We start from the raw sequence: 57,494 nt of genomic DNA on the forward strand, positions 1-57,494 counted from the left end.
TTGTCGTTCTTTGAATATGAACTTAATTGAAATCAAAAAATTACTAAATTATAAGGATCTGCCTAATCTAAATTGTTCTGATGTGAATGAGCTTATCGATTCACATATTAACGATGTAGAGGAAAATATTCGGAATCAGCAGAAACTCATACAGCAGCTATTAGAAATAAGAAAGACTTGTGATGGGTTATGTACAGTGGACAAATGTGGTGTACTGAAGAAGTTAGCCTGAATAAAAAGTTAGTGATCACATTTGTTTCTCAAACTTACTGATACGTATATTGGCTTATTTAATATTATTGCTAAATTCTTAATCTAAAATGAATTGTTTACAGCAGTTTTTCAAATTTAACTAGCTTATTTAATGGATTGTATTTTGCAGACCATCATATATGAAGTTGCATATATATGCTAATTCATATATAAAGATATTAATATATTAGAGGTCCCAGTTTCATGACAACTTCATTAGATGTAAAGATTTATCACAATCCTGCTTGTGGCACCTCTCGGAATACTTTGGCTTTGATTCGCAATACAGGAATTGAACCAACCGTTATTGAATATCTCATTACACCACCTAGTCATGACGAATTAGTTAAATTGATTCAGGATGCAAACTTAACAGTAAGAGAGGCTATTCGTCAGAATGTAGATCCTTATCGGGATTTACAGCTTGATCGTAGTGATTTGAGTGATGAACAACTACTCAGTTTTATGCTTGAACATCCTATTTTGATTAATCGACCATTTGTTGTTACTGAATTAGGTACTCGCTTAAGTCGTCCTTCAGAAGTTGTCTTGGATATTCTGCCATTACCACAAAAAGGTGCTTTCACTAAAGAAGATGGTGAACAAGTGATCGACGAAAATGGTCAGAGAGTAAATTAAAAAATTTAGTTCTTGTATGTGATTATCTGCATATCCAAATTTATAGGTAGCAAAGATGGATCAAGTTAATTTTTTTAAATGCTTATCAGATGAAACCCGTCTCAATATTGTCACTTTAATTGCTGAGAATAAAGAACTCTGTGTTTGTGATCTGACAGAAAAGCTACAACTGAGTCAACCAAAGATTTCTAGGCATTTAGCTTTATTACGCTCTTCTGGTCTCTTACAAGACAGACGACAAAGCCAATGGGTGTACTACAGCATTAATCAACAACTTCCAGCATGGTGTTTTGAAATTCTAGATACTTTAAAAAAAACATCATCTAGTCAAGTTGTAAGCAATACCAACACGCTTTCTATAAATAGTTATTGTGAGTAATAGATTATGAAATTCCTTTTTTTGTGTACTGGAAATAGTTGTCGTAGCATTTTGTCTGAAGTGCTTTTTAACAGTCGTGCTCCTCATGACTGGAAAGCATACAGTGCAGGTAGTAAGCCATCAGGACAGGTGCATCCATTGACTATTGAAACTTTGGAAAACCTTGGTCTTTCAACAGAAGGTTTATGGAGTAAAACCATTGATGACTGTGAGCAATATAAACCTGATGTAGTGATTACTGTGTGTGATTCAGCAGCTCAAGAAGCTTGTCCTCTTTATTTGGGGGGAGCGATCAAGGCACATTGGGGCTTGGCTGATCCATCACATTTAGACTTGCCTAAAGAGGAAAAATTAAAAGCTTTCCAAGTGACAGTAGACCATATCAACCGTCGTTTAGATGCTTTATTTGCACTTGATACAGCAAATATGTCTCGTCCTGAATTAATTGCTGCAATCAATCACATATCAGATATTGAATGAGAAAATCATGGCTCAACAAAGACTGTCATTTTTAGATCGTAACCTGACGCTATGGATTTTCATTGCGATGGGGTTGGGGATTGCGATAGGTGTCTTCTTACCTCAAGCTTCCGTTACTTTAGACAAAATGAGTGTGGATTCTGTCAATATTCCAATTGCGATTGGTTTGATTCTGATGATGTATCCACCGTTAGCCAAAGTGGACTATGCAGCTCTACCACAAGTATTTAAAGACAAAAGAACATTAACTTTGTCTTTAGTACAGAACTGGATTATTGCTCCTGTATTAATGTTTGCATTAGCAATTATTTTTTTGCATAGCTATCCAGAGTATATGACTGGACTAATCCTGATCGGATTAGCTCGTTGTATTGCAATGGTTTTAGTTTGGAATGGTTTAGCCTGCGGCGATAACCAATATGTAGCAGCATTGGTTGCATTCAATAGTATCTTTCAGATTTTGTTCTTTAGTACTTATGCTTGGTTATTTCTTACCTTCTTACCACCTTATTTTGGTATTGCTGGGCAAGTAATCAATGTGGATTTTTGGACGATTACCCACGCGGTATTAATTTACTTGGGTATTCCTTTTTTTCTTGGTTTCTTGACCCGTTTGATCTTAGTCAACGCCAAAGGCTTAGAGTGGTACCAAAATGTCTTTTTACCGAAGATCAGTCCATTAAGTCTATTGGCATTACTGTTTACTATTGTTGCTATGTTTAGTCTCAAAGGTGGAGATGTAGTGAGTCTGCCTTTGGATGTAATTCGAATTGCGATTCCATTAACAATTTACTTTATCGTAATGTTCTTCATTAGTTTCTTTATGAGTAAGTGGATGGGTAATGACTACCCAAAAACTACAGCAATTTCATTTACTGCTGCGGGTAATAATTTTGAGTTAGCACTGGCTGTAGCCATTGCAACCTTTGGTTTAGCATCGCCTGTGGCATTTACTACAGTCATTGGGCCATTAGTTGAAGTACCAGTTTTGATTGCTTTGGTCAGTGTCTCTTTATGGCTAAGAAAAAAGTATTTTGAATCGGTGTAAATCTATGAATCTCCCAAATGTTGATATGAATCTTCTTGATCGACCTACTTTAGAGAAAGTTCAAGCTAAAGCACTGGATCATGCACCACGCATCTTATTGTTATATGGCTCGAATCGTGAACGTTCTTATAGTCGTTTAGCGGTGATGGAAGCAGGACGAATCTTGGAGGAGTTTGGTGCTGAGGTGAAAATCTTTCATCCGAAAGGATTGCCTTTGCCAGAAGATGCCGATACTGAACATCCAAAAGTAAAAGAATTGCATGAACTTTTGGCTTGGTCAGAGGGTATGGTTTGGTGTTCACCTGAGCGTCATGGTTCTATGAGTTCTATTTTTAAATCCCAAATCGACTGGATTCCTTTGGCTGGTGGTGCAATACGTGCGACGCAAGGTAAAACTTTAGCACTTATGCAAGTTAGTGGTGGTTCACAATCTTTTAATAGCGTTAACCAGATGCGTATTTTGGGGCGCTGGATGCGGATGATTACAATCCCGAATCAATCTTCAATTCCTAAAGCCTTTTTAGAGTTTGAAGAAGATGGACGTATGAAAGCATCTTCTTATTACGATCGTATAGTAGATGTGATGGAAGAACTCTATAAGTTTACATTACTTACGCGTGGACAAAGCCTGTATCTAACTGATCGATATTCTGAGCGTAAAGAATCTGCTGAAGAATTATCTAAACGTGTTAACCAGCGTAGTCTGTAACACATTGGAGAGAACTAAATGCAAAGTAGACATTCACGTCTGATAATTCTCGGTTCTGGCCCTGCGGGCTATAGTGCAGCTGTCTATGCAGCGCGTGCAAACCTTAAACCTACTTTAATTGCGGGTTTACAACTAGGTGGGCAACTTACAACAACAACCGAAGTTGACAACTGGCCGGGCGATCCTGAAGGTTTAACTGGTCCTGCATTAATGGATCGTATGCAAGCACATGCTGAACGCTTTGGTACAGAACTCGTCTATGACCATATTAACGAAGTGGACTTAAACGTACGTCCTTTTGTTCTAAAAGGTGATATGGAAGAGTACACATGTGATGCTTTGATTATTGCAACTGGTGCTACAGCTCAATATCTTGGCCTAGAGTCTGAACAAAACTTTATGGGACAAGGCGTAAGCGCATGTGCAACATGTGATGGTTTCTTCTACAAAAACCAAAAAGTAATGGTTGTAGGTGGTGGTAACACTGCTGTTGAAGAAGCGCTTTATTTATCAAATATTGCTTCACATGTAACGCTAGTACACCGCCGTGATAGCTTACGTTCTGAAAAGATTTTGCAAGATCATTTATTTGCTAAAGAAAAAGAAGGCAAAATCAGCATTATCTGGAATCACGAAGTTGAAGAAGTATTGGGTGACAATACTGGTGTAACAAGTGTTCGCCTTAAATCAACTCAAGATGAGTCTAAGCAAGACGTAGAGGTTCATGGTCTATTCGTTGCAATTGGCCACAAACCAAATACTGGAATGTTTGATGGTCAATTAAACTTACGTGATGGCTATATCCAAGTACAAAGCGGTACTTCTGGTAATGCAACAGCAACTTCTGTAGCTGGTGTTTTTGCTGCTGGTGACGTCGCTGACAGCATTTATCGTCAAGCGATTACTTCAGCTGGGTCAGGCTGTATGGCTGCTCTAGATGCTGAAAAATATCTAGATCAATTGAACGATTGAAAAGCTAATTCAATCACTTGAAAGTTTTAAGAAATAAGCCCAGTCTGTTAAACAGGCTGGGCTTTTGATTTTGTTTATGACAATAAAGAAGAGGGAGAGATAATTTGTCTCAATTACAAGCTGAAGTAGATGTAGTCATTATTGGTGGTGGACAAGCAGCTCTTGCTACAGCCTATTTTTTAAAACGTAAGAAAATTCCATTTGTGATTTTAGATGACCAAAATCAGGCAGGTGGTGCATGGTTACATGCTTGGGAGTCTTTACGTCTTTTTTCTCCAAATACTTGGAGTTCGTTGTCGGGCTGGATGATGCCAAAAACTGAACAAACTTATCCAACGCGGAATGAGGTGATTCAATACTTATCTGCATACGAACAACGCTATCAATTTCCTGTCATTCGACCTATACATGTTGATCATATTGAGAAAAAAAATGACTGCTTAGATGTATATGCGGGTGATAAATATTGGCGAGCAAAGGCCGTTGTCAGTGCTACAGGTACATGGAGTCAGCCTTATATTCCACATTACGAAGGATTAGAAAGATTTAAAGGAATACAAACCCATTCAGCACATTATGTTAATCCAGAACCTTTTATTAATAAAAAGGTTCTAGTGATAGGAGGAGGTAACTCTGGTGCTCAAATTCTTGCTGAAGTTTCAGAAGTTGCAGACACTATTTGGATCACAGTAAATCCTCCTCAATTTTTATCGGATGATGTTGATGGGCGTGTTTTATTCCTTCGAGCAACAGAACGTTTGAAGGCACAACAGGAGGGACGAATAGTTGATCAACCCATTGGTGGTCTAGGGGATATTGTCATGATTGATAGTGTCAAAGATGCACGTGAACGTGGGGTATTACATAGCAGAGAACCCTTTAAAGCATTTAAAGAATATTCGGTTGTTTGGGAGGAAGGTTCAACACAATTGGTTGATGCTGTGATTTGGTGTACAGGCTTCAAAGCATCCCTAAATCACTTAAGGAGTCTAGGAGTGATAGAACCTAATCAGACTGTTGCTGTCAATGATGGGCGTTCAATAAAAATAAACAACCTTTGGCTAGTTGGTTATGGTGAATGGACAGGCATGGCATCGGCAACATTAATTGGGGTTTCTAGAACAGCCAAAGCAGTAGTCGATGAAATAGCTGTTTACTTAGCTATAGATTAAAAATTCTTAAATAAAGGATGGCTAAAGATATAGAAGGTTTATATATTTTTTATATCAAACACTTATATTTTTTTTTGGTGGTATTGGTTCTAATTTAGTTAGTGATCAATAACTGGAAAATTTTAACTAGACTCTAGTTGCTTAATATAATTCCCAATAAAACTAGTCTACTGTTTATATACTCTTTCATGAGTAAGGAGGTATCTGAGTACTACAAAAGTTGTTATTACTCAGATACCGACAGATTTAATTGAGCTAATTACACTGTAAGCAGAACCAATTACAGAGATGAAATCATGAAGTCTATAGATGAAATAAAAGCTCAAGAGGTATGTGTAGCTATTCTATTAGATAAAAAAGCTACTAATACGCAAGCCAAGATACTTCCTAGTGAAAATATAATCATTGATAGGTTACTTGAGCGTAAAGTTGAGTTACAACATGCTTATAGTGAGTTGTATTCAAAACTAGGGAAATATCATCAAGCCCTCACAAATTTTTTAGATTTGTTAGTAGAAATTACTTCAATGCATAGTCCAGAGGAAGTAATAAAGTCTAGAGCTGCTCAGAAAAAATTGAATGAGATTAATCAGCAAATTTCTATTAAAGCTCATGAATTAGCAGCTCTCCTAGAAACTAGATCCGAGTTAATAAATACTTCTGGCTTTATGACAGATACCCATTATCACATTGGTAATGTAATTCGTGAAGCATCTCAGAATAATCCGTATTTTAGAACATCTTTGCTAGATAAATTAAAGCAACTCCAAGGTCGGTTTGATCTTAAATATTGGCCTCGGTTAGATGATGTAATGAAAGTTATCGCTGAAGATGCAAGAATGGCCGTACCTATTGCTATTGATTCTATTACTGAAGTGGCAACAAGAGGTGAGAGAGCTTCCTTAGTTGATTATTTTAGAGCTTTATTTGAAGCTATTGAATGTAATCGTCAGAAAGAATATGGTTTCTTACCTAATGACTTTAAGTTAACAGATAATACAATTGCTACTTTAGCTAATTGCGCCTTAGCTTTAGAGCCAAAAGAAATGATTGATGGCTTATATGTGAAAAATTTTAGAAGTCGTGAACGCAAACGCATAGGTAGTGACTCCTAATTTTAAATATGTGGACAAGTCTGGATTTGTCCACATACATAAAACAATCTATAGACTACCTATCCCTATAACAGAAAGTATTTTTACTGTTATTTATTATTTAAGATCATTAGAGGTTAGTCAGACTGTAATTCTGTTAGAAAGACCGTGACTAAATTAGGTTTTGAATGAAGGAATTATGGGCAGCTTATGTCAATTCAATATCTAACATATCAAACTTTAAATATTGATTTATTTAATTAAATTTATTCTTTTATTTCAAAAAAATCTAACAAAGACCATATCACTGATAAATATTTAAGCAATTAAAGTAGTTCTCAATAATTAGTTTATGATAATTACCAAAATGGGAATTGAGTTGTATTTTGAAATGGTGTAATTTATTCCCAAATTGGGAATATTTTTAAATGAAGCTTTTAGGTCTTGAAAAAATAACAGTGATTGAGTGTGAGTTTGCTAAAAAATGGCTCATAAGTTGGATCTCTGAAATACGTGATGCTCATTGGCGGGGCGCGGAAGATATTCTGAAACAATTTCCAAAAGTATCTATTTTGGAAAATCAATGTTTCGAATTTTCGATACATAACTCTAAATGGGTTATTTGTCTACAAATCGCGTTTTCTCAAAGAATAGCGATTATTAAAGCTGTAAACATTAAAGGTGCTAACAATGGAATTTAAAGTTATTCGTACAAGAGAGCAGTATCAAGCTTATCTTGACGAAGTGCATTCTTTAATTATGCAAAATCCGGCTATAGGAAGTCCTGAGAGTGATCGGTTGGAATTATTATCGGTTTTAATAGAAGATTATGAAAATAAACAATATCCGATAGAGGCGCCTGATCCTATTGATGCAATTCTATTTAGGATGCATGAGAAAGGGTTAAAACAAGCTGATTTGGCCCCATATTTTGGTACTACTAGTAGAGTTTCTGAAGTTCTTAATCGAAAAAGAGCTTTAACCGTAGATATGATCCGAGCATTATCTGTAGGGTTGGGACTGTCGGTAGAGACATTAATTGGTTTATCAAATTCAAAGAATACATTAGATAAAAATAATATTGATTGGTCTAAATTTCCTGTTAAAGAGATGAAAAATAGGGGGTGGTTAAAAACATTTCTTGCTGATACGGCAGCATCAACTGAGAGTATTATCCAAAAATATATTGCTCAATCAGGGTTACAAATCGGCTCAGCTTCTTTTAAACGAAAGTTGTCTGGTGATGCCCAAACACCTAATACGATGTATGCACTGTATGCGTGGCTAGCTAGAGTCATTCTCCAAGCTAGAGATAAGAAAGATAGTCTAGGAAAATATGACCCTAATTTAATAAATAGTAATTTTTTAAGAGAGTTAGCTCAATTAAGCTGGTTTGAGCATGGGCCAATATTAGCAATTGAATACTTAGAAAAGCATGGAATTGCTGTAGTCATTGAGCCTCATCTTAAGGGTACGCATCTTGATGGAGCGGCATTGAAGGACAGTGACGGCACTCCTATTATTGGGCTAAGTTTACGATATGACCGATTGGATAATTTTTGGTTTACGTTACTACATGAATGCGCACATATTTGGAAGCATGTTGATGAAACAGAAGCATTTCTCGATGATTTAGATTCATCAAGTATGGAGGATCGGAGGGAGGCTGAAGCAAATCGATTGGCAAGAGAGGCATTTATACCAAGAGGAGTTTTGAGACGTACAGAGGCATTTATCTCACCAAGTAAAGAATCTATTGAAAAGTTGGCTAAAGAGTTGAGAGTTCATCCAGCAATCATTGCAGGGCGTATTCGAAAAGAGTTGGGAAATTACACCTTATTTTCAGACTTGGTTGGTCAATATCAGGTCAAGGCATTATTAACCAATTCTCATTTATTAAGTGTTGAGGAGTAGAGATGATGAAAATTCCAGAATATGTCCCAATCATGAAAGCGAAGCAAGGTGAATTTGATGCGATAAAACCTATTAGGTCTGAGCAGTTAGAATATCAAATACAGCCAACTTTCCACCCTTTATTTGAAATGCCTAATATTTATAAAGAAGGGGTTTCAAGACTTGTTGATATTAATAGCCGTTGCGAGAAAATAGGGAAATTATGGAGTGGAAATATTGCTTTAGTGGATGGTTATTTTTGGAAACCATCTGAAGCTTTATTGGAGAATGGTGAGCATTTCCTAACCTATACGTATAACAAATTGTTTGCATTAGGAGTAAAGGTAGTTCCTGTAATTGGTTATGACCGTTGGTTTGATCAAATGAGCAGTCTTTATCATCAAACAATGAAAAATTTAAATTATCCAGAGGCTCCTTATTTTTGTATTAGATTAGATGGTGAGGCAATGTATGATATTGATGAACCTGATTTTTTCAAAGAACAACTAGAATCAATTATTTCTGATTTAAAATTAGCAGAAAATAATTGTTCTATATTATTAGATTTTGGGGATGTAAGTGTCAATCGTATAACAATTGAACAGATGCTAAGCAAGTCTAGAGACTTTTTAGAAGTATTAACTGAATATGATTTTAAATACATTTCTATCAGTGGAGCTTCATATCCTTCAAGCGTTGCAGAAGCCATTGAAGATCATGATACGGATGGTCCAGTACTTCGAAAAGAAATGGTTGTATGGCAGACTTTAAGAAACATGTTCCCTAATGTTAAATTGAAGTTTGCAGATCATGGAGCAAGACATCCAGCTCCAGAAAAGCAGATTATTAATCAACATACGAATGGAAAAATTATCTACACTATAGATAAAAATTACTATGTCGTAAGAGGCCATCCATTTTCTAGAGATGGTGGAAGTCATGGGCATAGAAAGCAGCTAGCAATGAGATTAATTAATTCTATCTATTATGAAGATGTAAGCTTTAGTTGGGGAGACAATAAAATCTTTGAATGTGCGCACGGTATTAATAATTTTATAGGAAATCCTACGCAATGGGTTGCAATTGATACGAGCCACCACATTCGGTATGTCTTAGAGGAAATAGGATCTTTTGAGCTAGCTTATCAAAAATAGATCAAATAAAAATCCAGCCATTCATAAATGGGCTGGATTTTTAAATTATTTTTCAGTAATTAAATTTTTACACTAAATTTACACCATGAATTTTATTTTTGTTTCTAAGTTTTTAATAATAAATGATATTTTATTTTAGTTGATCCTATCCATCATTGGGGCTACTGAAATACGAGGTTGTAACGATTGAAGTGATTGCATAACCGATAGACCCAAAAGTCGCTAAATTAAAGAAAGGGCAGCATTATACGGGGTTTAGTCCTGAATCGACAGTGGCATTTAACTGCGTAATTTATAACCGCCCTAATGTTAGATATAGTAAGATGATTTTTAACAAATTACCTTATAGCTAAGCCATTTGCTTTTTTTGTAAGAAAGCATCAATCATGCTAAATAAAATACAAAATACAACGAGTCCAACACCTGCTAGGCAAGTCATGGTCCATCCACCACGATTCCATGCAAAAATCCCTAATGCCGAACCAGCTGCACCACCAATAAAATAAGTAGTCATATAAATAGCATTAATACGAGATTTGGCATCGGGACGTAAACGGAAAATAATACTTTGGTTGCTGGTGTGGACAAGGGCAAGTGCCAATTGAATTAAAGCAAAACCAATAACATAAGCTGAAAGTAGAGTTTGTCCGAAATAGAAACAAATCCAGCTTACCAAAAATAGCCCGCAACCCATCCAGGTGAGTAAACGTGTGTAGCCTTGGTCGGCATATTTGCCGATATAACGTGTTGATAACGCACCAAAGATACCAACTAGCGGGACTAGTCCGATAAATAGATCAGGTAAATGATGTGCCGAGGTCAGTAGTAACGCGATTGTTGAATACAAAATACTCACTGACGCAAAGGCGAATGCACCTGTAAGCGCTCTTAATAAAAGTCGCTTTTCCTGCTTTAAAAGCTGAGCCATGGAAACAAAAATTTGTCCATAGTTCAGTTTCATCCGCATGACATAAGGTAGGCGGCTTTTTAAGGTATAGGCCAACAAAAGCATTAATATACCACTTATGGCATAAACGACTTTCCAGTGGAAAAGGTTGGAAAATAAGCCAGCCAGACTGGTAGAGAGTAAAATCCCGACCAATAAGCCACTCATTAAGAAGCCAATAATCTCACCAGTTTTTTCAGGTTTAACCGTCATTGTTGCAAGAGGAATAAGCACTTGAGCTGCAACTGAAAACAAACCCGCTAAAATTGTACCGATCCAGAGCATAGGTAAGTTAACAGCAAAAGCAGAGGTAAATAGGCCAATTGCACAAAGCATCATCAAAAACGGAATAGCTTTGGCTTTATTGACGATATCCCCCATTGGCACAATAAAGAGTAAGCCTAAGGCATAAGACACCTGAGCAAATGTTACTGTTAAAGCAGCTTGTGCCTGAGTTACAGCAAAATCTTGCTGAATAGAGTGAATTAGGGGTTGGCAATAGTAATTCACACCTGCACATAGGCCACATGCTGCTGCCATCAACCAAAGTAAAGGTTTATTTTGACTGATATCTTCAGGGGTAGACATGATGTTCTCTCGATTTTATTAAGTGTATGCCGTTGCTTCGACTTCAATGAGCATATGTTCTAGTGCAAGACGCGGCACAGGAATGAGTGTGCAGGCTGGAAAAGGATGATTTTTCCATAAATCCTTCATAATTTTAATCAAAATCTCATGTTTTTCTACCGAATGGTCAACAACTAGAATTCTTAAAACAGCGATATCCGTAAGCTCTGCATTGGCAGCTACTAACGCATAGTTAATATTTTCAAATGCTTGTAGGACTTGTTCGCTGAAATGAGAACTTAATTGACCTTGTTGGTCTTCGCCACCTTGACCTGCAATATGAATAATATTGTTAAAATTGCTTACTACAGCGACATGACTATAAGCGTTAGGTGTTGGGTCATATAAAGTAGAAGGATTTATGATTTTAAAAATTTCTTTGTTCATGGAACTCAACCATTTAATAAAATTTAGATGAGTATCCAACCTCAACTTAAGTTGAGGTCAAGAGCATTTAGTGTTTTAGTCTTTTCTTTCTTAAAGTAATCATCATTACGCCGACTATATTGAGGAAACAACCGACCCATTGCCATATATTTAGGTGTTCATTTAAAAAAGCAACGGCAAGCAAAATCGTTAAAACGGGTCCAATCGAAGCAATCATCGCAGATTGAGAGGCACCTAATCGCTCAATGCTTTGCATAAGCATAACGGTAGGTAAGACAGTGACTAAAAAACCTAAGCCAATCCCGTACCAAATTACACTAGAGGGGAGTTGTAATAGAAGTTGAATAGGTTGAGGTGTGCTTAATACGTAATGAGTTAATGTGCCGATACAAGCCACAGTTAAGGCTAACCCTGTGAAATTCCAAGAGCCAAATTTTTTAATTAATGGTGGAGTCAGCAGTAAATAACCGGCAAAAGCTACAGCGCTAGCAAATACAAAACTTGTTCCGAGCCAAAAGTTGCCCTGAATTGGTGCATTGTTGTGCTCTTGCAGCATCACTAACACGGTTCCACCATAACTAAGAAAAATGGCGAATAAACTTTTTACATCTAATTTTTGTTTGTAGAGCAGACTTGAAGCGATCACGGTAAGTGTGGGATATAAAAATAGGATGATTCGCTCTAAAGAAGCGCTAATAAACATGAGGCCCATGAAATCGAGCCAGCTGGCAAAGTAGTAGCCTAATAGACCGGCAAAAATTAAAATTAGCCAATCCTTCTTTTTTATGCCCTGATTATGATGCCTATTGAACCAGCAAATTAATAGAAAAAACGGTAAAGCGCTTAACATCCGTAAAGCCATCAGGACTGTACCGTCTACTAATGGAGAAAGGGCATAAGTTTGTTTAATAAAAATCGCTTTTGTGCTGAATAGAAAAGCAGAGCAAAGCGCAAAAAAAGACCCAATTTGAAACGAAGATAAAGAAATTTTCATATACAGGACTGTATAAGAGAGACTATTGTCTGCAAAAAAAGAAAAATCCTCCTATATTACACCTCATGTCAAACATCGTGAATCATCAGTTCAAAATATGGGTATTTATTAAATAAATAGTGGGTGGTATTTTCAAAAAGTTCAATTAGAATCCAAATTCTGTACAAAGAATACACATGGGGGAAACATTGCGGGTTGCAATGTTTTTGACAATGAGAAATTAGCTTGAGGAACGCTCATGCAGATCGGAATCCCAACCGAAACTGTCGTCGGTGAAAATCGTGTAGCTGCTACGCCAGAGACAGTAAAGAAGTTGATTAGCGCTGGTCATAGCGTTGTGATTGAACGTGGTGCTGGTGTAAAGGCTGCGTACATTGACAGTGCTTATGAACAGGTCGGTGCAACCATTACGGATGATGCCTATACGGGTAGTCAAATTATTTTGAAAGTTCGTGCGCCACAAGGCGGGGAAATTCAAAAACTTGCAGCAAATACAACTGTTGTAGCAATGTTTGATCCTTATCGTAATACCGAGCTAGACCAATTTGCGAATCAGCAAGTGTCTGCTTTTGCTCTGGAATTGCTTCCTCGTACGCTTTCTCGTGCACAAAACATGGATGTGTTGTCTTCTCAAGCAAACTTAGCTGGTTATAAATCAGTTTTGCTTGCAGCTGCTGAATATCAACGCATGTTCCCAATGCTTATGACTGCTGCTGGTACTGTAAAGCCTGCACGTGTTGTGATTATGGGTGTTGGGGTTGCAGGACTTCAAGCGATTGCTACCGCAAAACGTTTGGGTGCAATTGTTGAAGCAACAGATTTGCGTCCAACAGCAAAAGATCAGGTTGAGTCTTTAGGTGGTAAGTGGTTAGACGTACCAATGTCTGAAGAAGAACAGCAACGTGCAGCAGACGCAGCAAAAAATGGTTATGGCTGGATGCCGGGTGAGCAATACATCAAAGACCAAGCTGCGATTGTAGATAAGGCTGTGTCGAATGCCGATATCGTGATTACAACAGCATTGTTGCCAGGTCGTGATGCACCGCGTCTGATCAAAGCTGAAACTGTTGCCAAAATGAAACCAGGCTCTGTCATTTTAGATATGGCAGTTGAAACAGGCGGTAACGTTGAAGGTTCTAAAGTTGGCGAAACTGTTGTCACTGAAAATGGTGTAAAAATTTTGGGTATTCCAAATATTCCGGCCACTGTTGCGACAGAAGCTTCTGCATTATATGCACGTAACGTTTTTAATTTCGTAGAGACTTTATTCGACAAAGAGAAAAACTTTGCGATTAATCAAGAAGACGAAATCCAAAAAGCCCTATTGGTCACTCATGGCGGTCAAGTGCTGCTTAAGCGTGGTTAAGGAGATTTCTCATGGTTGAAACTATTACAATTTTCGTCCTTGCCATCTTCGTAGGTTATTACGTTGTTTGGGGTGTTACACCAGCTTTGCACACGCCACTTATGGCGGTAACCAACGCATTGTCATCGATTATTGTTGTTGGTGCGATGTTACAAACAGTTGGCCTGCCTGTACTTGGTGTAGATGCAAATGTTGCATTTCAAAGTGTGAATGTTGTGAGCGTACTTGGTGCGATTGCAGTATTTTTAGCAAGCATTAATATTTTCGGCGGCTTCGCAGTAACTGCACGCATGTTGGAAATGTTCAAGCCTAAGCAAAAGAAATAAGAGGGCTTTGACATGGAATTTATTCAAGCAAATGCAAACTGGTTGTACCTTGTAGGCGCAATTCTCTTTATCTTGACGCTTCGCGGTCTATCTGGTCCTAAAACAGCAATTCAAGGTAACCGTTACGGTATGATCGCAATGGCGATTGCAGTTGTAACAACCTTCTTTGTTGCCAACAACCCAGTGATCTGGATGATTGGTGGTGCAATGGTGCTTGGTGCGATTGTGGGTATTGCACGTGCACGTACTGTGCCAATGACTCAAATGCCTGAAACTGTTGCACTTATGCACTCATTGGTGGGTTTGGCTGCGGTTTTGATTGCAGTTGCAGCAATTTTGCATAACAACCAGCTTACAGCATTGTTTGCTCAAAATGAGGCAGCATTAACAGCGGCTGGCGTGCAACATGCACACATGAGCAAGGTTCACCTATTTGAATTGTTTGTTGGTTGTTTCGTTGGTGCGATTACCTTTACAGCATCTGTGTTTGCTTACGGTAAATTGGCTGCGAAAAAATGGGCTAAAACAATCTCTGGTGCATGGGTTAAACCTGTTCAAGCACTTATCTTTGTTGCAATGTTGGCTTGTGGTTTCTACTTCTTCACAACTGGCAACATGACTGCTTTCTGGGCAATGACCGCACTTGCACTTGCATTTGGCTGGGTATGGATTGCACCAGTAGGTGGTGGTGACATGCCTGTAGTGGTATCGCTTCTTAACTCGTTCTCTGGTTGGGCAGCAGCAGGTATTGGTTTTACCCTTGAAAACAACATGTTGATCGTTGCGGGCTCACTTGTGGGTTCATCTGGTGCGATTCTGTCATACATCATGTGTAAAGCAATGAACCGTTCAATCATCAACGTATTGTTTGGTGGTGCAATGGGTGGTGCAGCAGTTTCTACAGCTGCTAAAGGTGAACAAGTTCAGCGTAACTACCGTTCAGGTTCTGCTGATGATGCTGGCTTCTTAATGTCAAATGCAGACAGCGTTGTGATTGTACCGGGTTATGGTATGGCGCAAGGTCGTGCACAAAATGCTGTAAAAGAGTTATGTGAAATTCTAAAAGAGCAAGGTGTTCGCGTCCGTTTCGCAATTCACCCGGTTGCAGGTCGTATGCCTGGTCACATGAACGTATTGCTTGCTGAAGCAGACGTAGCATATGAAGACATCTTGGAAATGGATGAGATCAACTCGGACTTCCCGGCAACTGACGTAGTACTTGTTATTGGTGCAAACGACGTTGTGAACCCTGCTGCAAAAGATGACCCAGGTTCACCAATTTATGGTATGCCGATTCTTGAAGCACATAAAGCACGTACAATCATGGTGATTAAGCGTTCTATGGCGACAGGTTATGCTGGACTTGATAATGACTTGTTCTATAACGAAAAAACAATGATGATCTTTGGTGATGCTAAGAAAGTTGTTGAAGATATGACGAAAGCAATTAATGGTACAGGCCACTAAGTTGCTTTGATATAAAAAACCACCTTCGGGTGGTTTTTTATTTTTTGAGGGTTAGAGGAACTTTTCCACTAGATTCATAGATTGCTGATAGAGGTCGCGTGCTAATTGCTGGTTTTTGGCATGAGAGGATTTCCAGTCAGGCATATGCGCGCTGACATATTCACCATTGCGGTTTTGCCATGTGTCGCCAGTCGCCATTTCTGTAATGAGCTTTGCAGGAACCGATGTTGGAACTAAACCTACTTTCATGGCTGCATAAACTGGTTTTGGTAAATCACGATAAATATCGGAAGCAACACCACCGGGGTGTAATGCATTATTGGTAATTGAACTGTCTGCTAGTTGTTCAGCTAATGCATTACTGAACAATAAGTTTGCAAGCTTGGATTGTCCATAATAGAACAGAGGATTGTAAAAACCTTCCGCACGAAATTTATTAGGCTTAATTGAACCAACCCAGTGAGCAATAGACGCTAGATGAATAATACGTGCTTGAGGAGACTGCTTTAGAACGGGGAGTAGTTTTTGAGTTAATAAAAAGTGACCTAAATAGTTAACGCCAAATTGCTGTTCAAACCCATCTACGGTGAGTTGCTTTGTTTTTGAAAATAGACCGGCATTATTAATAAGTACATCAAGGCTGCCATATTTATCTGCAATTTCTTCGGCAGCTTTTTGAGTTAATTCAAGGCTGTTTAAATCAAGAGAAACGACATCGACTTGTCCTTGGTCGAGTGAGCGTAGTTTGTTTTGTGCCTCTTGTGCTTTTTGAGGATTTCGGCATGCCAAAATGACATGTTGTCCTTGTTTTACAAGTTGTTCTGCTGTGGCAAAACCAATACCTGTGTTGGCGCCTGTAATGAGTATCTTCACTTTTTAGTGCTCCGGTTATGCTATTTATTGATGAGACTATAAGAATTGGTATAGTGCTGGAATTCTGACAATTTGTCATGTCAATTTTAAATAAGAGTGATGACTTGCTTGTTAGTGTTATTAAAGTTTTGTTGAGTTAACAGCTTTTCATAGGAAGTGAGGGTAAAGGTGGCTGTTTAAATAATAAAAGTTTGAGTAAGTATATAAACAAAAAGCGGCTCAAAAGAGCCGCTTTTTTTAAAAGCAAAATTTTATGCGACCGACTCTGGAGCAGTACGCCATAAGCTTTCTAAATCATAGAATTTGCGGGCAGTTGGTAGCATCACATGTACTACAACAAAGCCAAGATCAATTAAGATCCATTCGGCATCTCGTTCGCCTTCAACGCCAATCGGGCGGAAACCAGCTTTTCGAGCTTCTTCTGCAACATTGTCAGCAAGTGCTTTGACGTGACGAGTAGAAGTACCACTCGCGATGACAATAGCATCAGCAACATTGCTAATAGAACTAACATCTAACTGTAGAATATCTTTTGCTTTTACATCAACTAAAGCGTCATGGACGACTTTAAGACAAGCTTGTACGTCTTTATTTGAGGTGTTCATTGCGAAATCGTGAGAATTAGACACGCTGGGCGATGGTTCTAAATTCATATAGGGTATATTTTCCTGACAATTACTCACTATCTAATATAGTGGTTTTCACTCAGAATTTCAAACAAAACTAGTAACAGTTTATATATTTACATCATCGGAAAAATATTTCTTTTTCCATGTAAATGACTGATTTGAGCCATTTTTAGGTTTATATTCTGCCGCAATATAGCCCTCATAAGCACTTTGCTTAATCCATGAGAAAATTTGCTCATACGGTATTTGAGCTGTATCGGGTTCATGGCGTCCCGGACAATCTGCAAACTGAATATGGCCAATCTGGTGAATATTTTCTTGTAACCCTTCAAGTACGTCTTCACCCATCATTGCCATATGGTAACAGTCGTATTGCATTTTTAAGGCAGGGTGATTGACTGCTTCTAGCATTTCTTGGGCTTGAGCAATGTTCTGTACCAAAAAGCGTGGCATATCTGTGCCATTAATCATTTCAAATACAGGTTCAATATCGTGTTCTGTCAGTAAATCACAGGCTAATTTTAAGTTGCTTGCAAGTGTCTTAAGGCAAGGAAGTAAGTCAGAGTCTTGAGGTTGCTTGCCTGCCAAAATGTTAACACGTGGTACTTTTAATGCTGTGGCATAGCGAATTGCTAACTGTAATGCTTCACGAAATGCTGCCTCTTGACCCGGTATACCTGCTAAGCCATTTCCACCTTGCATAAGGTCACCAGCAGGAACGTTAATTAAACATAAATTTAGGTTGTAACGTTCAAGTTGGTCTTGAATATCAGAAATGGCAAGCTCGTATGGGAATTGAATTTCTACATGTTCAAAGCCCTCTGCATGGGCTAATGCAAAGCGTTCAATTAAAGGAACTTCGGTAAAAATCATGGATAAGTTAACGGCAAGACGACCCATACACAAACTCCGTTTATTATTGCTCTACTACTTGAATCATAGTAGCTAAATCTTTCTCAGCAAAGCCATTTTTTTGGTGAGTTTGTAGCTGTAATAGAGCTTTTTGTGCAACGGGGATGTCTAAATTAACATTGTTAGCCAATGTTACTGCGTTGTTAAGGTCTTTCGATAATGTTTGAACTTTCCACTGAACAGGTTCGAAAGTATGAGTCGCCATACGTGGTGCCAGTATTTGAAAAGGTTTTGAGTCGGCAAATCCGCCAGCTAGGGCAGGAGCGAGTAAAGTGGTATCTACGCCCGCGCGGTCTGCCAGTGCAACTGCTTCGGCAATCAGGGCGCTGTTTGCTGCCACAATGAGTTGATTGCAAATTTTAGTTGCTTGTCCTGTGCCTGTATCTCCCATTCGTGTGACACGTTGGGAAAGAACATTATAAACAGGACTTAAAGCTTCAATAGTTTGAGCATCGCCACCTGCAAAAATGACTAGCGTGCCTTGTTCTGCCCCAGCTGTACCGCCTGAAACAGGGGAGTCAATCCATATCACATCTTGTAAAGCAGCAGCCTGAGCAAGTGCTTTTGTCGCAGCAACAGAGAGACTTGAGAAGTCGACAATGACCTGACCCGCTTTTAAGTTTGTTTGAATTTGATCAAATACTGCTTGCACAGCTTTATCGTCGGCTAGGCAAGTTAAAATGAGAGGGTACTGTCCGATGTTGGAAAGATCGAGTGCATGCGCGCCAATATCAATAAGTTCTTCACAAGCAGATGCTGTTCGATTCCATACTGCGACCTGAAAGCCGGCTTGTATAAGACGGCTTGCCATACGGCTTCCCATAAGTCCTATGCCTAAAAAAGCAATAGGAGTATTACGATCAAAATTCATAATAAAGCTCTTATCTATATTGGCGTGGTAAAAATTTAACTTCCGGATGTTTGTCTTTTTTACGAGCAAGTTTGCTATTTTTACCAAGTAATAATTTAAGTTGCCAGATTTTTTCTAAGCGTAATGATTTTTCTGGTTGATGTTCCATTGCATCTAGTACACGTTTTGCAGCAGTCAATGCATCAGGTGAGCGCTGCAACATTTCTGAAGCGATCGCATTTGCTTTTTCTAATGGATTCTCACTTAAGTGAGTCACAAGTCCAATATCTTTTGCATAATTTCCGTCAAAAACACGGGCAGTTAAAGTCAGCTCTTTTGCAAGGTCAACTCCAATCAAGCCTTTGAGCGAACGGGTAAGACCCATATCTGGTACTAAGCCCCAGCGGCTTTCCATAATCGACATTTTAGTGTCTGGGTGGGCAATGCGGATATCGGCAGCTAGTGCAAGTTGCATACCTGCCCCAAAACAATAACCTTCAAGAGCGGCAATAACAGGGACGGGCAAATTTTGCCAAATAAGAAAAGCTTTTTGGAAAAGGCTTTGCCCTGGCTTAATAAGTTCCCAAATGGCAAATGCAGAGTTCTTAGGATTGTTTAAGTCAGATAAATCAATACCAGCACTAAACACTTGTGCTTCACCTGTCAAAATTACACAGCGGATATCTCGGTCTTTTTGTATAGCTTTAGCCGTTGTTACAAGTTCTTTGAGTAGAGCAAAACTCATAGCGTTACGTTTATCAGGACGGTTTAGATAAACTGTTGCAATGCCATTATTTTTTTCAATACGTAAAAGTGCCATGAAATTCCCGCTTATTTTTTTATCGATAAGCGGAGCATAGCATGGCTGGAAATTGGAAACATGACAGGTCAGTCATGCCTATTTAGCAACTGTTATTTAATCTGGTATGACTAAAATTTGATGAGCTGCACTCTCAACTTCTTTAATGACGAGACCTAATTCATCGAAACGTCTCATGACTTCTTCAATGAAGCCATCGTCAGCTCTACGGCGTTCTTTGCGTAGCGTAGAAATAAATTGTTCAAAGTCTCCTGTCACTTGTTGAAGTTTTGGTGTGCCTACATAGCGTGTTGCGCCATAGAGACGGTGTAGTACATGCTCAAGCTGAGGAAAGTCTTCAAGCTCAATGAGTTGTTGCATTTCTTCTAGCTCGGTTGGGAAGCTATCTACCAACATTTTGAGAAGATCTTGAGCTAAATCTTCTTTGTTTGCTGCCAGTTGTAAACTTTGCTGCCAATTTAAAATTTCTGGATCTAACGCTTCTGCAACCACATGATGATCTTTAGCTAGATTTTGCGCAGTGAAGTTGTTTTTCGTCCATTGCGTTAAAATTTGAATGATCTGCTCCATTTGAATTGGTTTGGTGACATAGTCATTCATACCAACTTTAAGAAGCTTTTGCTTTTCATCTGCAAGCGCGTGGGCTGTTAGAGCAATAATTGGAAGTTGCATTTCCCCATCTAAAGTGGATTCTAAAGAGCGGATCGCACGTGTGGTATCAATGCCCGACATAACCGGCATTTGAATGTCCATAAATACCAAATCAAATGGTTTAAGCTTCTGATCAATTCTTTCTTGAATAATATTCAGCGCTTCTTGTCCACTTAAAGCCTTAGTGGTTTTGACATTTAACTCACCTAATAATGCTTCTAAAACAATTAAGTTAGGTAAATGGTCATCGACCGCCAAAATATGTAAACCCTGTCCATTAAAGTCTTGTTGTTCCTCTTCAAAGATAGGTTGGTCACTTAATAATTGAATGAGGCCACTGCGGCTTAATGGTTGATAAAGTGGGCGAGCGCGATATTCGGTGAGCATGTTTGGCTCAAGCGTCATTTGATAGCCGTAAACTGCTAAGTTACCTTGATAGCGGCTACGAATTTCTTTGAGTAGAGCTTCAGTATCACCACTATGGTCAACAATGAGCCATGTATTGTCTTTCTGGTCGAGATGTTTTAAGCGGCTAAACAAGTCCAGAATAGATTGAGTTTCAATATGTGGTACTTGATAATTTTCAAGATAGTAGCGTAAAACACTCGCTGTTGCAGGGTGAGCTAAATAAGACACCACTTGTAAATGTTCGAAGTGAGGATGTTCAATCTCATGTTCTTCATCTACAGCAAACTGTGCAGTAAACCAGAATGTTGAACCTTTTTCTGTTGGAGCACGTTCTTGGTTATCTTCAAAGCCAATTTGGCCATGCATGAGATGAACCAATTGTTTAGAAATTGCCAGACCTAAGCCTGTACCACCAAATTGGCGGGTAACAGATGCATCGCCTTGCGAAAACGACTCAAATAATTTTTTACGGTCTGTACCGCTTAAACCAATACCACTGTCCTGAACACTAAAATGAAGCAAGCACTGACCGATGTCATCATGTTCCATACGCACACGAACAATAATTTCACCATCTGGCGTGAACTTGATGGCATTGGAAATCAAATTGGTCAAAATTTGCTTAAAGCGTAAAGCATCACCAATCACCTGTTGAGGAATGTTATCTGCATAATAAAAAGCCATGGCAATATGCTTTTGTGCAGCCAAAGGTGACAACATATCCATGACATCAAATACAGCTTCTTCTAAGTCAAAAGGTGCTGTTTCAAGTTCCAGTTTACCTGCATCAATTTTTGAGAAATCTAATACATCATTAATTAATGCTAATAAATGGGCGGAGGACTTGCGAATAGTTTGTAAATAAAGGTTCTGTTCGTTACTTAAATTTTGTTGGCGAAGTAATAAATGAATAAAGCCATCAATACTATTAAGCGGTGTACGAAGTTCATGACTGATATTGGCAAGGAAAACCGATTTTGCCTGATTAGATGAAATGGCTTGGTCGCGTGCTTGACGGTAAGTAATGTTTTGAACTTCTAAAGTATCTAAAGTTCTGCGTAAGTCTTCTTCTGTTTGCTCGGTATGTTCTTTTAACTCTAAAAAACTAAAGTGTAAGCGTTTCACCACGTTTGCGATATCGCGCTGGAGTAATCTTAACTCACCGGAACTGTTAATCACGATGTGTTGGTCTAAAGTGTCTGCATTGAGACGCTGTAATTGCATACGTATTTCATACATGGGTGCAATCCAGCGGCGAGAATAAAAGTTAAGACAGAGCAAAAGTAATAATAAAGTCATCAGACCGGTAATGACTAAAGCAATCAAAATGCGATAACGCGCTAATTCAAGTGGTTGATTATCCATTTCAATCAAGAGCCAGACAGGGGGCTTCCCTGCGGTATCAATGATACGGACTCCATAAATATTATTATGGTTATAAGAGATCGGACCAAAAAAGTTATTGTTTTGTGTGAAGTTAGGCCAGTAACGATTATCTCGATAACCGATACTTAAATAAGTCTGACCATTACTATCAATTAAAGCAGCACGCTTTAGATTTTTCTCGCTAAACATACTTTGCATAATATGTTGAGCATGATCATATTCATCTGGTTGTAGTTCTACTAATGTGTAGAGATCTTTAGCAATTTGATTGTAGCGTGCCAAAATCGCTGAGGCATGATGCAATTGTTGCTGCTTTGCAGAACGTGATGTTTCAGTTAAAACCAGAAAAGCCCCAACACACGTTAAAATCATAATGGGCACAAAAATAAGAGCAATTAATTGCCCATATGCATGATTCAGACGTAAGCGTTTCGATAAGGTTTTATTGAAATTAGACATAGCTACATCAGATTGATCTCTCTGTAGGGCATATTATCACGCTTTATTTTAAAACAGACGGCATTTTATAACTGACTGGGCTTTAATCACTTTCATTAAAAAGCATAGTGAAATGGATGCAGTACCGATCATTTTTTCATACAATAGTGCCACCCCGATTTAGGTGTTGATCATGAGTAATACACAACCTGATTTTTTAGCCGACGAATTTTTGTTAGATCACTATGTAGGTAAAACACCTCTGGTCCGTTTGCAGCGCTTGGCTTGTCATACGCAGGCAACGGTTTTAGCAAAATTGGAAGGTAATAATCCAGCAGGTTCTGTAAAAGATCGTCCTGCATATAACATGATTATGCAGGCTGAAAAGCGTGGTCAAATTAAACCAGGTGATACATTGGTTGAAGCTACTAGTGGTAATACAGGTATTGCTTTAGCTATGGTTGCGGCGATGCGCGGCTATAAAATGAAACTGATTATGCCTGGGAATTCAAGTCAGGAGCGTAAGGACGCCATGCGTGCTTATGGCGCAGAATTGATTGAAGCGCCGAATATGGAAGCTGCACGAGATATGGCTTTGCAAATGCAAGCTGAAGGTCTAGGTTTAGTCCTCAATCAGTTTGGTAATCCAGATAATGTGGAAGCTCATTACCTTACGACTGGCCCTGAAATTTGGAAACAAACAGGTGGAAAGATTACCCATTTTGTAAGTTCAATGGGTACAACCGGTACCATTATGGGTGTTTCTAAGTATTTAAAAGAACAAAATCCAGATATTCAAATTATTGGTTTACAACCTTCTGAAGGTTCAAATATTGCCGGTATTCGCCGTTGGCCACAGGAATATTTACCTACAATTTTCGAACCAAAGCGTGTTGATCAAATTATGGATATTCCGCAAATTGAAGCGGAAAAAACGGCTCGCCGTTTAGCACGTGAAGAAGGAATTAGTGCAGGTACATCTTCTGGCGGGGCGGTATGGGCTTCAGTAAAAATTGCAGAAGAAAATCCGGATGCTGTAATTGTTTGCATTATCTGTGACCGTGGTGATCGCTACTTGTCTACAGGCCTGTTCTCAGTACAGGACTGATGACTCATAATTGAGAGAAAAAATGCGTTTTCCTACTTTAGTTTTTGATATTGAAACTTTAACTGATTTAAAAGCGGGAGCGCATTTATATCATCTTGATTTGCCAGAGGCAGATGTTGAACAGGCACTCACAAAAATCCGTCGCCAAGAATCCGGCATGGATTTTCAGCGTTTGCCTTTACATGAAATCGTTTGTATTTCTGGTTTGTGGATTGATGAATCAGGTTTCAGATTATTTTCTTTTAGTCGGGAACACTATTCGGAAGCTGAAATTTTACAGAAATTTTTATCCATTTTTGATAAGCGTCATCCAACTTTAGTGAGCTGGAATGGTTCGCAATTTGATTTGCCCGTCATTTTGTTCCGTGCCATGTATCATGGTCTTTCGGCACCCGGGTTATTTGATCAAGGCGAGCTTGATAGTCAGAAGCGTTTTAATAATTACCAAAACCGTTATCACCACCGTCATATTGATTTAATGGATGTTATGGCAATGTTTAATGGCCGTAATTTCCAGAAACTCGATGATGTAGCCTGTATTTTAGGTTTACCAGGTAAACGTGGTGAGTCGGGTTATCATGTGCCTGAATACGTCCGTACAGAACAATGGTTAAAATTAACCAGTTATTGTGAAGGTGATGTGCTCAATACATGGTTTATTTATTTGCGTTGGCTATTGCTCAAAGGCCAAATGAATGTAGATGAGCATAACCACTGGATTAGTTCGAGTATTGAGTATTTACAGACTATGCCTCAGCAAGCCGATTTTCTTGAGGTGTGGCAACGTACATCGAAGCATACCGAGTTTACGTCCCACTATTTTAACCCTTTAAATTTTTAGGTTCATTCTTTGAAACAGCAAGCCAAATCTCGTAAACCTCAACAACCCGAATATATTTTTCAGGTTGAAACTCTTTCTCATGAGGGGCGGGGAATTGCGCATTATGGTTCTCATCCAGATCATCCGGCAGATAAGCATGGTAAAAAAGTGTTTATTCGTTATGCGTTGCCTGGAGAAACAGTAAAAGCCCAAATTACGCATGAGGCTAAGCGACTTGAAGAAGCTGAAATGGTAGCGCTTTTAGCAGAACCTTCAGCAAATCGTGTAGAGGCAGTTTGTCCTCATTATGGTATTTGCGGAGGGTGTAGCATGCAGCATATCCACCCCGATGAGCAGATCCGTTTAAAGCAAAATGTCCTTCAGTCACACTTGCAACACTTTGCTGGTATTCAGCCTGAACAATGGTTAGAACCAATTCGTTCTTTGCAAAGTGATTATCGCCGTCGTGCTCGAATAGGTGTGCGCTATTTGCCAAAACAGGACCGTTTGATTCTAGGTTTCCGTGAGCATCATAGTAATCGTTTAACATCTATCCATACTTGTAGCGTTTTGGATAAAAAGTTATCAGATAGTCTGCCAGAATTGCGTAATTTACTCCAAAGTCTAAAAGGCAAAGCGCATATTGGTCATGTAGAATTAGCAAAAGGTGATCATGAAACATCTTTATTAGTTCGTCATATCGAAAAACTAAACAATGCTGATGTCAACCAATTAAGACAATTTGCGTTACACAAAGGCTGGCAGTTGTATTTGCAACCTAAAGGACCCGAAAGTCTTCGTCGTATTGATGAAGAACAAGGAGCTATGCGATTACATTATGCTTTAAATGCATTTGATGTAAATTTTGCTTTTTCGCCATTGGATTTTACGCAGGTCAATGCCACAGTAAATGAACAAATGGTGCAATTGGCATGTGAATTGCTTCAATTGCAACAGGGTGAAAGAGTACTAGATCTGTTTTGTGGGTTAGGTAATTTTTCGCTTCCACTTGCACGATGTGTTGGTGCAAAGGGTCAGGTTGTTGGTGTGGAAGCAAGTGAAGAAATGGTGCAGCGGGCAACAGATAATGCAAAGCGTAATAATCTGGTGCAGGCAAGCTTCTTTTCACAAGATTTAACAAAAGATTTTTCGCATCATTCTTGGGCAAATCAAGGATTTGATGCATTATTGATTGATCCTCCTCGTGCTGGTGCATATGAAATTATGCAGTATGTACCGAACTTTGGAGCAAAAAGAATCGTTTATGTATCATGTAATCCAGCAACATTAGCAAGGGATGCAGGTGTTTTGGTTCAACATGGTTACCAGTTAAAAAAAGCAGCGGTTATGGACATGTTTACGCACACAGAACATGTTGAATCGATTGCTTTATTTGAGAAAATTCAAGAGATAAACGATTAAAAACATGAGTTACATATCCAGGAGAATGGTATGGTCACAGTACGTGAACAGTTACCTGAACAACTAACTGAGTTGTCAGAGGAAACGACTGTAGAGCATGCCGCCGAAACACAAGTCGGTTTAGCCTCATGGTTGGATCGGGTTCGTGAAATATTAGATGGGGCAGAGCTTAAACAACTCGAAGAGGTTGCGCATTTAACCCTACAAAAAGAGTTAGATTCAACGGTTAATCATCGTTCCAATACATTTGCTACTGGTGTTGGAATGGCTGATATTCTGGCGCATTTACATGTAGATGAAGATACTTTATCTGCTGCAATGCTTTATCGTAGTGTTCGTGAGGACATTACTGATATAGAAGAAGTAAAGCGAAAGTTCGGTGAGCAAGTTTATAACCTTGTCAAAGGTACTTTGGCAATGGGTAAGCTTTCAGAGCTTATTGAAAAAAATAAACGACTAGAAGACCATTTTAATAACAACCAACGGGAACATTTAAGCGGCATTTATAAAATGCTGATTTCAGTGACCGAAGATGTTCGTGTCGTTTTAATTAAGTTAGCTGAACGTACTTACTCTTTACGTGAGTTGGCAAACTCATCACGTGAACGTCAAGAGCGTGTGGCGCGTGAAATTTTAACTATTTATTCACCATTAGCGCATCGCCTTGGTATTGCACAGCTGAAGTGGGAACTTGAAGACTTAGCGTTTCGTTATTTGGCGCCAGACCGTTATAAAGAGATTGCTTCATTACTCAATGAAAAGCGTCTTGAGCGTGAACATTATATCCAGTTCGTGATAGACCGTTTAAAAAGTGAATTGGCGGCGCATGGTATTGAAGCTGAAATTACAGGTCGAGCAAAACACATTTATTCGATTTATCGAAAAATGAAAAGCAAAAACCTAAGTTTCGATCAGCTTTATGATATTCGTGCTTTACGTGTATTGGTGAATAGCGTACCTGAGTGTTATCACTCATTAGGTATTGTTCATCAGATTTGGCGTCATATCCCACATCAGTTCGATGACTATATTACCAACCCGAAAGCCAATGGTTATCGCTCATTACATACTGCTGTTATTGCTGAGAATAAATCTTTAGAAGTACAAATTCGTACTCATGAGATGCATGACGAAGCAGAGTTAGGGGTATGTTCGCACTTTAACTATAAAGAAGGTTCAAAGAATACCGACCACTCTTTTAACCATCGTTTGCATTCGCTTCGTGCTGTTTTGGAACATTACCAAGAACGTAATGAAACAACAGTACATCAAAATGAAGATGAGACGGAAGGTTTTGATCAACTTCAAGACTTTGAAGGTTTTGAAAAGATTTATGTCTTTAGTCGTGATGGTGATATTAAAGAACTACCACGTGGCTCAACAGTTTTAGACTTTGCTTACCATGTGCATACAGAGGTTGGAAACAAGTGTTATGCAGCGCGTGTTAACCAGCGCTATGTACCATTAACCTATACGTTAAAAACAGGTGAGCAGGTTGAGATTTTAACTAAGAAGGATCGTGAGCCTAACCGTGACTGGTTGGTGAACTCTTTAGGTTATATCAAGACAGCTCGTGCTCGTGACAAATTACGTCATTGGTTCAGACAGCAAGACCGTAGTAAGAACCTTGAAGTTGGCCGTGAGTTACTAAACAAAGAATTGTCTCGATTGGCGATTCACCCTAAGAGTATCGATCTCAACGATTACTCGTCACATTTTAATGTGAAAACAGGGGATGATATTTTGGTTAGTCTGGTCAGCGGCGATATTAGTTTGCATGCTCTGATTAATCAGATTAATCGTCAAATGCATCTGGATCAGGATGAACCTGAACTGGTACTTAAACCAACATTAAACCCACGTGCCAGCCACACCCTGTCTGCGCATGGCATCTTAATTGATGGTTTAGACAATGTTGAGCTACATATTGCGCAGTGTTGCCAACCAGTTCATGGTGAATCAATTGCTGGCTATATCACGTTGAATCGTGGGGTAAGTATTCATAAAGTCTTGTGTTCTGATTATCAACGCATGATCAAGCAAGAGCCAGAACGTGCTGTTGAAGCGGATTGGGAGATGCAGCCAACTCGTGGTCAAAGTGTTCAAATTGTAGTTGAAGCTTATGATCGTCGTGGCTTACTCAAAGACTTAACTCAAGTGATTTTCTCTGACCAGATTAATATTCGTCAGGTGAACACAATTTCTGAGGCAGATGGTATTGCTAATATGAAGTTGCTCATTGAGGTGAAAGGCTTGGCTCAGCTTTCACGTTTGTTAGCTCGTTTAGAGCAACAACCTGGAATTATTAGCGCACGACGTATGATTCAAGGTGTTTAACTAAATTGAGAAAAAGGCCGTCAATTGACGGCCTTTTTTATGAGCTACTTTCTCGATAAATAAATATTAGTTAAACGATTTAAAAACTGGGGGCTTATTGTTGAGAGTTGATAAAGCAATTTGGTTTTTATACCAACTGGAGTGTGAGTCGGTGTCCAGAAATGAGCTTTTTTCTCTACAAGTGAAAGCACCTGTTGAGCAATATCATTAGGCGTTAAATCGACTCCCATGTTTTGAATAGAGCCTGCATCCATATTGTTGACCATTGCGGTTTGTACAAATAAAGGCATCACATCTAAAACACGAATACCGTATTTTTTCCATTCCACATCTAAACCTTCGGTAATTCCTCTCACTGCAAATTTACTGGCCGAATAAGAAATGAGGTCAGCTTGCCCGTAAATTGCAGAAGCTGAAGAGAGATTAATGACTCGTGCAAAAGAAGCTTGCTTTAAATAAGGGAGTGCAGCATGGCAACCATTGATTACGCCGTTTACATTAATATTGATTGTTCTTTGGTGTGACTTGATATCGATATTTTCAAAGGCTCCGGAATATAAAATCCCTGCGTTATTCACCAAAATATTAAGCTCGCCAGCCCAGTCGGTAAATTCTTTTAATATATGTTGCCACTGGCTGTAGTCACTGACATCTAGATACCCTGCGCATGCATTCGGCCCTAATTCCTGTGCTAAATTTTGAGCAAGCGATTCATTAATGTCATAAATGCCGACTTTATAACCCCGCTGATAAAATACCCGTGCAATTTCTGCTCCAATACCTTGAGCTGCGCCACTAATCAGAATGCTATGTTTCATCTTTTTTTCTCTTTATCGTTACAATATGACGAATGATTTGCCGCTTTAATTTTGATCATAGCAAATTAAGATTTTAAAGTTACTGACCAATTTTTTGAACTTGAGGGTTACATGGATAAATTGCTTAAAATTATGCAAGAGCTACGTGAAAAATGTCCGTGGGACCAAGAGCAAACTCCAATGTCACTGACTAAATATGCGATTGAAGAGGCATATGAAGTCGAGGCTGCCATTCGTCAAGGTGACATTAATGAAATTCGGAATGAATTGGGTGATCTGTTATTACAAGTGGTATTTCAATCGCAAATGTTTAGCGAGCAGGGGGCGTTCAATTTTCAAGATGTGGTTGAGGCAATTAGCGAAAAATTAGTACGACGTCATCCGCACGTTTTTCAAGCAGACCAATTTAACAACTTAACACCAGAACAAGTAAGTGAGTTATGGAAACAAATTAAACAACAAGAAAAGCAAGGAAAACCACAATCAAGATTAGATGAAATTAAACATGGACCAGCACTATCTCAAGCGCAGGAAATTCAAAAAAATGTCGCAAAAGTTGGGTTTGATTTTGAAACGGTAGAAGATGCTTATACAAAATTAGAAGAAGAATTAGATGAGTTTAAAGAGGCACTTAAAAATCAAAATAGTGAAGAAATTCAAGATGAATTTGGAGACTGCCTGTTTTCATTAGTCAATGTAGGACGTAAACTTGGCATTTCAAGTGAAAGTTCACTTTTATCAACCATACATAAATTTAGAAGTCGTTTTGCTTTTATTGAAGAGCAAGCCATAAAACAGCAAAGAACATTGGAAGACATGACCTTGTCCGAAATGGATGAATTGTGGAATCAGGCAAAACGACAATTAAAATCAGGGGAAAAACCACATGCAATACAGCATGAGATTTTGGAAAAATAAGTATTTTGTTTTAATAATTTTGTGCTTGGGAGTAATTTCACCTTCGGTTTACGCTCAATCTTTTGATCAAAACTTTCAAGAATGGAAGGCTAAACAGCAGATGTATGACCAAAAGTTAAACATCACTAAGTCTTCTCATTCTAATGGTTCTAAAATTTCTCAAACTAAAAATTTTAATGACTCTACAGGGCAAATTCATTTGAATCAGGCGAATGTAAATGAGTTTCAGCAATTAAAAGGTGTAGGTGAGAAAAAGGCTCAAGCGATTGTAGAATACAGGCAAAAGAACGGTAGCTTTAAAAATATTGACGAAATTAAAAACGTTAAAGGAATTGGACCAGCTATTTTTGAAAAAAATAAATCGCGTTTAGCCTTATAAAAGTTCTATTCGTCAATTATCATTTCCTGCGCAATCTAAGAGAATCAAATTGCCCTTTGTGTGTGTTAGAGCTATGATTAGCGACAACTTGTTATTTACGTCCTGACGTAGGAGACAGCGTCTTTTGCAAACCTTGCGAGCGTCAAAATGTGGTTTGTCCACAGCCCAACTTCCTTCTTCGATTTTAGATGTGATCGATAGTCTGACTAAAGCAGGCTATGAAGCTTATATTGTTGGGGGTGGTGTCCGTGATTTAATGCTAGGACTCAATCCTAAAGATTTCGATGCAGTCACCAATGCAACACCTTCTCAAATTAAAGAAGTTTTTGGCCGTCGATGCCGAATTATTGGCCGTCGATTTGAATTGGCACATGTCTATTCAGGACGTGAGCTAATCGAAGTTGCCACTTTCCGTGCTCCTCCTAAAAAAGCGGTGACCAGTGCTTCGGGCATGATTTTACGTGACAACAACTGGGGAACCATCGAACAGGACTTTGCTCGACGCGATTTTTCTATCAATACTCTGTACTACCAGCCGCGTAAGGGTATTGTGCTCGATTTCTGTAAAGCAATTGATGATGTCAAAAGTAAGACTTTACGTTTATTGGGCGATCCTGTGCAACGTTTTGAAGAAGATCCTGTGCGTATGCTTCGGACATTACGTTTTGCAGCTAAGCTCAACTTTAAAATTGATCCGGCAATTCTCGACATTTTTGATGTTGAGATGACGCAATTACTTCGTGATGTTTCACCACACCGTTTATATGATGAGTCTCAAAAGCTTTTCACAATGGGGCATTTGGCACGCGTATTACCAATGTTGATTGACTTTGGCGTGTGGAAACAGCTTTTTGCTGATATTCGTCCGGATCTCACTCCATTTATTCAACGTGCAGCAAAAAATACTGATCAACGTATTCAGGTGGGTAAAACGATTAATCCGGCATTTTTCTATGCGGTTTTATTGTGGCAGCCATTTTTAGAGCGTTGTGATTTTTATTTATCAAAAGGCGTTGTTCCGGCCGAAGCACGTGCTCAAGCAGGTTTGGATGTTTTAAAACGTCAAGCAACACGCACAGTTATTCCTCGTTTTGCCGAAACTTTTATTCGTGAAGTTTGGGAAATGCAAACCCGTTTGCTTAATCCAAAACCACAGCAAATTGAAGCATTGGCAAGCCATGCTCGTTTCCGCGCTGGGTTTGACTTCTTATTACTTCGTGAAAAGTCAGGTGATGACACAACACAGGGAATGGGAAGCTGGTGGGAAGCTTACCAAGAAATGTCAAACGACGAAAAAGAAGCTGCGATTAGCCAATATAATCGTCAGAAGGCGAAAAGTCGTCGTAAGGTTGCTGCTGAGCCTGTTGAAAGCAATAAAGTTGATACGGAAATTGAGCCTTTGGTTGATGTTCCAGAGCCTCGAAGCCGTCGTGGTAAAAAAGAGCGTGCACGACAAGAGCAGTCTATTGACCGTTTTATTGAAAAATCTTCCGCAGCACAAACGAATGTGATGAGTGATCATCCAATTTTAAAGCGCAAGCGGGTACAACGTGATTTGAGCCAAGTTATTTTTGGGCCGACACAATGACAGTAACCACATATATTGGCTTAGGAAGTAACCTAGGTGACTCACGCCAGATTCTGTCTGAAGCGATAGCCAAACTTAAATCTCTTGGTGAAGTGAAAGTATCTAAACTTTACCAAAGTCCCCCTATGGGTCCCCAAGATCAGCCGAATTATCTAAATGCAGTCGCTCAGCTAAAAACCGAGTTACTTCCGCTTGAATTACTTGACCAGTTACAGCGTTTTGAGCAGGAAGCTGGGCGGGTGAGACTCCGTCATTGGGGGGAGCGAACTTTAGATCTTGATCTACTGATTTATGGCAATGAAAAAATACAAAATGAGCGCTTAACGGTGCCGCATGTAGGAATATTACAACGAGATTTTGTTGTGATTCCTTTATTAGATTTAGATGCTGATCTACATATTAATGATCAGCCACTTAAAAATTTAGAACTCATACAGCAGCCAACGGTGACTGTACTTGCTGATGAGTCTTGGGCCTAAAGCCGGACTTATTACGTTCTGCAAACTCCTGTAGAGGATACCATCATGATTAGTCTAAGTGACTTAAGAAAATTTAAAGCCGAAGGACGTAAGTTCTCTTGCCTAACTTGTTACGATGCAAGTATGGCAAAAGCAATGGAACTTGCTGAAATTGATACGATCTTAATTGGTGATTCTCTTGGAATGGCAATTCAGGGGCGTGACTCAACTTTACCTGTAACTGTTGAAGACATGGCCTATCATACAGCGGCAGTCCGTCGCGGTAATCAGCATGCTTTAATTATGACTGACTTACCATTTATGAGTTATGCCACTTTAAACGATGCTTTGCAGAATGCGAAAACAGTTATGCAAGCTGGTGCCCAAATGATCAAAATCGAAGGTGGTGCATGGCTAAGTGAAACTGTCCAAGTGTTAACACGTAATGGTGTGCCTGTATGTGTACATTTAGGTTTAACCCCGCAGTCTGTACATGTATTTGGTGGCTACAAGTTACAAGCTAGAACGCGCGAAGCAGCCGATCAGCTTATTGCCGATTGTACAGCGGTGGTTGAAGCGGGTGCGGCAGTTTTATTACTTGAATGCGTTCCGGCACAATTAGGTCAAGAAATTGCAGAATTGTTCCCAAATACTCCTGTGATCGGTATTGGGGCAGGTAATGCGACTGATGGTCAGGTATTGGTTGTACAAGACATGTTAGGACTAACGTTTGGTCGAGTTGCGCGTTTTGTACGTAACTTTATGAAAGAGCAATCTGGTGAAACAGCGATTTTAGATGCTTTTAAAGCTTTTCATGCTGCTGTACAAGATCAGTCGTTCCCAGCTAAAGAACACACTTTCCAAGTTGAGCTGTAATTCATGAAAACAGAAACCACTATACAAGGCTTAGCTGCTTCTTTAAATCCTGCTAGAGCTGCACGTAAAATCATTGGTTTTGTCCCAACGATGGGAAATCTACATGAAGGCCACCTCACTCTTGTTCGTGAAGCGAAAAAGTTATGTGATGTTGTGGTTGTGAGTATCTTCGTGAACCCAACACAGTTTGGTCCGGGTGAAGATTTTGATAATTATCCGCGTACGTTAGAGCAGGATAGTCGTCTACTTGCAGATGTTGGCTGTGACATTATTTTTGCACCATCAGTTGAGCAAATGTACGGTACACAACCTCGCTTAACTAACATTAGCGTCAGTCAAATTACTGATGATTTATGTGGAAGCTCACGTCCGGGGCACTTTGATGGCGTAGCACTGGTTGTCACCAAACTCTTTAATATTGTGCAACCGAATTATGCTTTCTTTGGTCAAAAAGACTACCAGCAATTAGCAGTGATTCGCCAGTTTGTACAAGATTTGAATATTCCGTTAGAAGTTATTGGCGTACCAATTGTTCGTGCAGAAGACGGTTTGGCACTGAGTTCAAGAAATGGTTACTTGACTCCTGAACAGCGTCAGGTTGCACCAGTCATTTATCAAGGTTTAAAACAAGCCGAAGAGCAATTACACCAAGGTAAAGATTTACAACAAGTCTTGGCAGATTTGAAAACACTGTTGACAGACAATGGTTTTGTTGTGGATTATGTGGAGGCTCGCCAACCTAATTTGTTAGCTGCTTCTCAATTTGATCGTGATATTGTGTTGTTTGTCGCGGCGAAATTAGGTGGAACGCGTTTAATTGATAATCTACAAGTTGCCTTTACACCTCAATAATATATAAAAGGACAGCCATGCCATGAAGCGTATACTTATCGTGACAGGACAGTCTGGTTCAGGAAAATCTTCAGCTCTTCAAGTATTAGAAGATTTGGGCTACTACTGTATTGATAATTTACCTTTGGCATTGCTGCCTGAGATCGTGGCAAAGCTAGATCATGAAAATAATCTTGAGCAGCTTGCTTTAGGGGTGGATGTACGAAGTACTCGGGCAGATATGCAAGAGTTCGACCATGTTTTTGAGCAATTACAAAAACATGGTACGGTTGATGTGATTTATCTGACGACACAAGATCAAGATTTGATTGCACGATTTAGTGCTTCACGTCGTCCACATCCGTTAGCAAATCGTTTCAAAAGCCTTTTACAGTGTATTCATGAAGAAAAGCAGTTGCTGATTCCAATTCAGTTTCGTGCCACTGTTCACATTGATACCACAGATAAAAGTGTTCACGATTTAAAACATATCTTGCTATCAAAATTAGGACAATCAGATAATCTGATTGTTATATTGCAGTCATTTGGTTATAAACATGGCATTCCTTTAGATGCCGACTATGTTTTTGACGTACGGCATTTACCAAATCCGCATTGGGATTTAGAATTACGCCGCTTTTCTGGTTTAGACGAGCCAGTTAAACAATTTTTAGAAGCAAGTCCACAAGCAAATGAAATGTTTGAGGACATTCTCCACTTCTTAAAAAAATGGCTGCCGGCATTTGCTGAAGGGCATCGTCACTATATGACGATTTCAATAGGTTGCACAGGCGGCCAGCATCGTTCAGTTTATATGGTAGATAGACTAAAACAAGCACTTGAGGCAGAATGGTCTGTTCAGGTCTTACACAGAGAAATGAAGCACTGGTCATGATAGACACAACTGTTGATGTAATTAATAAACTCGGTTTACATGCACGTGCATCAGGAAAACTGATAGAGGTCACTACAAAGTTTCGTTCGTCAATTCAAATTGGTAAGGGCGATCATTTAGTAGATGCAAAGAATATTATGTCGTTACTGATGTTAGGTGCAGGTAAAGGGACTACTTTACGTTTAGTCATTGATGGCACTGACGAAGAACAGGCATTAAATGAAGTACAGGCGTTATTCGCCGCAAAATTTTATGAGGCAGATTAATCGTGGCACGTCGTCCCAAGCGTTATACTGAAGAAGATTTTGATTCTTTAGAAGGACGTGCAAGTAAAACCGAACAGAAAAAAGCAGTTCAACGTATGGCTGCTTTAGGTGAGCAGTTAGCACAACTTTCTATCAAACAAATTCAAAAACTTCCTGTTGATGAGCGTTTAATTGATGCTCTTTTGGAAGTTCAGAATATTAGTTCATTCGAAGCGCGCCGTCGTCAGTTTCAGCGTGTTGGTAAACTCTTGCGCAATGAAGATGAGACAGTCATTTTATCTTATTTGACCCCTCAGCAAGGCGCGAAGAAACAAGCTCAACTCATGCGTTGGGTGGATCGTATGATCGAGCAGGGTGACCCTGCAATCAATGAATTTAGCAAAATCTATAATGCATCAGAACGACATACTTTACGTCAGCATGTGTTAAGAATTAATCGTGATAAAACCCAGCAAGTTGCAGAAGCAGATCTAGAAGCAACTAAAATGAAATTTATTAACTATGTACAACAGGTTGCTCTATTGTCAGATCAAGGTTAATACAGTTTTAAATAAAAAGCGGCGTTAGAAACGCCGCTTTTTTATTTTATAGGAATCAAATTAAGCGCGTTCTTTTGCCCATTCACGCAAGATGAATTTTTGCAATTTACCTGTTGAGGTTTTTGGAATTTCAGTAATCACCACATCTTTAGGAACTTTAAAGCGCGCAAGTTCTTTTTGACAGTGCTCAATAATTTCTTCAGGCGTGACACTAGCCCCAGTTTTTAATTCAATAAATGCGCATGGTACTTCTTGCCAACGTTCGTCAGGTTTTGCCACAACAGCGGCTGTTAAAACTGCTGGGTGTTTATATAAAACGTCTTCGACTTCTAAAGATGAAATATTTTCTCCACCTGAAATAATAATATCTTTAGAGCGGTCAGTAATTTTTGCATAACCATCTGGGTGGCAAACAGCTAAGTCTCCAGTGTGGAACCAGCCACCTGCAAAAGCTTCCTCAGTTGCCTTTGGATTTTTTAAATATCCTTTCATGACAATATTGCCACGGAACATGATTTCTCCCATGGTTTCACCGTCATTTGGAACTGGCTGCATCGTTTCAGGATCTAACACCCGCATACTATCTTGTAAAGGATAAGGTACACCCTGACGAGAGTGTAGTTGCGCTTGCTCGGTAATGGAGAGGTCGCTCCATCCCGCTTGAGAAGCACAAAGCGCAGATGGTCCATAGGTTTCGGTTAAACCATACACATGGTTGACATTAATCCCAATGTTTCGCATACCTTCAATGACAGCGACAGGTGGAGCAGCACCTGCCACCATAACTTCAACATGATGTTCTATGCTTGGCTGCTTTTCCTTAGGCAGATTAATAATCATAGATAGGACGATTGGAGCGCCACAGAAGTAATCAACTTTATGTTTGGCAATAAGCTGCATCACCAGTTCTGGGTCAACTTTACGTAGGCAAATATTGGTTCCGCCACTGGCTGCAATACTCCATGCAAAGCACCAACCATTACAGTGAAAAAGAGGAAGCGTCCATAAATAAACGGCTCGGGGTTTCATGCCGCAGGCTAAAATATTGCTTGCTGCATTTAAATAAGCACCTCGGTGGTGATAAACCACTCCTTTAGGATTTCCAGTGGTTCCAGAGGTATAATTTAAACTAATTGCATCCCACTCATCTTCAGGTAATTGCCATTCAAAATTGGCATCGCCTTGAGCTAACCATTCCTCATATTCGAAAGAACCAAGGAATTGGTTTTCGCCTTTATACTCTTCATCCGCAACATCAATCACAATAATATGTTGGTTAGGAATAAGTGATAAAGCTTCTCTTGCTAAATTAACAAACTCGGGGTCAACTAAAAGTACTTTAGTTTCAGCATGCTCTAGCATAAAAGCGATGGTTTTAGCGTCTAAACGGGTATTTAGGGTATTAAGAACAGCACCCGCCATTGGTACAGCAAAATGTGCTTCAATCATTGCTGGTACATTTGGCAGTAAAACTGAAACCGTATCATTTTTAACTATGCCTAATTGTTGAAGCTGAGATGCAAATTGACGGCAGCGCTGATAAGTTTGTTTCCATGAAATCTGACGGTTGCCATGAATAATAGAAGCTTGGTCTGGATAGATATAAGCTGCGCGCTCTAAATAGCGCAGAGGGGATAATGCAACAAAGTTTGCGGGTGTACGTGGTAATTCGTTATAGGCACTAACCATGTGAAACAACTCCATGTTCTATTTTTTAATTCATTCTTTGAAAATATGGCTTAATAGTAATCAAAGCATTAATGCTTTAGTCTTAAAGAGAAATACCTCTCAGTCAGAAAATGAGCAGAAATGCTATTTTCAACATCTTAAATCAGTTCTGATGAATAATTATCCTATTTATGTATTTCTGAAAATTTAGCTAGGTCCTTATTAAAGTCATTTATTGCTGTTTACCGTATAAGCAAAATGTATTTATGATTTTATGAGTACAAAGGTTTTCACTTGGCTTGAACAAGTGTAAAATCTTTCAGGTTTTTTAATTTTGATTTACACCGTTTTTATATTTTGAGGCTTGCCTCGATCATAATCTCGCGGTGAAATGCTCCTTCGTATAGGGCATCACTCCTTAAGGATTTTTTTTATGCCAATTATCACATTGCCAAATGGCGATCAAAAGAGTTTTGATCACCCTGTATCTGTTATGGAAGTCGCTCAAAGTATTGGGCCTGGTTTAGCAAAAAATACCGTTGCTGGACGAGTAAATGATCGCTTAGTTGATGCATGTGACTTAATTACCGAAGACTCGACCTTACAAATTATCACTCCAAAAGATGAAGAAGGTCTTGAGATCATTCGCCACTCTTGTGCACACCTTGTAGGGCACGCAGTAAAACAGCTTTTCCCTGAAGCAAAAATGGTGATTGGTCCGGTCATCGAAGAAGGTTTCTATTACGATATCTGGATGCCACGTCCTTTCACACTAGATGATATGGCAGCGATTGAAGAGCGTATGAAAAAGCTCATCGATCAAGATTATGACGTTATCAAAAAAATGACACCGCGTGATGAAGTCATCAAAGTATTCACTGACCGCGGCGAAGAATATAAATTACGTCTTGTGGAAGACATGCCTGAAGAAAAAGCAATGGGCTTGTACTACCACCAAGAATATGTAGATATGTGCCGTGGTCCGCACGTACCGAACACAAAATTCTTAAAATCATTCAAGCTTACTAAAATCTCTGGTGCTTACTGGCGTGGTGATGCGAAGAATGAACAGCTTCAACGTATCTATGGTACTGCTTGGGCTGATAAAAAACAGTTAGCAGCTTATATCAAGCGTATTGAAGAAGCTGAAAAGCGTGATCACCGTAAAATTGGTAAAGCATTAGACTTGTTCCATATGCAAGAAGAAGCACCGGGTATGGTGTTCTGGCATGCAAATGGCTGGACTATTTATCAAGTACTAGAACAGTACATGCGTAAAGTTCAGCAAGACAATGGTTACCAAGAAATCAAAACTCCGCAAATCGTAGATTTTACGCTTTGGGAGAAATCTGGTCATGCGGCAAACTATGCAGAAAACATGTTTACGACTCATTCTGAAAGTCGTAACTATGCTGTAAAACCAATGAACTGTCCTTGTCACGTTCAAGTGTTTAACCAAGGATTAAAGTCTTACCGTGATTTACCAATTCGTTTAGCTGAGTTTGGTTCTTGTCACCGTAATGAGCCATCTGGTTCTTTACACGGTATTATGCGTGTTCGTGGTTTTACTCAAGATGATGCGCATATCTTCTGTACTAAAGAACAGATCGGTAAAGAAGTTGCAGACTTTATTAAACTCACTTTAGATGTTTATAAAGACTTTGGCTTTGAAGAAGTTCAAATGAAATTATCTACTCGCCCAGAAAAGCGTGTAGGGGATGATGCACTTTGGGATTTAGCTGAAAAATCTTTGGCAGATGCTTTAGATGCAGCTGGTCTTGAATGGGAATTGCAGCCGGGTGAAGGCGCATTCTATGGTCCAAAGATTGAGTTCTCTTTAAAAGACTGTCTTGGTCGTGTATGGCAATGTGGTACCATTCAATGTGACTTCAACTTGCCAGTTCGTTTAGATGCTTCTTATGTAACTGAAGAAAACGAGCGTGATCAACCTGTAATGTTGCACCGTGCAATTCTTGGTAGTTTTGAGCGTTTTATTGGTATACTAATTGAACACTACGCTGGTTTTATGCCGCCTTGGTTATCGCCTGTACAAGCATGTGTCATGAATATCACTGACTCTCAAGCTGAAGCAAGTGAGCAAGTTGTGGCAAAACTCAAGGAAAATGGTCTTCGTGCTATTTCTGACTTGAGAAATGAAAAAATCGGATTTAAGATTCGTGAGCGTACTCTAGAGCGCATTCCTTACCTGTTAGTTCTTGGTGATCGAGAAGTTGAAGAAGGTACAGTGAATGTACGTACTCGCTCAGGAAAAAATTTAGGTACTATGTCAGTGGATGCTTTCATTGACTTAGTGAAATCTGCCGTCGCCGAACGTGGCCGGTATATTGTGGAGTAAGAAAGATTAAACAGCCTGACCGTAACCAACAACAAGGTGCAAAGAGTAACCGTCCAGCAATTAACGATGAGATCCGTGCAAAAGAAGTACGCCTTGTCGGTGCTGATGGTGAGCAAAAAGGAATTGTTTCATTAAATGAAGCACTGCGTGCTGCTGAGGATGCAGATCTTGACCTTGTTGAGATTGTCGCAAACGCTGAGCCGCCTGTTTGTAAAATCATGGATTACAACAAGCACTTGTTTGACCTGAAACAGAAGCAAAAAGATGCCAAGAAAAAACAGCATCAAGTGCAAGTGAAGGAAATCAAACTACGCCCAGCAACTGATGTAGGTGATTATCAAGTTAAGCTTCGTGCTATTCTGAAGTTCCTTGAAGAAGGCAACAAAGTTAAGATCACCTTACGTTTCCGTGGTCGTGAAATGGCTCACCAACAACTTGGTTTAGCTCAATTGCAAAAAATTGAAGCTGACGTAGCTGAGTTAGGGGTTGTAGAGCAAGCACCGAAAATGGAAGGTCGACAAATGGGTATGTTACTTGGACCGAAAAAGAAAAAGTAACACTCAAAAAAAGCACTGCAAAAGCAGTGCTTTTTTATGCCTCTCATCTTTTAGCCCTATTTTCTTAAACTGACGTTTAATATCGTTTTAAGCCAAAGTTATTCTCAAATTTTATGTGTTTTTTGGTGTTGGAAATATCATTGTATTACCCAAAACATGATATAACGCAAGACGCAGTCATGATAACGATGAATAGGAAAATAGAATGATTGATCTATATTATTGGGGCACACCCAATGGACATAAAATCACAATTGCCTTAGAAGAAATGGGACTGGATTACACCCTTTACCCAATTAATATTTTAGAAAATGATCAATTTCAACCAGACTTCCTGAAAATTTCTCCGAATAATAAAATTCCTGCCATTGTTGACCAAGATGGTCCACGTGGTGAGCCAATTTCAGTATTTGAATCAGGCGCGATCTTGCAGTATTTAGGACGAAAAACTGGATTGTTCTACCCAACAGACGAGCAAGAGCGAGTTGAAGTGGAACAATGGCTTATGTGGCAAATGGGTGGTTTAGGTCCTATGTTAGGACAAAATCATCATTTTAACCGCTTTGCGCCAGAGAAAATTCCCTATGCTATAGACCGCTATGTAAATGAGACTAAGCGTTTATATGGTGTGTTGAATAAACAGCTCATTGGTCAGAAGTTTGTTGCAGGGGAATACTCCATTGCTGATATGGCAATTCTACCTTGGATTTTGCGTTATGAATGGCAGGGGATTCAATTAGAGGATTACCCGTATGTACAAGAATACATTGTTCGCTTAACAGCACGCCCTGCAGTACAAAAAGCATTATCAATTAAAGTCATCTAAGTTTATTGGTAGGGTAATGAATAAGGTGAAAGGTGATTTGGTCTAATTTAATATGCTAAGTTACTTTTTACTTTTTTTGAGTACTTTTGGGGCGGCTACCTTATTACCGCTACAATCAGAAGCTGTACTTGCTGCTTTATTATTAAAAAATCAACATTCAGCTTTTCTTCTCATTTTGATTGCTACTTTCGGAAATGTATTGGGCTCATGTATAAACTGGTGGTTAGGTTTAAAAATAGAACAGTTTAAACATAAAAAATGGTTACCGGTTTCTGAAAAACGTTTAGAACAAGCCCAACGCTTTTATCATAAATATGGCTTTTATTCGCTGCTTTTAAGTTGGACACCTGTGATTGGTGACCCTATTACTTTGGTTGCTGGCTTATTCAAAGAAAATTTTTGGCGCTTTTTATTTATGGTCCTTATCGCTAAGGCTGGACGTTATATTTTCATTTATTGGGTAATTACAGGTTTTATTTAAAATAAAAGCATCCGAAGATGCTTTATTAAAATGATTTAACTAATCTTCTGAGCTTTTAGTAATATCGACTTTAAAAAGATCATTGGTTTTTAGCCAACAGAAGGTTACTACTGCAAGAGTCATACAACCACCAAAAATAGTCGCTGCAATAGTTCCCAAATATTTGGCAGCCAAGCCTGATTCAAATGCACCCAGCTCATTACTTGATGAGACAAACATTCCATTTACAGCCGCTACGCGACCACGCATATTTTCTGGTGGGAATATTTGCAAAATGGTTTGTCTAACTACCACCGAAATACTGTCGCAAGCACCCGTCATCGCCAACGCAAATAGTGATAACCACATGTTGTTCGAGAACGCGAAAAGGATTGTAAATACACCAAACCCTGCAACTGCAAGTAGCATATTACGCCATGCGTGCTGAGTTGGCGGAAAACGAGTTAAAGCAATCATAGTAATGAGCGCACCAATAGAAGGAGCCGCACGCAAGTAACCCAAGCCTTCAGGACCGACTTTTAAAATATCTTCGGCAAAAATAGGGAGTAGAGCGATTACACCACCAAATAAAACAGAGGCAAGGTCTAAAGAAATCGCCCAAAGAACTATTTTGGTTTTCCAAATAAAGCGAAAGCCATCGCCTAAGCTTTCTATAACATTGGCAGTTTCAATTTTAGGAAAGCTACGTTTATGTAATAAATTAATGAGAATAAAGCAGATACTAAGTAGACCGGCAACACTAAAAAGACTGGTTTCTTTGCCTAAATAAGCGAGCATGAACCCACCGAGCATAGGCCCAATAATTACACCACTCTGCCAACCAATGGTTGTCCATGTTGCACCATTTGCATAAAGCTCACGTGGAATTAAAAATGGTTTTAGGGATGTAGCAGAAGGGTTGTAAAAACCACGTATGGTGCCCAAACCAAAAATAACCGCATAAATGCCCCAAGAAAGGAAATTTACACTGATATGACCCAACCCATGCAGATGGAACAGTAACCATAAAACTAAAGGAAGAGGTACTGAGAAAAATAAACAGATTTTCATGATGACCTGTTTATTAAATTTATCAGCAAAATAACCACCCCAAAGCGATAGGGCAATAAATGGAATGGCTTCTGCTAGTCCAATTAAACCTAAAGTTAGAGGGTCTTTGGTAATTTGATAAAGTGAATAGGCAACAATAATTTCTTGAATCAAAATTGCTAATGTTAAGCAAAATTGATTAATGGTGACAATTGAGAAATCTCTATAGCGCAGGGCAGCGAATGCATCATGTTTCTGCATTTGAAATATCGTATGTTGATAATTTGCCCATATTATAGGGGTAAATAAGCAGCGATGCTGAAATTATTGCCGATTATATTCATCTAAAAAAGAGATAGGTTTCTCTCATTTCTAAAGAGGTTAATTTAAAAAAATTCTAGGAATAGTTTTAATTTTAGTCAGCATACTATAAAATACGCGCTTCCTTACCTGCAGGTCGATTTTGCAATGGTGCAATCGTGCCGAACAGGTGCCCAAAAGAGGTTACTATGGCTAAGTTAAAAACTCGCCGTGGTGCAGCTAAACGCTTCAAAGCGACTGCAAACGGTTTTAAGCGCAAACAAGCATTCAAGCGCCACATTTTGACCAAAAAATCTGCTAAGCGTATCCGTCAATTGCGCGGCTGTGTAATGGTTCACGTAAGTGACGTTGCTTCAGTTCGTCGTATGTGCCCATACATCTAAGGAGATTATAAATGGCTCGTGTAAAACGTGGTGTAGTGGCTCATCGCCGTCACAAAAAAATTCTTGCTCGCGCTAAAGGTTACTACGGTGCTCGTTCACGCGTTTACCGCGTAGCGTTCCAAGCGGTAATCAAAGCTGGTCAATACGCTTACCGTGACCGTCGTCAGAAGAAACGTCAATTCCGTGCTCTATGGATTGCGCGTATCAACGCTGGTGCTCGTCAAAACGGTTTGTCTTACAGCCGTATGATCGATGGCTTGAAAAAAGCTCAAGTGATCATCGACCGTCGCGTATTAGCTGACATCGCTATGCATGATGCAGTAGCATTTGCTGCTTTAGCTGAAAAAGCTAAAGGCGCATTAGCTGCATAAGCTTAGAGATTCAAAAAAAGACCGCTTTTTAGCGGTCTTTTTTATTTTTAGTGGTTCTATTTTAAAAAAGAAAATAATCAGAGATAAATGATGAAAGACGAAAAATTTCTAAATGACTTAATTCAAAAAATACAGCAAGGTCACCAGTTCAAATATTTATATTTCTGGGGACATACTCCTAAGAAAGCTAATCTTATTGATAAAAGCTGTTTTAGCCAGTGGTTTCCTGCGCAATTTAATGTAGAAGGTATTGAATACCTTACTGCTGAGCACTATATGATGGCGCAAAAAGCAAAATTATTTAATGATAAAGAAATTTTTGCACAGATTTTGCAGGTTAAACATCCGAATGAAGCGAAGCAATTAGGCCGTAAAGTACGTAATTATAATGAACAGATATGACAAGAAAAACGTTTTGACATAGTGGTGCAGGCGAATTTTGCTAAATTCTCACAGCATCCGGAGTTAAAAAAATTCTTATTAGCAACAAAAGACCGTATTTTGATTGAAGCATCTCCAGTCGATAAAATTTGGGGTGTTGGTATGGCGCAAGACCATCCACACATTCAAGATCCATTTCTATGGCAAGGACTAAATTTGTTGGGTTTTGCTTTAATACATGTTCGAGAGTTACTTTTAACTGAGTAGGTTAGTACGAGACGAATTAATGCTTCACTCTAAAAAGTAGTGACATGAGGGAAGTGAATTGAAACTATTAAATGACACAGATATTCGTATAGCATCATTTAAGGATGCATTGTCTATTGCAGAAGTACATGTACAGAGTTGGAAAGAAACCTATACAGGTATGATTAAGCAAGAAATATTGAATAAGCTTAACGTACTAGATAAACAACAGTTATGGAAAGAGATAAGTAGAAGTCCTGATCATAAGTTATTTATCTATACTGAAAATGGAGTAGTGAAAGGCTTTCTCGATGGTTATTTAAATCCGGAAAATAATATTGCTGAAATTCGTGCTTTTTATTTATTAGGAGAAATTCAAAGAAAAGGAGTAGGGCGTGCGTTATTCCAAAAGTTCTATCAATGCGCTTTAAATCAAGGTTATGCTTTTATTCGTTTAGAAGTTTTTAATAAAAATCCAAGTCGCTTCTTCTATGAAAAAATGGGAGCCAAATTAACTGGTGAAGCCGAACTACCAGAGTTCGGCCTCGGAATAACAGAACTATTTTATGAATGGGAACTTTAATCTTGATTAAAGACCAAAATAATAAGCTAAGGCACAAATAATTATTGTCAGAACAATAAGCTTGATTACACCTGTTCCTCCAGCCTTATGATGAGGTGCTTTTAAATGAGCTGCGGACTCATTCGTTGCATCAAAAGGAGAAGGTTTCTCAACAGGTTTTAATTGAGCTGTTTGATAGTGATTTGCTGCTTTCACAATAAGTTTTGCAAATAGGTCGTCAGTTTTGTGGGTAAAGTTTCTTAAGTTAATAATTTGTTCTTGGTCTAAGTCTTCCCCTAAAGGATCATTTGCGGTGCGTTTTTTCTGCTCTAAATAATCTGATAAGGCCTGAGTGCGGTAGAGGAGTTGATGTGCACAATCTGCTGGGTAGCTTTCAGGAATAAGAGCAAGAGTTGGTTGATGCTCTACCGAAATTTGATGTGTTGACCCATCAAAATATTTTTTCTGAAATTCTGGTTCTTCAAAACCTGCTGCATACTTACTTCGAAATAACTCAGTTTCCATAAAGTCTGAAATTTCGTCCCATTGAGGTGCTTTTAAGTCAGCTTCAACTTTCTTAGATAATTTTTCATTCAATTCAAAACGCCAGAAAGTCTCCAAGCGTAAATCGCTGCGTTGAGTCAGAGGCGGCTCAAACTCGTTATCGCTGCTGTACCATTCGGCAAGCTCATGTCCAAAAATCCATGCGATTTTCTTATTGTTTTGATGACTTACAATAAAATGAGCATAAGGTAAAAGTTCGACATTACTATTCGGGTTTTGCTCTTCATTTAAAATAGTGGATAGGTGAAGAGAGATTTGAGTCGTCCCTTGTTTTTTGAGTGCTTCTAACCAAACTTGGAAATGTTGAGCAAGTAAATGTTGTGAAATTAAGTCACGAAATTGAAAACTATGCTGGTCAAAAATATGATGTTGTCGCCATTGGCTAAAACTTAAATTCTGACGTAGGTATTCGTTACCATAGGTCACAAGTGTAAGTTGTTGTTTCCAAATCTGATTAAGCGCCATAATAATTGATCTCATTGACGATGCTATTATTTTATACGTTTTATCTTTTTGTTGCCTAATACATTTTTCATGATGGATAAACTTCATCAATACGGTGAAAAACTGTTAGAATGCAGTGTTTTATTATATTTTTAAATTTGTTGCTTTGAGAGTTACTATGTCACTGGAAGCCCTGACCACAGAAGCGCTTGCTGCCATTGCAGCAGCTCAAGACCTTGTTGCACTTGATCAGGTGCGTGTGCAATTTACAGGGAAAAAAAGCCAGCTTGCAGAACAATCGAAAGCATTAGGGAAAATGGACCCTGAAGAACGTAAAGTACAAGGTGCTGCGATTCATGCTGTTCGAGAAACAATTAATAACGCTTTAACTGAACGTCAAACAGCATTACAACAAGCTGCACTGGCGCAAAAATTAGCAAGTGAAACCATTGATATTACTTTGCCAGGCCGTGGACAGCGCATTGGTACAGTTCATCCTGTTACTCAAGTGCAAGAACGTATTTGCCAGTTCTTTACTAAAGCTGGCTTTACGGTTGCTACAGGACCAGAAGTTGAAGATGACTATCATAACTTCGAAGCATTAAATATTCCTGGGCACCATCCTGCACGTGCTATGCACGATACTTTCTATTTCGATGCAAACCATTTGTTGCGTACGCATACTTCTGGTGTGCAAATTCGTACCATGGAAACAAGCCAGCCGCCAATTCGTATTGTCTGTCCAGGCCGTGTATACCGCTGCGACTCAGATCAAACGCATTCGCCAATGTTCCATCAAATTGAAGGTTTGTACGTTGCTGAGAACACCAGCTTTGCTGAATTAAAAGGTTTATTGATTAACCTACTGAATGAATTTTTTGAGAAAGATTTAAAAGTACGTTTCCGTCCATCATATTTCCCATTCACAGAGCCTAGTGCGGAAGTGGATATCATGGATGAGCGTGGACGTTGGTTAGAAGTATTAGGCTGTGGCATGGTACATCCAAATGTATTGCGTGCTGCGGGGATTGATCCTGATAAATACAAAGGCTTTGCTTTTGGTTTAGGGGTAGAACGTTTTGCAATGTTGCGTTATGGCATTAATGACTTGCGTATGTTCTATCAAAATGATGTGCGTTTCTTACGCCAATTTGCCTAACATTTTTTCAGGATTAAATAAGGTTTTATAAAGATGAAGATTAGCGAAAATTGGTTACGCACATGGGTTAACCCAGCAATTGATAGTGATACATTATCTGATCAGTTGACTATGCTTGGTCTTGAAGTAGATGAGCTGGCACCTGTTGCTAAGCCATTTACTGGCGTTGTAGTTGGTGAAGTTCTAACAGTTGAGCAACACCCTGATGCAGACCGTCTGCGTGTAACAACAGTGAATATTGGTTCAGGTGAGCCTTTACAAATTGTATGTGGTGCTCCTAACGTTCGTGCTGGAATGAAAGCACCTGTGGCAACTATTGGTGCAGTATTACCGGGTGATTTTAAAATCAAAAAAGGTAAGCTTCGTGGTGTCGAGTCACAAGGCATGTTGTGCGGTGCTTCTGAAATTGATCTTGAAGATAAAATCGATGGTTTACTTGAGTTACCTGATGATGCTCCAGTAGGGGTAAACATCCGTGAATACTTAAAACTTGATGATAATGTCATCGATATTAGTATTACACCAAACCGTGGTGACTGCTTTAGTATTCGTGGTATCGCACGTGAAGTTGCAGTGATTAACCAACTGCAAATGAATGAGCCTGAAATCAAATCAGTTGATGCGACAATCACTGATGAGAAAAAAGTAGTCATCAGCACTGATGGTGCTCCACGCTACTTAGGACGTGTCATTAAAAATGTAAATGTTAAAGCTGCGACCCCTGAATGGATGGAACAGGCTTTAGCACGTTCAGGAATTCGTACTCATAGTATTTTAGTTGATGTAACGAATTACGTCCTCATGGAATTGGGTCAGCCAATGCATGCTTTCGATTTAGCTAAAATCGAAGGGACTGTACATGTTCGCCAAGCTCAGCCACAAGAAAAGTTACAGCTTTTAAATGATCAAGAAGTTGAACTACAAGATGATGTGATGGTTATTGCAGATGACCAAAAAGCACTAGCAATCGCTGGTATCATGGGTGGTCTAGCATCAAGCGTAACTGATGATACGACTGATATCTTCTTGGAAAGCGCATTTTTTGCTCCGCTTGCGATTGCTGGACGTGCTCGTCGCTTTGGTTTACATACAGATTCTTCACAACGTTATGAACGCGGTGTAGATTTTGAATTGCCATTAATTGCGATGAACCGTGCTTCTCAGCTTATTCAAGAGTTGGCGGGTGGTGAGTTCGGTCCAATTACTGTAGCTGAAAAATCTGATTTACTTCCGAAACGTGAAGCGATTGAACTTAAGCAAGCTCAAGTAGACCAGTTGTTGGGTTACAAAGTAGCGGCAGAGTTCATTACAGATGCTTTAACTCGATTAGGTTGTGAAGTCACTATTCAAGCGGATGGTGAATGGAGCGTAGTTCCACCATCACATCGCTACGATATGGCAATTTATCAAGATTTGATTGAAGAAGTTGCACGTATTGATGGTTATGACAATATTCAGATCAGCTTACCAAGTATGGATGTTCAACTTGCTAAGTACCAAGATCGTTTTGAAATCGCACAGTTACGTCAAACGGTAGTCACTTTAGGGTATCAAGAAGCGATTAGCTTTAGCTTTGCTGATGCAAAACTTGAAAAGCAATTGAACCCGCAAGTAAGTCCGTTAATGTTGGCAAATCCAATCTCTAGTGATTTGGCTGCAATGCGCAGCACATTGCTTTCGAGCTTAATTCCTTGTGTACAATATAATTTAAACCGTCAGCAAAGCCGCGTACGTTTCTTTGAACTAGGTTTACGTTTTGATTATCAAAAAGCTAATTCTATTCAGGATTTGAAGCAAATTCCTACATTGGCTTTAGTTGCCGTAGGTTCTCGTGAACCTGAATCATGGCATGCTAAGCCACAGCCAATGGATTTCTTCGATTTTAAAGGTGAAGTAGAAGAGATTTTAGCTGCTGGACGTGTCAAAGTTGAGTATGTACGTTCAGAGCGTCCATGGTTGCATCCAGGGCAATCTGCTGAAATCTTAGTTGATGGCCAATCAATTGGTTATCTAGGCCGCTTGCATCCATCTTTAGAAAACGAACTAGATTTGAGCACAACTTGGGTTGCCGAGCTTGATCAGGCTGCTGTTTTGCAATCTTATGTATCTAATTTTACAGAATTATCACGTTTTCCTTCGGTTAGACGTGATATTGCGCTTTTAATCTCTGATAATATAAATGTTAGAGATATTCAGCAGTTAATCGAAAAAACTGGTGGAGAGCTTTTAGACTCTACTTGGTTATTCGATGTGTATACGGGGCAGGGTGTCGAAGAAGGTAAACGCTCATTAGCGTTTGCGTTATTATGGCAACATCCTTCACGTACGCTTGAAGATGCTGAAATTAAATCTGGTATGGACAATATAATCCAAGTGTTGGAAAACACTTATCAAGCGACATTGAGGGCCTCATGACAGCATTAACTAAAGCAGACATGGCTGATCATTTAAGTGAGTTAACCAGCTTAAATCGCCGTGAAGCAAAACAAATGGTCGAGTTGTTCTTTGACGAAATTAGCCAAGCGCTTATTGCGGGTGAGCAGGTTAAGCTTTCTGGTTTCGGTAATTTCGAGCTTAGAGATAAACGCGAGCGTCCAGGACGTAATCCGAAAACTGGCGAAGAAATTCCGATTTCTGCACGCCGTGTAGTTACCTTCAGAGCGGGTCAGAAATTTAGACAACGCGTTGGAAATGAGCAGATCGATTGATCTGCTTTTTTATTTATGACTTTAAATAAATCTAGAATAAATTTTTCTTAATATTAGAAAATTATACTTAGCCATTGATACATCAAATCTATTTTGATGCGTAAACATAAAATTTAGGCATAAAAAAAAGAGGACAAAATGTCCTCTTTTTTCGCTAATCTAGAATATAGATTAGTGTGCAGCAGAAGCAGCAGCAGTAGCTTCAGAAGCAGCAGTAGTAGCTTCAGAAGCAGCAGCAGCAGTTTCAGAAGCAGCAGCGTCAACAGCTACAGCAGCTTCAGAAGCAGCAGCAGTAGCTTCAGAAGCAGCAGCTACAGCTTCAGATGCAGCAGCAGCAGGAGCTTCTTCTTTCTTAGAACAACCAACGAAAGCTAAAGTAGCAGCAACAGCAGCAGCAACAGCGAATTTTTTGAATAACATGGCATCACTCTCACAAAAAAGATTTGAGATTAAAAAAACCTAAGTTGGACTGTTTTGCTTTTATTATTCCTAAAACGTAGCTAGGTAACAACGCATGGAGCAGTCTAACTGGTCTGCCGCTATGCTATCACTGCAAATGTTGAAATACTACTGTTGGCTGTCAAAAAAGATCGGGAAAAGAGTAAAAAAAGCCTGTTTTTTAACAGAAAAAAACAATTAATCAGCTGAGATATATTGGAAAAGGTATAAGTAAGCTACTAAAAAACATGGTTTTTTTATATTAAAAATATTTGTTTTCAAAAACTTATAAATAATTTTACATAAAAATCAGCAAAATGTATTTTTGTGTAAAGCTTGTCAACCAAATAAAAAAGGCCACTCAATAGAGCGGCCTTTTAGAATAAATAATATGATTATGTTGAAGCTTTACGTTTCATCTGATCAAAGAAATCATCATTTGTTTTGGTTTCTTTCATACGATCAAGTAAGAACTCCATAGCCGCCAACTCATCCATAGGGTGAAGAAGTTTGCGGAGAATCCAAACTTTACGTAATTTATCTTCATCCATTAAACGTTCTTCACGACGTGTGCCAGATTTCTTAATATTCATGGCAGGGAAGACGCGTTTTTCAGCAATACGGCGATCAAGTGTAATTTCTTGGTTACCTGTACCTTTAAACTCTTCGTAAATGACATCATCCATTTTACTGCCAGTCTCAATAAGAGCAGTAGAGATGATTGTTAAAGAACCGCCTTCTTCGATATTACGAGCAGCACCGAAGAAACGTTTTGGACGTTCTAAAGCATGTGCATCCACACCACCAGTTAATACTTTCCCTGATGAAGGAATTACTGTGTTGTATGCGCGGGCTAAACGTGTAATGGAGTCAAGTAAAATCACGACGTCCTTTTTGTGCTCAACAAGACGTTTTGCTTTTTCAATGACCATTTCTGCAACTTGTACGTGACGTGCTGGTGCTTCATCAAATGTTGACGCAACGACTTCACCGCGTACGGTACGCTCCATCTCAGTTACTTCTTCTGGGCGCTCATCAATTAATAAAACAATAAGGAAAACTTCCGGATTGTTTCTCACAATAGATTGAGCAATGTTTTGAAGTAACATTGTTTTACCCGCTTTTGGCGGAGCGACAATAATAGAACGTTGACCTTTACCGATTGGTGCAACTAAATCGACTACACGCGCGGTCAAGTCTTCTGTTGTACCATTACCAAGTTCCATAACCAGTTGTTCGGTCGGGAAAAGTGGAGTTAAGTTTTCAAATAAGATTTTATTACGAGAATTTTCTGGCGTGTCATAGTTAATTTGATTAACTTTGAGCAAAGCAAAATAACGCTCACCTTCTTTTGGTGGACGAATGGTACCTGTGATGGTGTCACCTGTACGCAAGTTAAAGCGTCGGATTTGTGAAGGACTCACATAAATATCATCCGGACCAGCTAAATACGAACCTGCGGCAGAGCGCAAAAAACCAAAACCATCAGAGAGAATTTCAAGAACGCCGTCACCAAAAATTTCTTCGCCATTCATCGCATGGCGTTTCAAGATGGCAAAGATAATATCTTGCTTTCGGTTACGAGCCATACCTTCAAGGCCCATAAATTCAGCAATTTTAATTAGTTCGCCGATTGGTTTTTTCTTGAGTTCAGTTAAGTTCATAAGGGTCAGAATTAGGAAAGAGTAGAGTGTGGTTTAAAAAGAAGAAAAATCGCTCGCATACAAAAAAGAGTATCGCAATTGTATTTACACAATAACAATTCAGAAGTCTGATTAACTGTTTCGAAGAGAAATGTGAAAAAACAATTTCTGTTGCCGAGTGGCGATCTTTATGTTTGTGTCTTGTAAGAAGCCGGACAGAAGACGATTCCCTTCAGTGCCTCTTGAGCATGCAATATAAGTGAGATCAGCTAATTTGTCAATTTATAGCCGAAAAAAATACGCTATAAAGGTATAGCGTATTTTCATCTGTAACGTTACGTCTTAAACGTTTTCGTCAATGAAGCTAACGAGTTTAGAACGAGGCACAGCGCCGATTTGCTGAGCTACTACTTCACCATTTTTGAAAAGTAATAGAGCAGGAATATTACGGATATTGTATTTCACTGCCGTCTCTTCACAAGAAGTCACGTCAACTTTAACGATTTTTACTTTACCCGCATATTCACTTGATAAATCTTCAAGAACAGGTGCAATTGCTTTACAAGGTGCACACCAACCTGCCCAAAAGTCAACAAGTACAGGTGTTTCAGCATCTAGAACATCTGCTTGGAAGTTATCATCAGTTGTATTTACAATAGTCGCAGACATGGTACGGCTCCAATTTTTAGAAAAAAGTGCTATCACTATAGGAGGAGATAATCTCTATCAGTATTACATAGCTACTTAGTTCAATGTAAGGGTTTGATGCTATTATTCAAGGCTTAAGTAAATTTGTCTAATGGATGCTCACGATATTCATCATCGGCTTGTACAATCGTTTAACAAATAGAAAAATATCAAAGGCTATTAATTGTTGATGAAAATGGCTTTTCAATTGCATTCTTGTGAATTACTCTAGGCGTGAATTGTTATGGGTTTAGTTCAATAATGTCTGACTTTCTGATTGATGAAGAATTACTTGCTGCCATAGATATGGGGTCGAACAGTTTTCACCTTGCCATTGCACGGGTAGATCACGGTGAAGTTAAAAAAGTGGCTTCAATGTCAGAAAAAGTACAGCTTGCAGCTGGTCTTGATGAAAATAAAAACTTAACAGAAGCAGCACAGCAACGTGGTTTAGCCTGTTTGGCTCGTTTCGTTGGGCGTTTAGGCTCAGTTCAACCTAACCGTTTAAGAATTGTGGCAACGAACGCTTTGCGTCAGGCTAAAAATGGCCATGAGTTCATTCAAAAAGCTGCTGAAATTTTACCCAAACCTATTGAGATTATTGCAGGCCGTGAAGAAGCACGCCTGATTTATCTTGGTGTATCACATACGATGGCCAATGGTGGACGCCGCTTAGTGGTTGACATTGGTGGTGGATCTACCGAGTTTATTATTGGCGAAGAATTTGAGCCAATTTATACTGAATCATTACAAATGGGTTGTGTAGCCTATACAAAAGCCTATTTTGCCGATGGTGAAATCACACAAAAAGCATTTGATAAAGCAGTTGTTGCTGCGCGTAAAGAGCTTTCAGCAATCGCCACCACTTATAAGATGGAAGGGTGGGATACTGTTGTAGGTTCAAGTGGGACCATTAAAGCTTGCCGCCAGATTATGGTGAATATGGGGCTAAGTGACGAGCAAGAAAATGTCACACGTGAAGGTCTCCATAAACTTAAAGATAAGTTACTCAAGTTCAAAAATATTTCTGAAATTGATTTTGAAGGACTTCGAGAAGACCGACGAGCAGTTTTGCCAGCCGGCTTGGCAATTTTGTACGCTGTTTTTGAAGTTTTAGAAATTGAACGTTTGGCATATTCTGATGGTGCATTACGTGAAGGAGTCATGTATGACCTGTTAGGCCGTTTTAAGCATGAGGATATCCGCGACCGTAGTGTACAAGCATTAATGGGACGTTATAACGCCGATCCGAAACAGGCAGAACGAGTTGTAAATACGGCTCAATACTTATTTGATAGTGTTGCTAAACCACTTAATTTAACGAGTGAAGACAGTGACTTACTGCGCCGTGCAGCATATTTGCATGAAATTGGTTTAGCGATTAGTCATGGTGGCTATCATCGTCATGGTGCTTATTTATTGCAACATTCCGATATTCCTGGTTTCTCACAAATTGACCAAAATCATCTTTCACATTTGGTTGCTCATCACCGCCGTAAATTGCGAAATGATGTAAAAAATGAAGTTTTAAAGGCTGGCGGTCATAAATTAGTTTATTTAAGTTTGTTACTTCGCCTAGCAGTTTTACTCAACCATAGCCGCAGTGATCAGATGCTTCCTGCCATTGAATTGACCATCATAAATGATCAACAATGGCAACTTAGTGTTTCTGGTGATGCCAAACAATGGCCATTGTTAGTTGCCGACTTGCATGATGAGCAAGAGCAGTTTAAGCATTGGGACATTGAATTGAATATTCAGTCGGAAAAATTTATCGATTAAAGGGATAATATTCGACCTATGAAAAAAGCTACTCAGTCCAAAGCGTGGACAACGGTTCAAATTGCACGTCATCCTGAACGTCCGCAGTTTCTAGATTATGTCGGTGAAATCTTTACAGAGTTTGATGCATTGCATGGTGATCGTTTGTTTGGTGACGATGGTGCGATGGTAGGTGGTCTTGCTCGTTTTGACGGTCAACCTGTGATGGTCATTGGACAACACCGTGGTCGTAGTACCCGTGAAAAATTAAAGCACAACTTTGGTATGTGTAACCCAGAAGGTTACCGTAAATCTCAGCGCCTTTTAGATATGGCTGAGCGTTTCAATCTACCAGTTTTCACCTTTATTGATACTATGGGTGCATATCCGGGTGTTGGTGCTGAAGAACGTGGTCAGGCAGAAGCAATTGCGACTAGCCTTGCTCAACTTTCAAGCCTGAAAGTACCTGTAATCGCAACAGTACTTGGTGAAGGCGGTTCTGGTGGTGCTTTAGGTATTGGTGTTGCTGACAGAGTGATTATGTTGTCACATAGTATTTATTCTGTGATTTCGCCTGAAGGCTGTGCATCTATTTTGTGGAAAACTGCTGAGAAAGCAGCTCAAGCGAGTGAAGCTTTAGGTTTAACAGCAGATAAACTACAATCACTAGGTATTGTTGAATACGTAGTAGATGAAGGTGAAGGTGCGCATTTAGATCCTGAGCGTGTGATGCAAAACTTAAAAGTAGTTTTAAAGCAGGCTTTGGATGAATTGCTACCAATGGATGCAAATGAACGATGCGAAGCACGTTATCAACGTTTAATGAAGTTTGGCAGCGAAAATTTAGGCATGGCGTCTTAAAGCAAGCTCAAGAGTTCTCTGAAAAAAGTTCTTTTCTTATTGGATGTAGTGGTGGCATGGATTCAATGCTACTACTACATTTAATGGCTCAAATTTTCCCTCAAAAGATCCGAGCAATTTATATTGATCATCAACTGCAAGATCAAAGTGCAGAGTGGGCGGAAGTGGTTGCCACACAGGCAACAATATTAAATATTCCTTATATTATTCAAAAAGTTCAGATCGCAAACGGCAATCTGGAAGCACAAGCACGTCAAGCACGTTATCAAGCATATCAGCAACATTTACAAGAAAATGAAATTCTGTTGCTTGCTCATCATCAACAGGATCAGGCAGAAACAGTTATTTTGCGATTATTGTCAGGTGCGGGAGTTGATGGGCTTGCTGCGATGCAGGCTATTGATTACCGTAAAGATATGACAATTTGGCGCCCCTTTTTGGATTTAACACGTGAGCAAATCGCTTTATGGACCGCTCAGCTTGAAGTTAAATATATTGATGATCCAATGAACTATGACACCCATTACGATAGGGTGTGGTGCCGTGAAGCACTGTGGCCATTTTTAACAAGCCGTTTTCCAAAAATGCAGCAAGCTTTGAGCCGAACCAGTTATCTGATGCAAGATGCTTCTGAAATTTTAGAAGAAGTTCTTAAAGATGATTGGCAATATTCTGGTTCAGCTGACTATTTAGATTTAACGAAATTATATGAGTTATCTTTTGCGCGGCAGCGCCAGTTACTTTCTGCGTGGATGAAAGGTCAAGGGCAATATCGACCTGCATTTGAAATGGTCGAACGGCTAAGAACAGAAGTTATTGAGTCTAAGTCAGATGCTCAAGCCGCTTTACATTGGAACCAGTTTTACTATGTCCGTTATCAAAATATACTCTATAGGTTGAGTAGAGAGGTTTATCTCGCTGAAACTTTAAATCCGGTTGTTGCTGAACTAGAGCATTCATTTAAATTAGAAGAAAGATGGCAGGGCGCAGCTGGACTATTCCATGTTGAGTGTAAAAAAATTGGTTTAAGTCATTCTTTATTGAATAAAAAATTAAAAATCATTCGACGTCAAGGTGGGGAAAAGATTCACCTATATGGTCGTGTTGGGCAATGGCCTTTAAAAAAAGCAATTCAAGAAGCACATATTTTGCCTTGGCTTCGTCATACAATTCAAATATTAGTCTTAGATAATGTTATGCTTGGGGTTTTTACACCGAAAGGATTTTGGTTGGCTCAGTCTCCATATTGTGAGGAAGGAGGGTGGCAACCAGATTTAATTTCTCATTCTTGTAATCTGGTAAATGGCGAATATAGTTATGGCAACAGCAGTGAATTGTAATATCTGTTTTATTGGTGGTGGTAATATGGCCCAAGCATTAATTGGCGGGCTCATTTCAAGAGGATTACCACCAACACGTATTACCGTTTCAGATCCTGTCGAACAAATTCGTCAACTATTGCAAGAAAAAGAAGTTCATGTAACTCAAGATAATACGGCTGCTATACAGAATGCTGATGTAGTTGTTCTTGCTGTAAAACCGCAAGTTCTGGCAAATGTTCTACGTCCGTTAAAAGGTTTATTATCGGATAAATTGGTTATTTCGATTATTGCCGGTGCGGAAATTAAGACAATATCAAATCTGATTGATAGCGAACGTATTGTGCGAGTTATGCCAAATACACCTGCATTAGTTCAAACTGGTGCTCATGGTATTTACGCGACTGATGTGGTTGGTGCCTCGGACCGTGAATTAACGAGTCAGATTTTAGCAGCAACTGGTTTAACAATTTGGGTAAACTCCGAAGCTCAAATTGATGCGGTAACGGCAGTTTCAGGTTCAGGCCCAGCTTATTTCTTCTACCTCATGGAAAGTATGATTCGTGCAGGTAAAAATTTAGGTTTGGATGAAAAAGTTGCAA

59 protein-coding genes and 2 pseudogenes (1 of these 61 running past the window's edge) are annotated in these 57,494 nt (G+C 39.2%); 45 read left to right on the forward strand and 16 right to left on the reverse strand.

Translation table 11 applies throughout. The features are described 5' to 3' along the window. The 12 genes from R5R67_RS10540 to R5R67_RS10595 form a co-directional block, all read left to right on the forward strand. Positions 1-232: MerR family DNA-binding protein (locus tag R5R67_RS10540; RefSeq protein ID WP_318754843.1), on the forward strand; the 232-nt coding region annotated here is incomplete at its 5' end. A 224-nt stretch (positions 233-456) separates the two neighbouring features. Next, the gene (gene arsC, locus R5R67_RS10545; protein WP_000213577.1) at positions 457-891 is read left to right on the forward strand and encodes an arsenate reductase (glutaredoxin); all 435 of its coding nucleotides are present in this window, start codon (positions 457-459) and stop codon (positions 889-891) included. 55 nt (positions 892-946) lie between these two features. Further along, positions 947-1,270, forward strand: coding sequence for a metalloregulator ArsR/SmtB family transcription factor (locus R5R67_RS10550; protein ID WP_000373080.1), 324 nt, complete (start codon positions 947-949; stop codon positions 1,268-1,270). A gap of 6 nt (positions 1,271-1,276) precedes the next feature. Beyond that, positions 1,277-1,750 (forward strand): arsenate reductase ArsC, encoded by a 474-nt coding sequence (locus R5R67_RS10555; RefSeq protein WP_000670223.1) that lies wholly within the window; start codon positions 1,277-1,279, stop codon positions 1,748-1,750. Between the two features lie 7 nt (positions 1,751-1,757). After that, on the forward strand, positions 1,758-2,798 hold the full coding sequence (gene arsB / locus R5R67_RS10560) for an ACR3 family arsenite efflux transporter (RefSeq protein WP_000068658.1): 1,041 nt from the start codon (positions 1,758-1,760) through the stop codon (positions 2,796-2,798). A gap of 4 nt (positions 2,799-2,802) precedes the next feature. Next, positions 2,803-3,507, forward strand: coding sequence for an arsenical resistance protein ArsH (gene arsH / locus R5R67_RS10565; RefSeq protein WP_001052988.1), 705 nt, complete (start codon positions 2,803-2,805; stop codon positions 3,505-3,507). Positions 3,508-3,525: 18 nt separating this feature from the next. After that, on the forward strand, positions 3,526-4,479 hold the full coding sequence (gene trxB, locus R5R67_RS10570) for a thioredoxin-disulfide reductase (protein WP_001191832.1): 954 nt from the start codon (positions 3,526-3,528) through the stop codon (positions 4,477-4,479). A 104-nt stretch (positions 4,480-4,583) separates the two neighbouring features. Continuing rightward, on the forward strand, positions 4,584-5,651 hold the full coding sequence (locus tag R5R67_RS10575; protein WP_000080828.1) for an ArsO family NAD(P)H-dependent flavin-containing monooxygenase: 1,068 nt from the start codon (positions 4,584-4,586) through the stop codon (positions 5,649-5,651). A 296-nt stretch (positions 5,652-5,947) separates the two neighbouring features. Beyond that, the gene (locus R5R67_RS10580; RefSeq protein ID WP_000835370.1) at positions 5,948-6,766 is read left to right on the forward strand and encodes a hypothetical protein; all 819 of its coding nucleotides are present in this window, start codon (positions 5,948-5,950) and stop codon (positions 6,764-6,766) included. 407 nt (positions 6,767-7,173) lie between these two features. Next, entirely contained in the window at positions 7,174-7,446 is a 273-nt protein-coding gene (locus tag R5R67_RS10585; RefSeq protein ID WP_000770669.1) for a type II toxin-antitoxin system HigB family toxin, read from the forward strand. After that, a complete protein-coding gene (locus tag R5R67_RS10590) occupies positions 7,436-8,659 on the forward strand; it encodes an ImmA/IrrE family metallo-endopeptidase (protein WP_000394714.1) in 1,224 nt (407 codons plus the stop codon). The genes R5R67_RS10585 and R5R67_RS10590 overlap by 11 nt, the downstream gene beginning before the upstream one ends. Before the next feature lie 2 nt (positions 8,660-8,661). Next, positions 8,662-9,792: a beta family protein gene (locus R5R67_RS10595; RefSeq protein WP_000975797.1), complete on the forward strand. Its 1,131-nt coding sequence runs from the start codon at positions 8,662-8,664 to the stop codon at positions 9,790-9,792. A gap of 349 nt (positions 9,793-10,141) precedes the next feature. Here the strand turns inward: R5R67_RS10595 and R5R67_RS10600 are convergent, their stop codons facing one another. The 3 genes from R5R67_RS10600 to R5R67_RS10610 form a co-directional block, all read right to left on the reverse strand. Then, positions 10,142-11,326, reverse strand: coding sequence for an MFS transporter (locus tag R5R67_RS10600; RefSeq protein WP_000106682.1), 1,185 nt, complete (start codon positions 11,324-11,326; stop codon positions 10,142-10,144). An 18-nt stretch (positions 11,327-11,344) separates the two neighbouring features. Continuing rightward, positions 11,345-11,752: a RidA family protein gene (locus R5R67_RS10605; RefSeq protein WP_001031022.1), complete on the reverse strand. Its 408-nt coding sequence runs from the start codon at positions 11,750-11,752 to the stop codon at positions 11,345-11,347. Between the two features lie 67 nt (positions 11,753-11,819). Further along, positions 11,820-12,746 (reverse strand): DMT family transporter, encoded by a 927-nt coding sequence (locus R5R67_RS10610; protein ID WP_000703591.1) that lies wholly within the window; start codon positions 12,744-12,746, stop codon positions 11,820-11,822. Positions 12,747-12,984: 238 nt separating this feature from the next. On the opposite strand from R5R67_RS10610, the gene R5R67_RS10615 reads away from it, so the two are divergent. Genes R5R67_RS10615 through R5R67_RS10625 form a run of 3 tightly spaced genes read left to right on the forward strand, consistent with a single transcriptional unit; the run spans position 12,985 to position 15,905 of the window. Then, positions 12,985-14,112 carry a Re/Si-specific NAD(P)(+) transhydrogenase subunit alpha gene (locus tag R5R67_RS10615; RefSeq protein WP_001165468.1) on the forward strand — a complete coding sequence of 376 codons (1,128 nt, stop codon included), beginning with the start codon at positions 12,985-12,987 and terminating at the stop codon, positions 14,110-14,112. 11 nt (positions 14,113-14,123) lie between these two features. Further along, positions 14,124-14,438 (forward strand): proton-translocating transhydrogenase family protein, encoded by a 315-nt coding sequence (locus tag R5R67_RS10620; RefSeq protein ID WP_000230434.1) that lies wholly within the window; start codon positions 14,124-14,126, stop codon positions 14,436-14,438. 12 nt (positions 14,439-14,450) lie between these two features. After that, on the forward strand, positions 14,451-15,905 hold the full coding sequence (locus R5R67_RS10625; RefSeq protein ID WP_000394402.1) for an NAD(P)(+) transhydrogenase (Re/Si-specific) subunit beta: 1,455 nt from the start codon (positions 14,451-14,453) through the stop codon (positions 15,903-15,905). A gap of 51 nt (positions 15,906-15,956) precedes the next feature. Here R5R67_RS10625 and R5R67_RS10630 read toward each other — a convergent pair whose 3' ends face one another. From R5R67_RS10630 to R5R67_RS10655, 6 genes are all read right to left on the reverse strand, one after another. Beyond that, positions 15,957-16,778, reverse strand: a complete 822-nt coding sequence (locus R5R67_RS10630) for an SDR family NAD(P)-dependent oxidoreductase (RefSeq protein WP_000697822.1) — start codon at positions 16,776-16,778, stop codon at positions 15,957-15,959. A gap of 251 nt (positions 16,779-17,029) precedes the next feature. Then, entirely contained in the window at positions 17,030-17,431 is a 402-nt protein-coding gene (gene rsfS / locus R5R67_RS10635; protein WP_001047580.1) for a ribosome silencing factor, read from the reverse strand. A gap of 81 nt (positions 17,432-17,512) precedes the next feature. Next, the gene (locus tag R5R67_RS10640; protein WP_000532984.1) at positions 17,513-18,307 is read right to left on the reverse strand and encodes a hydroxypyruvate isomerase family protein; all 795 of its coding nucleotides are present in this window, start codon (positions 18,305-18,307) and stop codon (positions 17,513-17,515) included. Positions 18,308-18,323: 16 nt separating this feature from the next. Continuing rightward, positions 18,324-19,190, reverse strand: coding sequence for an NAD(P)-dependent oxidoreductase (locus R5R67_RS10645; RefSeq protein WP_001008362.1), 867 nt, complete (start codon positions 19,188-19,190; stop codon positions 18,324-18,326). A gap of 10 nt (positions 19,191-19,200) precedes the next feature. After that, positions 19,201-19,989: a crotonase/enoyl-CoA hydratase family protein gene (locus R5R67_RS10650; RefSeq protein WP_001196724.1), complete on the reverse strand. Its 789-nt coding sequence runs from the start codon at positions 19,987-19,989 to the stop codon at positions 19,201-19,203. Positions 19,990-20,085: 96 nt separating this feature from the next. Further along, the gene (locus tag R5R67_RS10655; RefSeq protein WP_000064534.1) at positions 20,086-22,893 is read right to left on the reverse strand and encodes an ATP-binding protein; all 2,808 of its coding nucleotides are present in this window, start codon (positions 22,891-22,893) and stop codon (positions 20,086-20,088) included. Between the two features lie 172 nt (positions 22,894-23,065). Between R5R67_RS10655 and cysM the strand changes: the two genes are divergently transcribed. The 4 genes from cysM to R5R67_RS10675 are packed head-to-tail and all read left to right on the forward strand — an operon-like array spanning position 23,066 to position 28,559. After that, complete coding sequence (cysM, locus tag R5R67_RS10660; RefSeq protein ID WP_000072604.1) at positions 23,066-23,980, forward strand: cysteine synthase CysM; 915 nt, start codon at positions 23,066-23,068, stop codon at positions 23,978-23,980. A 22-nt stretch (positions 23,981-24,002) separates the two neighbouring features. After that, positions 24,003-24,821, forward strand: a complete 819-nt coding sequence (locus R5R67_RS10665) for a 3'-5' exonuclease (RefSeq protein WP_001212165.1) — start codon at positions 24,003-24,005, stop codon at positions 24,819-24,821. Between the two features lie 9 nt (positions 24,822-24,830). Continuing rightward, entirely contained in the window at positions 24,831-26,222 is a 1,392-nt protein-coding gene (gene rlmD, locus R5R67_RS10670) for a 23S rRNA (uracil(1939)-C(5))-methyltransferase RlmD (RefSeq protein ID WP_000813064.1), read from the forward strand. A gap of 30 nt (positions 26,223-26,252) precedes the next feature. Beyond that, complete coding sequence (locus tag R5R67_RS10675) at positions 26,253-28,559, forward strand: RelA/SpoT family protein (protein ID WP_000259109.1); 2,307 nt, start codon at positions 26,253-26,255, stop codon at positions 28,557-28,559. 44 nt (positions 28,560-28,603) lie between these two features. Here R5R67_RS10675 and R5R67_RS10680 read toward each other — a convergent pair whose 3' ends face one another. Continuing rightward, entirely contained in the window at positions 28,604-29,377 is a 774-nt protein-coding gene (locus tag R5R67_RS10680; RefSeq protein WP_000682841.1) for an SDR family oxidoreductase, read from the reverse strand. Between the two features lie 111 nt (positions 29,378-29,488). On the opposite strand from R5R67_RS10680, the gene mazG reads away from it, so the two are divergent. From mazG to yjgA, 9 genes are all read left to right on the forward strand, one after another. Continuing rightward, positions 29,489-30,295: a nucleoside triphosphate pyrophosphohydrolase gene (gene mazG / locus R5R67_RS10685; RefSeq protein WP_000359485.1), complete on the forward strand. Its 807-nt coding sequence runs from the start codon at positions 29,489-29,491 to the stop codon at positions 30,293-30,295. Beyond that, entirely contained in the window at positions 30,264-30,674 is a 411-nt protein-coding gene (locus R5R67_RS10690; protein WP_002017231.1) for a ComEA family DNA-binding protein, read from the forward strand. Before mazG ends, R5R67_RS10690 begins: the two co-directional genes overlap by 32 nt. Positions 30,675-30,798: 124 nt before the next feature. Further along, on the forward strand, positions 30,799-32,262 hold the full coding sequence (gene pcnB / locus R5R67_RS10695; protein ID WP_001194201.1) for a polynucleotide adenylyltransferase PcnB: 1,464 nt from the start codon (positions 30,799-30,801) through the stop codon (positions 32,260-32,262). After that, complete coding sequence (folK, locus tag R5R67_RS10700) at positions 32,259-32,741, forward strand: 2-amino-4-hydroxy-6-hydroxymethyldihydropteridine diphosphokinase (protein ID WP_000219216.1); 483 nt, start codon at positions 32,259-32,261, stop codon at positions 32,739-32,741. The genes pcnB and folK overlap by 4 nt, the downstream gene beginning before the upstream one ends. A 45-nt stretch (positions 32,742-32,786) precedes the next feature. After that, positions 32,787-33,596 carry a 3-methyl-2-oxobutanoate hydroxymethyltransferase gene (panB, locus tag R5R67_RS10705; protein ID WP_000624763.1) on the forward strand — a complete coding sequence of 270 codons (810 nt, stop codon included), beginning with the start codon at positions 32,787-32,789 and terminating at the stop codon, positions 33,594-33,596. A gap of 3 nt (positions 33,597-33,599) precedes the next feature. Further along, a complete protein-coding gene (panC, locus tag R5R67_RS10710; RefSeq protein WP_000846362.1) occupies positions 33,600-34,448 on the forward strand; it encodes a pantoate--beta-alanine ligase in 849 nt (282 codons plus the stop codon). Positions 34,449-34,470: 22 nt separating this feature from the next. Beyond that, positions 34,471-35,322: an RNase adapter RapZ gene (rapZ, locus tag R5R67_RS10715; RefSeq protein WP_000821671.1), complete on the forward strand. Its 852-nt coding sequence runs from the start codon at positions 34,471-34,473 to the stop codon at positions 35,320-35,322. After that, positions 35,319-35,588, forward strand: a complete 270-nt coding sequence (locus tag R5R67_RS10720; RefSeq protein WP_000567533.1) for an HPr family phosphocarrier protein — start codon at positions 35,319-35,321, stop codon at positions 35,586-35,588. Before rapZ ends, R5R67_RS10720 begins: the two co-directional genes overlap by 4 nt. 2 nt (positions 35,589-35,590) lie before the next feature. Continuing rightward, on the forward strand, positions 35,591-36,127 hold the full coding sequence (yjgA, locus tag R5R67_RS10725; RefSeq protein ID WP_000124014.1) for a ribosome biogenesis factor YjgA: 537 nt from the start codon (positions 35,591-35,593) through the stop codon (positions 36,125-36,127). A gap of 60 nt (positions 36,128-36,187) precedes the next feature. Here yjgA and R5R67_RS10730 read toward each other — a convergent pair whose 3' ends face one another. Then, positions 36,188-37,816, reverse strand: coding sequence for an acyl-CoA synthetase (locus R5R67_RS10730; RefSeq protein ID WP_000253060.1), 1,629 nt, complete (start codon positions 37,814-37,816; stop codon positions 36,188-36,190). Between the two features lie 412 nt (positions 37,817-38,228). Here R5R67_RS10730 and thrS point away from each other — a divergent pair, with 412 nt between their 5' ends. The 4 genes from thrS (at position 38,229) to R5R67_RS10750 (ending at position 42,015) form a co-directional block, all read left to right on the forward strand. Next, positions 38,229-40,151 (forward strand): threonine--tRNA ligase, encoded by a 1,923-nt coding sequence (gene thrS, locus R5R67_RS10735; protein WP_001121792.1) that lies wholly within the window; start codon positions 38,229-38,231, stop codon positions 40,149-40,151. A 5-nt stretch (positions 40,152-40,156) separates the two neighbouring features. Next, entirely contained in the window at positions 40,157-40,708 is a 552-nt protein-coding gene (infC, locus tag R5R67_RS10740; RefSeq protein WP_012297364.1) for a translation initiation factor IF-3, read from the forward strand. Positions 40,709-40,913: 205 nt separating this feature from the next. Next, positions 40,914-41,534, forward strand: a complete 621-nt coding sequence (locus R5R67_RS10745; protein WP_000566575.1) for a glutathione S-transferase N-terminal domain-containing protein — start codon at positions 40,914-40,916, stop codon at positions 41,532-41,534. A gap of 52 nt (positions 41,535-41,586) precedes the next feature. Further along, positions 41,587-42,015, forward strand: a complete 429-nt coding sequence (locus tag R5R67_RS10750; protein WP_000954163.1) for a YqaA family protein — start codon at positions 41,587-41,589, stop codon at positions 42,013-42,015. Between the two features lie 39 nt (positions 42,016-42,054). On the opposite strand, the gene nreB is transcribed toward R5R67_RS10750, so the two are convergent. Next, the gene (gene nreB / locus R5R67_RS10755; RefSeq protein WP_001169058.1) at positions 42,055-43,305 is read right to left on the reverse strand and encodes a nickel resistance MFS transporter NreB; all 1,251 of its coding nucleotides are present in this window, start codon (positions 43,303-43,305) and stop codon (positions 42,055-42,057) included. 129 nt (positions 43,306-43,434) lie between these two features. Between nreB and R5R67_RS10760 the strand changes: the two are divergent. The 5 genes and pseudogenes from R5R67_RS10760 to R5R67_RS10780 form a co-directional block, all read left to right on the forward strand. Continuing rightward, positions 43,435-43,566: pseudogene (locus R5R67_RS10760) on the forward strand (hypothetical protein); the annotation flags it as partial. After that, positions 43,554-43,748 (forward strand): 50S ribosomal protein L35, encoded by a 195-nt coding sequence (rpmI, locus tag R5R67_RS10765; RefSeq protein ID WP_001096359.1) that lies wholly within the window; start codon positions 43,554-43,556, stop codon positions 43,746-43,748. The pseudogene R5R67_RS10760 and the gene rpmI, both read left to right, overlap by 13 nt. 11 nt (positions 43,749-43,759) lie before the next feature. Then, positions 43,760-44,119 (forward strand): 50S ribosomal protein L20, encoded by a 360-nt coding sequence (gene rplT / locus R5R67_RS10770; RefSeq protein WP_000124858.1) that lies wholly within the window; start codon positions 43,760-43,762, stop codon positions 44,117-44,119. 90 nt (positions 44,120-44,209) lie between these two features. After that, positions 44,210-44,767, forward strand: a pseudogene (locus R5R67_RS10775) (NADAR family protein). Between the two features lie 58 nt (positions 44,768-44,825). Next, positions 44,826-45,329 (forward strand): GNAT family N-acetyltransferase, encoded by a 504-nt coding sequence (locus R5R67_RS10780; protein ID WP_000771519.1) that lies wholly within the window; start codon positions 44,826-44,828, stop codon positions 45,327-45,329. Between the two features lie 6 nt (positions 45,330-45,335). Here the strand turns inward: R5R67_RS10780 and R5R67_RS10785 are convergent, their stop codons facing one another. Next, positions 45,336-46,337, reverse strand: a complete 1,002-nt coding sequence (locus R5R67_RS10785; protein WP_001207256.1) for a hypothetical protein — start codon at positions 46,335-46,337, stop codon at positions 45,336-45,338. Between the two features lie 157 nt (positions 46,338-46,494). Between R5R67_RS10785 and pheS the strand changes: the two genes are divergently transcribed. The 3 genes from pheS to R5R67_RS10800 are packed head-to-tail and all read left to right on the forward strand — an operon-like array spanning position 46,495 to position 50,183. Beyond that, positions 46,495-47,475, forward strand: a complete 981-nt coding sequence (gene pheS / locus R5R67_RS10790) for a phenylalanine--tRNA ligase subunit alpha (protein WP_000050952.1) — start codon at positions 46,495-46,497, stop codon at positions 47,473-47,475. Positions 47,476-47,508: 33 nt separating this feature from the next. Beyond that, positions 47,509-49,890, forward strand: a complete 2,382-nt coding sequence (pheT, locus tag R5R67_RS10795) for a phenylalanine--tRNA ligase subunit beta (RefSeq protein ID WP_000703083.1) — start codon at positions 47,509-47,511, stop codon at positions 49,888-49,890. Next, complete coding sequence (locus tag R5R67_RS10800; protein WP_000126166.1) at positions 49,887-50,183, forward strand: integration host factor subunit alpha; 297 nt, start codon at positions 49,887-49,889, stop codon at positions 50,181-50,183. Before pheT ends, R5R67_RS10800 begins: the two co-directional genes overlap by 4 nt. 171 nt (positions 50,184-50,354) lie before the next feature. Here the strand turns inward: R5R67_RS10800 and R5R67_RS10805 are convergent, their stop codons facing one another. Then, positions 50,355-50,603, reverse strand: coding sequence for a hypothetical protein (locus R5R67_RS10805; protein WP_000897680.1), 249 nt, complete (start codon positions 50,601-50,603; stop codon positions 50,355-50,357). A 94-nt stretch (positions 50,604-50,697) separates the two neighbouring features. On the opposite strand from R5R67_RS10805, the gene R5R67_RS10810 reads away from it, so the two are divergent. Then, positions 50,698-50,823: a hypothetical protein gene (locus tag R5R67_RS10810; RefSeq protein ID WP_002127429.1), complete on the forward strand. Its 126-nt coding sequence runs from the start codon at positions 50,698-50,700 to the stop codon at positions 50,821-50,823. A 193-nt stretch (positions 50,824-51,016) separates the two neighbouring features. Here the strand turns inward: R5R67_RS10810 and rho are convergent, their stop codons facing one another. Continuing rightward, positions 51,017-52,285, reverse strand: a complete 1,269-nt coding sequence (gene rho, locus R5R67_RS10815) for a transcription termination factor Rho (RefSeq protein WP_001054522.1) — start codon at positions 52,283-52,285, stop codon at positions 51,017-51,019. A gap of 321 nt (positions 52,286-52,606) precedes the next feature. Beyond that, positions 52,607-52,933, reverse strand: a complete 327-nt coding sequence (trxA, locus tag R5R67_RS10820) for a thioredoxin (RefSeq protein ID WP_001276875.1) — start codon at positions 52,931-52,933, stop codon at positions 52,607-52,609. Between the two features lie 279 nt (positions 52,934-53,212). Between trxA and ppx the strand changes: the two genes are divergently transcribed. The 4 genes in view from ppx to proC are tightly spaced (at most 18 nt apart) and all read left to right on the forward strand, a layout consistent with a single transcriptional unit that may run on beyond the window. Further along, positions 53,213-54,733: an exopolyphosphatase gene (gene ppx, locus R5R67_RS10825; RefSeq protein WP_001279274.1), complete on the forward strand. Its 1,521-nt coding sequence runs from the start codon at positions 53,213-53,215 to the stop codon at positions 54,731-54,733. Positions 54,734-54,751: 18 nt separating this feature from the next. Next, positions 54,752-55,573 carry an acetyl-CoA carboxylase carboxyltransferase subunit alpha gene (locus R5R67_RS10830; RefSeq protein ID WP_000710403.1) on the forward strand — a complete coding sequence of 274 codons (822 nt, stop codon included), beginning with the start codon at positions 54,752-54,754 and terminating at the stop codon, positions 55,571-55,573. Then, on the forward strand, positions 55,510-56,913 hold the full coding sequence (gene tilS, locus R5R67_RS10835) for a tRNA lysidine(34) synthetase TilS (protein WP_074031668.1): 1,404 nt from the start codon (positions 55,510-55,512) through the stop codon (positions 56,911-56,913). Before R5R67_RS10830 ends, tilS begins: the two co-directional genes overlap by 64 nt. Further along, positions 56,885-57,494, forward strand: partial view of a pyrroline-5-carboxylate reductase gene (gene proC / locus R5R67_RS10840; protein ID WP_085916948.1) — the 5' portion only. It continues 227 nt past the right edge of the window; 610 of the gene's 837 nt are visible here — the first part of the coding sequence; the start codon lies at positions 56,885-56,887; its stop codon lies off the right edge, out of view. The genes tilS and proC overlap by 29 nt, the downstream gene beginning before the upstream one ends.

The organism is Acinetobacter sp. OYA S30 (genome assembly GCF_033599315.1).
Lineage (GTDB): Bacteria > Pseudomonadota > Gammaproteobacteria > Pseudomonadales > Moraxellaceae > Acinetobacter > Acinetobacter baumannii.

What these genes read in the sequence shown, in the direction of transcription:
- arsC (WP_000213577.1), top strand. Translation starts at nt 457, where the DNA reads ATGACAACTTCATTAGATGTAAAGATTTATCACAATCCTGCTTGTGGC.
- R5R67_RS10550 (WP_000373080.1), top strand. Translation starts at nt 947, where the DNA reads ATGGATCAAGTTAATTTTTTTAAATGCTTATCAGATGAAACCCGTCTC.
- R5R67_RS10555 (WP_000670223.1), top strand. Translation starts at nt 1,277, where the DNA reads ATGAAATTCCTTTTTTTGTGTACTGGAAATAGTTGTCGTAGCATTTTG.
- arsB (WP_000068658.1), top strand. Translation starts at nt 1,758, where the DNA reads ATGGCTCAACAAAGACTGTCATTTTTAGATCGTAACCTGACGCTATGG.
- arsH (WP_001052988.1), top strand. Translation starts at nt 2,803, where the DNA reads ATGAATCTCCCAAATGTTGATATGAATCTTCTTGATCGACCTACTTTA.
- trxB (WP_001191832.1), top strand. Translation starts at nt 3,526, where the DNA reads ATGCAAAGTAGACATTCACGTCTGATAATTCTCGGTTCTGGCCCTGCG.
- R5R67_RS10580 (WP_000835370.1), top strand. Translation starts at nt 5,948, where the DNA reads ATGAAGTCTATAGATGAAATAAAAGCTCAAGAGGTATGTGTAGCTATT.
- R5R67_RS10585 (WP_000770669.1), top strand. Translation starts at nt 7,174, where the DNA reads ATGAAGCTTTTAGGTCTTGAAAAAATAACAGTGATTGAGTGTGAGTTT.
- R5R67_RS10590 (WP_000394714.1), top strand. Translation starts at nt 7,436, where the DNA reads ATGGAATTTAAAGTTATTCGTACAAGAGAGCAGTATCAAGCTTATCTT.
- R5R67_RS10595 (WP_000975797.1), top strand. Translation starts at nt 8,662, where the DNA reads ATGATGAAAATTCCAGAATATGTCCCAATCATGAAAGCGAAGCAAGGT.
- R5R67_RS10600 (WP_000106682.1), bottom strand. Translation starts at nt 11,326, where the DNA reads ATGTCTACCCCTGAAGATATCAGTCAAAATAAACCTTTACTTTGGTTG.
- R5R67_RS10605 (WP_001031022.1), bottom strand. Translation starts at nt 11,752, where the DNA reads ATGAACAAAGAAATTTTTAAAATCATAAATCCTTCTACTTTATATGAC.
- R5R67_RS10610 (WP_000703591.1), bottom strand. Translation starts at nt 12,746, where the DNA reads ATGAAAATTTCTTTATCTTCGTTTCAAATTGGGTCTTTTTTTGCGCTT.
- R5R67_RS10615 (WP_001165468.1), top strand. Translation starts at nt 12,985, where the DNA reads ATGCAGATCGGAATCCCAACCGAAACTGTCGTCGGTGAAAATCGTGTA.
- R5R67_RS10620 (WP_000230434.1), top strand. Translation starts at nt 14,124, where the DNA reads ATGGTTGAAACTATTACAATTTTCGTCCTTGCCATCTTCGTAGGTTAT.
- R5R67_RS10625 (WP_000394402.1), top strand. Translation starts at nt 14,451, where the DNA reads ATGGAATTTATTCAAGCAAATGCAAACTGGTTGTACCTTGTAGGCGCA.
- rsfS (WP_001047580.1), bottom strand. Translation starts at nt 17,431, where the DNA reads ATGAATTTAGAACCATCGCCCAGCGTGTCTAATTCTCACGATTTCGCA.
- R5R67_RS10640 (WP_000532984.1), bottom strand. Translation starts at nt 18,307, where the DNA reads ATGGGTCGTCTTGCCGTTAACTTATCCATGATTTTTACCGAAGTTCCT.
- R5R67_RS10645 (WP_001008362.1), bottom strand. Translation starts at nt 19,190, where the DNA reads ATGAATTTTGATCGTAATACTCCTATTGCTTTTTTAGGCATAGGACTT.
- R5R67_RS10650 (WP_001196724.1), bottom strand. Translation starts at nt 19,989, where the DNA reads ATGGCACTTTTACGTATTGAAAAAAATAATGGCATTGCAACAGTTTAT.
- R5R67_RS10655 (WP_000064534.1), bottom strand. Translation starts at nt 22,893, where the DNA reads ATGTCTAATTTCAATAAAACCTTATCGAAACGCTTACGTCTGAATCAT.
- cysM (WP_000072604.1), top strand. Translation starts at nt 23,066, where the DNA reads ATGAGTAATACACAACCTGATTTTTTAGCCGACGAATTTTTGTTAGAT.
- R5R67_RS10665 (WP_001212165.1), top strand. Translation starts at nt 24,003, where the DNA reads ATGCGTTTTCCTACTTTAGTTTTTGATATTGAAACTTTAACTGATTTA.
- R5R67_RS10675 (WP_000259109.1), top strand. Translation starts at nt 26,253, where the DNA reads ATGGTCACAGTACGTGAACAGTTACCTGAACAACTAACTGAGTTGTCA.
- R5R67_RS10680 (WP_000682841.1), bottom strand. Translation starts at nt 29,377, where the DNA reads ATGAAACATAGCATTCTGATTAGTGGCGCAGCTCAAGGTATTGGAGCA.
- mazG (WP_000359485.1), top strand. Translation starts at nt 29,489, where the DNA reads ATGGATAAATTGCTTAAAATTATGCAAGAGCTACGTGAAAAATGTCCG.
- R5R67_RS10690 (WP_002017231.1), top strand. Translation starts at nt 30,264, where the DNA reads ATGCAATACAGCATGAGATTTTGGAAAAATAAGTATTTTGTTTTAATA.
- folK (WP_000219216.1), top strand. Translation starts at nt 32,259, where the DNA reads ATGACAGTAACCACATATATTGGCTTAGGAAGTAACCTAGGTGACTCA.
- panB (WP_000624763.1), top strand. Translation starts at nt 32,787, where the DNA reads ATGATTAGTCTAAGTGACTTAAGAAAATTTAAAGCCGAAGGACGTAAG.
- panC (WP_000846362.1), top strand. Translation starts at nt 33,600, where the DNA reads ATGAAAACAGAAACCACTATACAAGGCTTAGCTGCTTCTTTAAATCCT.
- rapZ (WP_000821671.1), top strand. Translation starts at nt 34,471, where the DNA reads ATGAAGCGTATACTTATCGTGACAGGACAGTCTGGTTCAGGAAAATCT.
- R5R67_RS10720 (WP_000567533.1), top strand. Translation starts at nt 35,319, where the DNA reads ATGATAGACACAACTGTTGATGTAATTAATAAACTCGGTTTACATGCA.
- R5R67_RS10730 (WP_000253060.1), bottom strand. Translation starts at nt 37,816, where the DNA reads ATGGTTAGTGCCTATAACGAATTACCACGTACACCCGCAAACTTTGTT.
- thrS (WP_001121792.1), top strand. Translation starts at nt 38,229, where the DNA reads ATGCCAATTATCACATTGCCAAATGGCGATCAAAAGAGTTTTGATCAC.
- R5R67_RS10745 (WP_000566575.1), top strand. Translation starts at nt 40,914, where the DNA reads ATGATTGATCTATATTATTGGGGCACACCCAATGGACATAAAATCACA.
- R5R67_RS10750 (WP_000954163.1), top strand. Translation starts at nt 41,587, where the DNA reads ATGCTAAGTTACTTTTTACTTTTTTTGAGTACTTTTGGGGCGGCTACC.
- nreB (WP_001169058.1), bottom strand. Translation starts at nt 43,305, where the DNA reads ATGCAGAAACATGATGCATTCGCTGCCCTGCGCTATAGAGATTTCTCA.
- rpmI (WP_001096359.1), top strand. Translation starts at nt 43,554, where the DNA reads ATGGCTAAGTTAAAAACTCGCCGTGGTGCAGCTAAACGCTTCAAAGCG.
- rplT (WP_000124858.1), top strand. Translation starts at nt 43,760, where the DNA reads ATGGCTCGTGTAAAACGTGGTGTAGTGGCTCATCGCCGTCACAAAAAA.
- R5R67_RS10785 (WP_001207256.1), bottom strand. Translation starts at nt 46,337, where the DNA reads ATGGCGCTTAATCAGATTTGGAAACAACAACTTACACTTGTGACCTAT.
- pheS (WP_000050952.1), top strand. Translation starts at nt 46,495, where the DNA reads ATGTCACTGGAAGCCCTGACCACAGAAGCGCTTGCTGCCATTGCAGCA.
- pheT (WP_000703083.1), top strand. Translation starts at nt 47,509, where the DNA reads ATGAAGATTAGCGAAAATTGGTTACGCACATGGGTTAACCCAGCAATT.
- R5R67_RS10800 (WP_000126166.1), top strand. Translation starts at nt 49,887, where the DNA reads ATGACAGCATTAACTAAAGCAGACATGGCTGATCATTTAAGTGAGTTA.
- R5R67_RS10805 (WP_000897680.1), bottom strand. Translation starts at nt 50,603, where the DNA reads ATGTTATTCAAAAAATTCGCTGTTGCTGCTGCTGTTGCTGCTACTTTA.
- R5R67_RS10810 (WP_002127429.1), top strand. Translation starts at nt 50,698, where the DNA reads ATGGAGCAGTCTAACTGGTCTGCCGCTATGCTATCACTGCAAATGTTG.
- rho (WP_001054522.1), bottom strand. Translation starts at nt 52,285, where the DNA reads ATGAACTTAACTGAACTCAAGAAAAAACCAATCGGCGAACTAATTAAA.
- trxA (WP_001276875.1), bottom strand. Translation starts at nt 52,933, where the DNA reads ATGTCTGCGACTATTGTAAATACAACTGATGATAACTTCCAAGCAGAT.
- ppx (WP_001279274.1), top strand. Translation starts at nt 53,213, where the DNA reads ATGTCTGACTTTCTGATTGATGAAGAATTACTTGCTGCCATAGATATG.
- R5R67_RS10830 (WP_000710403.1), top strand. Translation starts at nt 54,752, where the DNA reads ATGAAAAAAGCTACTCAGTCCAAAGCGTGGACAACGGTTCAAATTGCA.
- tilS (WP_074031668.1), top strand. Translation starts at nt 55,510, where the DNA reads ATGCGAAGCACGTTATCAACGTTTAATGAAGTTTGGCAGCGAAAATTT.